The 57,671-nt window shown below is 32.6% G+C and carries 60 protein-coding genes (1 of these 60 only partly in view); 18 read left to right on the top strand and 42 right to left on the bottom strand.

Translation table 11 applies throughout. The features are described 5' to 3' along the window. Positions 1-468: 468 nt before the first annotated feature. The 11 genes from MHB47_RS04860 to MHB47_RS04810 form a co-directional block, all read right to left on the bottom strand. Positions 469-1,686: a CamS family sex pheromone protein gene (locus tag MHB47_RS04860; protein WP_340755456.1), complete on the bottom strand. Its 1,218-nt coding sequence runs from the start codon at positions 1,684-1,686 to the stop codon at positions 469-471. Positions 1,687-1,698: 12 nt separating this feature from the next. Beyond that, positions 1,699-3,702 carry an NAD-dependent DNA ligase LigA gene (ligA, locus tag MHB47_RS04855; protein WP_002507187.1) on the bottom strand — a complete coding sequence of 668 codons (2,004 nt, stop codon included), beginning with the start codon at positions 3,700-3,702 and terminating at the stop codon, positions 1,699-1,701. Positions 3,703-3,705: 3 nt separating this feature from the next. Next, positions 3,706-5,916 carry a DNA helicase PcrA gene (gene pcrA, locus MHB47_RS04850; RefSeq protein ID WP_340755454.1) on the bottom strand — a complete coding sequence of 737 codons (2,211 nt, stop codon included), beginning with the start codon at positions 5,914-5,916 and terminating at the stop codon, positions 3,706-3,708. After that, positions 5,913-6,605: a heptaprenylglyceryl phosphate synthase gene (locus tag MHB47_RS04845; protein WP_340755452.1), complete on the bottom strand. Its 693-nt coding sequence runs from the start codon at positions 6,603-6,605 to the stop codon at positions 5,913-5,915. Before MHB47_RS04845 ends, pcrA begins: the two co-directional genes overlap by 4 nt. Positions 6,606-6,740: 135 nt before the next feature. Continuing rightward, on the bottom strand, positions 6,741-7,412 hold the full coding sequence (locus MHB47_RS04840; RefSeq protein WP_340755450.1) for a M15 family metallopeptidase: 672 nt from the start codon (positions 7,410-7,412) through the stop codon (positions 6,741-6,743). A gap of 193 nt (positions 7,413-7,605) precedes the next feature. Next, positions 7,606-7,908: a YerC/YecD family TrpR-related protein gene (locus tag MHB47_RS04835; protein WP_002507183.1), complete on the bottom strand. Its 303-nt coding sequence runs from the start codon at positions 7,906-7,908 to the stop codon at positions 7,606-7,608. Between the two features lie 96 nt (positions 7,909-8,004). Then, positions 8,005-9,300, bottom strand: coding sequence for an adenylosuccinate lyase (purB, locus tag MHB47_RS04830; protein WP_318420628.1), 1,296 nt, complete (start codon positions 9,298-9,300; stop codon positions 8,005-8,007). Between the two features lie 222 nt (positions 9,301-9,522). Continuing rightward, positions 9,523-9,708, bottom strand: coding sequence for an NETI motif-containing protein (locus MHB47_RS04825; RefSeq protein ID WP_002507181.1), 186 nt, complete (start codon positions 9,706-9,708; stop codon positions 9,523-9,525). Further along, on the bottom strand, positions 9,705-10,283 hold the full coding sequence (locus tag MHB47_RS04820) for a DUF2179 domain-containing protein (RefSeq protein WP_340755447.1): 579 nt from the start codon (positions 10,281-10,283) through the stop codon (positions 9,705-9,707). The genes MHB47_RS04825 and MHB47_RS04820 overlap by 4 nt, the downstream gene beginning before the upstream one ends. Positions 10,284-10,369: 86 nt before the next feature. Beyond that, positions 10,370-11,191, bottom strand: a complete 822-nt coding sequence (gene nadE, locus MHB47_RS04815) for an ammonia-dependent NAD(+) synthetase (protein ID WP_340755445.1) — start codon at positions 11,189-11,191, stop codon at positions 10,370-10,372. Next, the gene (locus MHB47_RS04810; RefSeq protein WP_340755443.1) at positions 11,184-12,650 is read right to left on the bottom strand and encodes a nicotinate phosphoribosyltransferase; all 1,467 of its coding nucleotides are present in this window, start codon (positions 12,648-12,650) and stop codon (positions 11,184-11,186) included. Before MHB47_RS04810 ends, nadE begins: the two co-directional genes overlap by 8 nt. Before the next feature lie 229 nt (positions 12,651-12,879). On the opposite strand from MHB47_RS04810, the gene MHB47_RS04805 reads away from it, so the two are divergent. Both MHB47_RS04805 and MHB47_RS04800 read left to right on the top strand, forming a co-directional pair. After that, the gene (locus MHB47_RS04805) at positions 12,880-13,944 is read left to right on the top strand and encodes a nitric oxide synthase oxygenase (RefSeq protein WP_340755441.1); all 1,065 of its coding nucleotides are present in this window, start codon (positions 12,880-12,882) and stop codon (positions 13,942-13,944) included. A gap of 40 nt (positions 13,945-13,984) precedes the next feature. Further along, entirely contained in the window at positions 13,985-14,797 is an 813-nt protein-coding gene (locus tag MHB47_RS04800; protein WP_107514987.1) for a prephenate dehydratase, read from the top strand. An 85-nt stretch (positions 14,798-14,882) separates the two neighbouring features. On the opposite strand, the gene MHB47_RS04795 is transcribed toward MHB47_RS04800, so the two are convergent. Then, positions 14,883-16,442 (bottom strand): SLC13 family permease, encoded by a 1,560-nt coding sequence (locus MHB47_RS04795; RefSeq protein WP_021339829.1) that lies wholly within the window; start codon positions 16,440-16,442, stop codon positions 14,883-14,885. Positions 16,443-16,604: 162 nt separating this feature from the next. Beyond that, the gene (locus MHB47_RS04790) at positions 16,605-17,663 is read right to left on the bottom strand and encodes a glycosyl hydrolase family 28-related protein (RefSeq protein WP_340755438.1); all 1,059 of its coding nucleotides are present in this window, start codon (positions 17,661-17,663) and stop codon (positions 16,605-16,607) included. A 137-nt stretch (positions 17,664-17,800) separates the two neighbouring features. On the opposite strand from MHB47_RS04790, the gene MHB47_RS04785 reads away from it, so the two are divergent. The 3 genes from MHB47_RS04785 (at position 17,801) to MHB47_RS04775 (ending at position 20,859) form a co-directional block, all read left to right on the top strand. After that, the gene (locus tag MHB47_RS04785; RefSeq protein WP_056935772.1) at positions 17,801-18,352 is read left to right on the top strand and encodes a cysteine hydrolase family protein; all 552 of its coding nucleotides are present in this window, start codon (positions 17,801-17,803) and stop codon (positions 18,350-18,352) included. 55 nt (positions 18,353-18,407) lie between these two features. After that, positions 18,408-19,343: a manganese-dependent inorganic pyrophosphatase gene (locus tag MHB47_RS04780; RefSeq protein WP_107514812.1), complete on the top strand. Its 936-nt coding sequence runs from the start codon at positions 18,408-18,410 to the stop codon at positions 19,341-19,343. 136 nt (positions 19,344-19,479) lie between these two features. Next, positions 19,480-20,859: an aldehyde dehydrogenase gene (locus MHB47_RS04775; protein ID WP_340755431.1), complete on the top strand. Its 1,380-nt coding sequence runs from the start codon at positions 19,480-19,482 to the stop codon at positions 20,857-20,859. Positions 20,860-20,925: 66 nt separating this feature from the next. Here MHB47_RS04775 and pglS read toward each other — a convergent pair whose 3' ends face one another. After that, a complete protein-coding gene (gene pglS, locus MHB47_RS04770) occupies positions 20,926-21,963 on the bottom strand; it encodes a 6-phosphogluconolactonase (RefSeq protein WP_340755430.1) in 1,038 nt (345 codons plus the stop codon). A 176-nt stretch (positions 21,964-22,139) separates the two neighbouring features. Between pglS and MHB47_RS04765 the strand changes: the two genes are divergently transcribed. Then, positions 22,140-22,550 (top strand): YolD-like family protein, encoded by a 411-nt coding sequence (locus MHB47_RS04765; protein ID WP_002507169.1) that lies wholly within the window; start codon positions 22,140-22,142, stop codon positions 22,548-22,550. A 164-nt stretch (positions 22,551-22,714) separates the two neighbouring features. Here MHB47_RS04765 and MHB47_RS04760 read toward each other — a convergent pair whose 3' ends face one another. Further along, entirely contained in the window at positions 22,715-22,885 is a 171-nt protein-coding gene (locus MHB47_RS04760; RefSeq protein ID WP_002507168.1) for a hypothetical protein, read from the bottom strand. A gap of 494 nt (positions 22,886-23,379) precedes the next feature. Between MHB47_RS04760 and MHB47_RS04755 the strand changes: the two genes are divergently transcribed. Together MHB47_RS04755 and MHB47_RS04750 are read left to right on the top strand one after the other, a co-directional pair. Next, positions 23,380-24,420, top strand: coding sequence for a C45 family autoproteolytic acyltransferase/hydolase (locus MHB47_RS04755; protein ID WP_340755427.1), 1,041 nt, complete (start codon positions 23,380-23,382; stop codon positions 24,418-24,420). Between the two features lie 307 nt (positions 24,421-24,727). Then, positions 24,728-24,898, top strand: a complete 171-nt coding sequence (locus MHB47_RS04750; protein ID WP_002507166.1) for a tyrosine-type recombinase/integrase — start codon at positions 24,728-24,730, stop codon at positions 24,896-24,898. Between the two features lie 287 nt (positions 24,899-25,185). On the opposite strand, the gene MHB47_RS04745 is transcribed toward MHB47_RS04750, so the two are convergent. The 4 genes from MHB47_RS04745 to MHB47_RS04730 all read right to left on the bottom strand — a co-directional run bounded on the left by MHB47_RS04745 (position 25,186) and on the right by MHB47_RS04730 (position 27,600). After that, entirely contained in the window at positions 25,186-25,293 is a 108-nt protein-coding gene (locus tag MHB47_RS04745; RefSeq protein WP_002511402.1) for a putative holin-like toxin, read from the bottom strand. A gap of 364 nt (positions 25,294-25,657) precedes the next feature. Beyond that, positions 25,658-26,509 (bottom strand): DUF4097 family beta strand repeat-containing protein, encoded by an 852-nt coding sequence (locus MHB47_RS04740; protein WP_277583473.1) that lies wholly within the window; start codon positions 26,507-26,509, stop codon positions 25,658-25,660. Continuing rightward, positions 26,506-27,081, bottom strand: coding sequence for an HAAS signaling domain-containing protein (locus MHB47_RS04735; protein WP_002507160.1), 576 nt, complete (start codon positions 27,079-27,081; stop codon positions 26,506-26,508). Before MHB47_RS04735 ends, MHB47_RS04740 begins: the two co-directional genes overlap by 4 nt. A gap of 78 nt (positions 27,082-27,159) precedes the next feature. Next, positions 27,160-27,600, bottom strand: a complete 441-nt coding sequence (locus MHB47_RS04730) for a hypothetical protein (RefSeq protein WP_340755422.1) — start codon at positions 27,598-27,600, stop codon at positions 27,160-27,162. Positions 27,601-27,815: 215 nt separating this feature from the next. Here MHB47_RS04730 and MHB47_RS04725 point away from each other — a divergent pair, with 215 nt between their 5' ends. After that, the gene (locus MHB47_RS04725) at positions 27,816-28,376 is read left to right on the top strand and encodes a thioredoxin family protein (RefSeq protein WP_277595644.1); all 561 of its coding nucleotides are present in this window, start codon (positions 27,816-27,818) and stop codon (positions 28,374-28,376) included. An 82-nt stretch (positions 28,377-28,458) separates the two neighbouring features. Here the strand turns inward: MHB47_RS04725 and pmtD are convergent, their stop codons facing one another. The 7 genes from pmtD to MHB47_RS04690 all read right to left on the bottom strand — a co-directional run bounded on the left by pmtD (position 28,459) and on the right by MHB47_RS04690 (position 32,711). After that, complete coding sequence (pmtD, locus tag MHB47_RS04720) at positions 28,459-29,187, bottom strand: phenol-soluble modulin export ABC transporter permease subunit PmtD (protein ID WP_002507157.1); 729 nt, start codon at positions 29,185-29,187, stop codon at positions 28,459-28,461. After that, entirely contained in the window at positions 29,187-30,059 is an 873-nt protein-coding gene (pmtC, locus tag MHB47_RS04715; RefSeq protein WP_340755416.1) for a phenol-soluble modulin export ABC transporter ATP-binding protein PmtC, read from the bottom strand. The genes pmtD and pmtC overlap by 1 nt, the downstream gene beginning before the upstream one ends. Before the next feature lie 20 nt (positions 30,060-30,079). Next, positions 30,080-30,742, bottom strand: coding sequence for a phenol-soluble modulin export ABC transporter permease subunit PmtB (gene pmtB, locus MHB47_RS04710; RefSeq protein ID WP_340755415.1), 663 nt, complete (start codon positions 30,740-30,742; stop codon positions 30,080-30,082). 18 nt (positions 30,743-30,760) lie between these two features. After that, positions 30,761-31,645 carry a phenol-soluble modulin export ABC transporter ATP-binding protein PmtA gene (pmtA, locus tag MHB47_RS04705; protein ID WP_340755413.1) on the bottom strand — a complete coding sequence of 295 codons (885 nt, stop codon included), beginning with the start codon at positions 31,643-31,645 and terminating at the stop codon, positions 30,761-30,763. Then, positions 31,642-32,022: a PSM export ABC transporter transcriptional regulator PmtR gene (pmtR, locus tag MHB47_RS04700; RefSeq protein WP_002507153.1), complete on the bottom strand. Its 381-nt coding sequence runs from the start codon at positions 32,020-32,022 to the stop codon at positions 31,642-31,644. Before pmtR ends, pmtA begins: the two co-directional genes overlap by 4 nt. Positions 32,023-32,200: 178 nt before the next feature. Then, entirely contained in the window at positions 32,201-32,386 is a 186-nt protein-coding gene (locus tag MHB47_RS04695) for an SE1626 family protein (protein WP_002507152.1), read from the bottom strand. Between the two features lie 229 nt (positions 32,387-32,615). Then, a complete protein-coding gene (locus MHB47_RS04690; protein ID WP_230456587.1) occupies positions 32,616-32,711 on the bottom strand; it encodes a Trp-rich small protein in 96 nt (31 codons plus the stop codon). A gap of 202 nt (positions 32,712-32,913) precedes the next feature. Between MHB47_RS04690 and MHB47_RS04685 the strand changes: the two genes are divergently transcribed. Beyond that, complete coding sequence (locus tag MHB47_RS04685; RefSeq protein ID WP_340755411.1) at positions 32,914-34,203, top strand: aminotransferase class I/II-fold pyridoxal phosphate-dependent enzyme; 1,290 nt, start codon at positions 32,914-32,916, stop codon at positions 34,201-34,203. A 60-nt stretch (positions 34,204-34,263) separates the two neighbouring features. On the opposite strand, the gene MHB47_RS04680 is transcribed toward MHB47_RS04685, so the two are convergent. The 4 genes from MHB47_RS04680 to groES form a co-directional block, all read right to left on the bottom strand. Next, the gene (locus MHB47_RS04680; protein WP_340755409.1) at positions 34,264-34,731 is read right to left on the bottom strand and encodes a DinB family protein; all 468 of its coding nucleotides are present in this window, start codon (positions 34,729-34,731) and stop codon (positions 34,264-34,266) included. 229 nt (positions 34,732-34,960) lie between these two features. Further along, positions 34,961-35,599 (bottom strand): phosphohydrolase, encoded by a 639-nt coding sequence (locus MHB47_RS04675; RefSeq protein WP_340755407.1) that lies wholly within the window; start codon positions 35,597-35,599, stop codon positions 34,961-34,963. A 190-nt stretch (positions 35,600-35,789) separates the two neighbouring features. Next, positions 35,790-37,412, bottom strand: a complete 1,623-nt coding sequence (gene groL, locus MHB47_RS04670; protein WP_002507148.1) for a chaperonin GroEL — start codon at positions 37,410-37,412, stop codon at positions 35,790-35,792. A gap of 57 nt (positions 37,413-37,469) precedes the next feature. After that, the gene (gene groES, locus MHB47_RS04665; RefSeq protein ID WP_002507147.1) at positions 37,470-37,757 is read right to left on the bottom strand and encodes a co-chaperone GroES; all 288 of its coding nucleotides are present in this window, start codon (positions 37,755-37,757) and stop codon (positions 37,470-37,472) included. Between the two features lie 177 nt (positions 37,758-37,934). On the opposite strand from groES, the gene mroQ reads away from it, so the two are divergent. Continuing rightward, positions 37,935-38,678 (top strand): intramembrane glutamic endopeptidase MroQ, encoded by a 744-nt coding sequence (gene mroQ, locus MHB47_RS04660; protein ID WP_277582402.1) that lies wholly within the window; start codon positions 37,935-37,937, stop codon positions 38,676-38,678. A gap of 101 nt (positions 38,679-38,779) precedes the next feature. Here the strand turns inward: mroQ and MHB47_RS04655 are convergent, their stop codons facing one another. Further along, positions 38,780-40,783, bottom strand: a complete 2,004-nt coding sequence (locus MHB47_RS04655; RefSeq protein ID WP_340755405.1) for an SdrH family protein — start codon at positions 40,781-40,783, stop codon at positions 38,780-38,782. Positions 40,784-40,975: 192 nt separating this feature from the next. Here MHB47_RS04655 and MHB47_RS04650 point away from each other — a divergent pair, with 192 nt between their 5' ends. The 6 genes from MHB47_RS04650 (at position 40,976) to agrA (ending at position 46,141) form a co-directional block, all read left to right on the top strand. Continuing rightward, entirely contained in the window at positions 40,976-41,605 is a 630-nt protein-coding gene (locus MHB47_RS04650) for a nitroreductase family protein (RefSeq protein ID WP_340755403.1), read from the top strand. Positions 41,606-41,838: 233 nt separating this feature from the next. Beyond that, complete coding sequence (locus MHB47_RS04645; protein ID WP_340755401.1) at positions 41,839-42,624, top strand: carbon-nitrogen family hydrolase; 786 nt, start codon at positions 41,839-41,841, stop codon at positions 42,622-42,624. Between the two features lie 759 nt (positions 42,625-43,383). After that, a complete protein-coding gene (locus tag MHB47_RS04640) occupies positions 43,384-43,953 on the top strand; it encodes an accessory gene regulator AgrB (RefSeq protein ID WP_340755399.1) in 570 nt (189 codons plus the stop codon). Positions 43,954-43,955: 2 nt separating this feature from the next. Next, on the top strand, positions 43,956-44,093 hold the full coding sequence (gene agrD / locus MHB47_RS04635; protein ID WP_021339970.1) for a cyclic lactone autoinducer peptide AgrD: 138 nt from the start codon (positions 43,956-43,958) through the stop codon (positions 44,091-44,093). A gap of 23 nt (positions 44,094-44,116) precedes the next feature. Continuing rightward, complete coding sequence (gene agrC / locus MHB47_RS04630; RefSeq protein WP_340755397.1) at positions 44,117-45,412, top strand: quorum-sensing sensor histidine kinase AgrC; 1,296 nt, start codon at positions 44,117-44,119, stop codon at positions 45,410-45,412. A gap of 12 nt (positions 45,413-45,424) precedes the next feature. Further along, on the top strand, positions 45,425-46,141 hold the full coding sequence (gene agrA, locus MHB47_RS04625) for a quorum-sensing response regulator AgrA (protein ID WP_002507139.1): 717 nt from the start codon (positions 45,425-45,427) through the stop codon (positions 46,139-46,141). Positions 46,142-46,178: 37 nt separating this feature from the next. Here the strand turns inward: agrA and MHB47_RS04620 are convergent, their stop codons facing one another. The 6 genes from MHB47_RS04620 to MHB47_RS04595 form a co-directional block, all read right to left on the bottom strand. Continuing rightward, positions 46,179-47,147 (bottom strand): carbohydrate kinase family protein, encoded by a 969-nt coding sequence (locus MHB47_RS04620; RefSeq protein WP_002507138.1) that lies wholly within the window; start codon positions 47,145-47,147, stop codon positions 46,179-46,181. Then, a complete protein-coding gene (locus tag MHB47_RS04615) occupies positions 47,144-48,628 on the bottom strand; it encodes a sucrose-6-phosphate hydrolase (protein ID WP_340755395.1) in 1,485 nt (494 codons plus the stop codon). The genes MHB47_RS04620 and MHB47_RS04615 overlap by 4 nt, the downstream gene beginning before the upstream one ends. Positions 48,629-48,720: 92 nt before the next feature. Further along, complete coding sequence (locus MHB47_RS04610; protein WP_340755393.1) at positions 48,721-49,683, bottom strand: LacI family DNA-binding transcriptional regulator; 963 nt, start codon at positions 49,681-49,683, stop codon at positions 48,721-48,723. Between the two features lie 143 nt (positions 49,684-49,826). Further along, a complete protein-coding gene (locus MHB47_RS04605; protein ID WP_002507135.1) occupies positions 49,827-50,054 on the bottom strand; it encodes a sulfurtransferase TusA family protein in 228 nt (75 codons plus the stop codon). 23 nt (positions 50,055-50,077) lie between these two features. Continuing rightward, positions 50,078-51,169, bottom strand: a complete 1,092-nt coding sequence (locus MHB47_RS04600) for a YeeE/YedE family protein (RefSeq protein ID WP_002507134.1) — start codon at positions 51,167-51,169, stop codon at positions 50,078-50,080. A gap of 218 nt (positions 51,170-51,387) precedes the next feature. Next, positions 51,388-52,035, bottom strand: a complete 648-nt coding sequence (locus MHB47_RS04595) for a redox-sensing transcriptional repressor Rex (RefSeq protein WP_031266148.1) — start codon at positions 52,033-52,035, stop codon at positions 51,388-51,390. Between the two features lie 144 nt (positions 52,036-52,179). Between MHB47_RS04595 and MHB47_RS04590 the strand changes: the two genes are divergently transcribed. Then, positions 52,180-54,108, top strand: coding sequence for an ABC-F family ATP-binding cassette domain-containing protein (locus tag MHB47_RS04590; RefSeq protein WP_021339964.1), 1,929 nt, complete (start codon positions 52,180-52,182; stop codon positions 54,106-54,108). A gap of 432 nt (positions 54,109-54,540) precedes the next feature. Here MHB47_RS04590 and MHB47_RS04585 read toward each other — a convergent pair whose 3' ends face one another. From MHB47_RS04585 to tsaE, 5 genes are all read right to left on the bottom strand, one after another. Continuing rightward, positions 54,541-54,963 (bottom strand): VOC family protein, encoded by a 423-nt coding sequence (locus MHB47_RS04585; RefSeq protein ID WP_002507130.1) that lies wholly within the window; start codon positions 54,961-54,963, stop codon positions 54,541-54,543. A 272-nt stretch (positions 54,964-55,235) separates the two neighbouring features. After that, on the bottom strand, positions 55,236-56,264 hold the full coding sequence (gene tsaD, locus MHB47_RS04580) for a tRNA (adenosine(37)-N6)-threonylcarbamoyltransferase complex transferase subunit TsaD (protein ID WP_340755390.1): 1,029 nt from the start codon (positions 56,262-56,264) through the stop codon (positions 55,236-55,238). Further along, a complete protein-coding gene (gene rimI, locus MHB47_RS04575) occupies positions 56,257-56,721 on the bottom strand; it encodes a ribosomal protein S18-alanine N-acetyltransferase (RefSeq protein ID WP_340755388.1) in 465 nt (154 codons plus the stop codon). Before rimI ends, tsaD begins: the two co-directional genes overlap by 8 nt. Beyond that, positions 56,694-57,356 (bottom strand): tRNA (adenosine(37)-N6)-threonylcarbamoyltransferase complex dimerization subunit type 1 TsaB, encoded by a 663-nt coding sequence (tsaB, locus tag MHB47_RS04570; RefSeq protein WP_340755385.1) that lies wholly within the window; start codon positions 57,354-57,356, stop codon positions 56,694-56,696. The genes rimI and tsaB overlap by 28 nt, the downstream gene beginning before the upstream one ends. After that, a protein-coding gene (gene tsaE, locus MHB47_RS04565) for a tRNA (adenosine(37)-N6)-threonylcarbamoyltransferase complex ATPase subunit type 1 TsaE (protein WP_002507126.1) crosses the window boundary here: on the bottom strand, positions 57,337-57,671 show its 3' portion. The gene runs 127 nt beyond the window's last position; 335 of the gene's 462 nt are visible here — the last part of the coding sequence; its start codon lies off the right edge, out of view — the gene reads right to left on this strand; its stop codon occupies positions 57,337-57,339. Before tsaE ends, tsaB begins: the two co-directional genes overlap by 20 nt.

Below are 57,671 nucleotides of genomic sequence, written 5' to 3'. Positions count from 1 at the left end.
GTATATAAAAATTGTAAGCGTTTAACACTTAGCAAATATCGAGTAAAATCATAAAATTACTTAATATTTATCTTTACGCTATTATGAATCCTCTTGTATAACCATTCATGTTTCAAAAAAGAGCGGGATAAAAATCAAAATACAACCCTTCATTGTTAGTGATTAGTACCTCAGTTCCAATGATAGTATCTATTGAGTCAGATTATAATTCTAAAACATAAGCTATCACGTTTTAAAGATATGTTAAGGTAACTTCTCTATACTAAAATTTTTTGTATAAATTTATGTAATAAACCGATTTTGTAAAGGGGTTACGCCTAGGGAAATAGTATGATCCAGAGACTACAGGCTCGATCCATATCCTAAGCAAGCATGCACTTTCAAAATCGGAAAGCTTTAAAATAAAAAGAGCAGGACAGAAATCAAAATTTTAAAATTGATTTCGTAGTCCCACCCTCACAAAGATGACTAATTGTTGTTTTTATAAATATGAACTTGTGGTTCTTTATCTTCTTTTGTTTTACTGATTAGTGCTTTAGGGTTATTACCATCTTTAATGTGAATTTCATACTCATCTATATCATCGAAATATTTTCTTGCTTGTTCAGTGACATATTGCGTAATACCTATAGTTTCGGCTTTACCATAATAATCAATTGGTACATCTACAGATAATTGCTTAGCTTCTTTATTATCGAATTTAACAGTACCTACTGCTTGAGTGAAATTATTAAAATATGTTTGGAGATTATCATTAAACTGTTTGAAATCAGAGTTTAAATTTTCATCTAAATCTGCAGCCTCTCCAGATGGTAATAAAGCAGTTTTCTGTTGAATATCTTTCCATTCATTAATACGTGTTTTATCACCTTCAACTGTCGTACCAGCGATAAACTCGCCAGGTATAATTGAGTTTTCTCCAGATTGTTTATAAACAGCAAAATGAATTGGAATATCTTTCAGTTCTTTATTTTCGCGTAATCTAGTAAGTATTTCTTCAGACATTTTCTTACCTTGTTTTTTAATTTCTTTGTCATCCAATTTCTTACTATAGGTCTCTCCATCTTTTTCTTTTTGGTAATAATATGTACTGTTCATCGCTAAACCAATCGTCATACCTTTAATTTTTTTACCTTTTGTATCGCCACTATTATAAAAATCTTGTTCTAAAATATTAGAAAGATATGCTGGTGAATTTTCTGCAATTTTTTCAGGATCTGTTTCACCATTATGAGATGGATTTAATCCTAAATTCTCATTTGCTTTTTTCTCTTTACGTTCGTCTTCATCCATATCATCGATTTCAGCTTTAGTATATTTAGGTCCTAAATATGCGTTAATCGTATCTTTATCTAGATATTGGCCATCTTGATATAAATAATCTTCAGTTGGAAAGACTTCTTTACTTAAATCTAATAGACCATTCTCGAAATCTTCACCATTATAACTATTTGCCATATTTTCTTGTAATACACCACGTGCTTTGCTTTCTTTAAATGGTAATATTGTTCTGTAATTGTCACCTGCTACATTTTTATCCGTTGCAATATCTTTTACAGAACCAGAATCTTGCTGCTGTTGTTGTTCATTTTCATTAGATTGTTCTTTGCTTTTGTCATCATCATCATTGCCACATGCTGATAATAAAAAAACTGCTGAGATGAATAGTATAACCTTCCGTTTCATGCATTATCTCCTCTATCCCTCGATTTCATTTTGCTTCTGAACAAAGTCTTCTTCTGACCATATTGCTGTATCAAATTTTTCAGCTTTTGTTAATTTGGAGCCTGCATCCTCACCAGCGATAACTAAGTCTGTACTTTTAGTTACACTGCTCGTAACTTTTGCACCTTGAAGTTCTAACCATTTTGAAGCTTCGTTTCTAGTCATTTGATATAACTTACCAGTAAGTACAATTGTCTTATCTTTAAAGTCTGGGTGGCCTTCTAAATCACTTGTCTTTATACCTTTATATGTCATATTAACATTTTTTTCTTTTAATTTATTAATAAGTGCACGAATATCTTCATTTTCTAAATACGTGACTACAGATTGGGCTACTTTGTGCCCGATGTCATGTATACCAACAAAGTCTTCTTCTGTTATTTCGAATAATTTATCCATTGTGCCGTATTTTTCAGCTATGACTTGGCTTGCTTTTACGCCAAGATGTCTGATACCTAAACCAAACAATAGCTTTTCTAAAGAATTGTTTTTAGACACTTCAATAGCATTAATCAAGTTATCTACTTTTTTCTCTCCCATGCGGTCAAGCGGTAATAAATCTTCTTTTGTTAAGTAGAAAATATCTGCAATGTCTTTTATTTTTTCATTATCATACAGTTGTTGAATGATTTTTGTACCTAAACCGTCGATATTCATTGCTTGTCGAGAAACAAAATGAATCATGCCTTCCACAAGTTGTGCTTGGCACTTAGGATTGATACAGCGCAAAGCTACTTCGCCTTCTATGCGTACTAATTCATGTTCACAACTTGGACAATGTGTTGGCATATGATAAACTTCCGCATTATCTGGACGTCTATCTAATACACTTTTAATAACTTCAGGTATAATATCCCCTGCTTTTTTAATTACTACACTGTCGCCAATTCTAATATCTTTGTCATGAATCAAATCTTCATTATGTAGAGAAGCGCGAGAAACAGTAGTTCCAGCAACTTTTACTGGTTCAAGAATAGCTGTAGGTGTGACGACACCTGTCCTACCTATACTTAATTCAATATCCACTAAATCTGTAATTACTTCTTCTGCTGGGAATTTATATGCAATCGCCCAACGCGGTGATTTTTGAGTGAAGCCAAGTTCCTCTTGGTGCGCTACCATATTCACTTTAATTACAATACCATCAATATCATATGGTAATGCTTCTCTTTTTTCAGTCCAATGTTCAATATATGCAATCACATCATCAATCGTTTGTACACGTTGACGTTCTTGGTTCGTTTTAAAGCCTAACTCATCTAATTCATCTAACGCTTCACTTTGCGTATTCGCATTAAATTGAGTAAAATCATTGACACTATATAGAAAAACACTTAGTTTACGTTTAGCTGCGAGTTTTGAATCTAATTGTCTAAGTGAACCGGCAGCAGCATTTCGCGGATTCGCAAACGCTTGTTCATCATTCTTAGCTTTTGCTTCATTTAAATTAAAAAATGATTGTCTAGGCATATATGCTTCCCCGCGAACTTCAAATGTTCTAGTTTCTTTGATTTTCAAAGGGATAGCATGAATCGTTTTTAAATTTTCTGTAATATCCTCACCTGTAGTACCATCTCCACGTGTTAACCCTTGTACAAATCGGCCATTTTCATATTTCAAAGATACTGCTAAGCCATCTATTTTCAATTCACACATGTATTCTACGTCACCTATACGTTCGCGTATACGTTGATCGAATTTTCTTAAGTCTTCTTCGTTAAATGCGTTGCCTAAGCTGAGCATCGGGGTATTATGTCTTACCTTTTCGAAAGTTGATTGAGCAGAACCACCGACTCTTACCGTTGGAGAGTCAGGCGTTCGATATTCTGGGTGAGTATCTTCAATGTCTATTAACTCATGCAACAATTTATCATATTCACTGTCCGGCACTGATGGATTATCTTGAACATAGTACTCAAAACTATAGCGATTTAACAATTGATGCAATTCATCGACGCGTGATTGTAAATCAGCCACATTTTATTCCCCCTTTTTCTCAATTGGCGCAAATTGTGCAAGTAAACGTTTCGGTCCTTCTGATTTAAAGATGATATCTAATTCGACAGAACCATTTTTTTCTTTTACATTACTAACCATGCCTTCGCCCCATGATTTATGAACAACTTTATCTCCAACTTTCCAATCTGAAGACACTTGTGTTTTTTTAGTAGCTGTAGCACGTTGGCTATAACCTCTTTTAGCTGGTTCTTTTGTTGCTGAACGGAAGCTGTTGCCTTGTGTTTTAGCTTTTGCTTTAGATTTAGTTTCATTTTCCAATAGATCTTCAGGTATTTCTCTTAAAAATCTAGAAGCCATATTGGATTGTGGTCGTCCAAATAACATTCTTGATGTTGCATGTGTTAAATATAATGTTTCTTCAGCACGTGTGATAGCTACATAACAAATACGTCTCTCTTCTTGCATTTCATGTTCCTCATCGCTCTTAATTGCTCTAATGTGTGGGAATAAAGACTCTTCCATGCCCATGATAAATACAATCGGAAATTCTAGACCTTTAGCAGAGTGCATTGTCATCAACGTGATACCATCTTCAATTTGCGCTTCATCTATATCTGCAACTAACGATAAATCTGTTAAAAAGTTAATTAATGACTGTTCTTCTAATGGTGTATTCTCTTCATAATCTTTGGGAACAGACATAAACTCATCAATATTTTCAAGTCTACTTCTAGATTCTAACGTTTGTTCACGTTCTAACATATCACGGTAACCTGATTTAACTAGCACTTCTTCAACAATTTCAGTAATTTCAAGAAATTCTTGTTGTTTGATAAGATTTTGCATTACATCATAAAAATTAATACATTCTTGCGTTACTTTCTTAGATAATCCAATAAAGTCTACTTCAGCTAATGCATCAAACATGCTTAAATCATTTTGCATTGCATAAGTTTGAATTTTATCTACTGAAGTTGGTCCAATACCACGTTTTGGAATGTTTATTACACGACGCAAGCTAATATCATCATTACTATTGGCAATGATTCGTACATAACTTAATAAATCTTTAATTTCTTTTCTATCATAGAATTTTTGACCACCAACCATTGTATAAGGAAGATTTGATTTCATAAACGTTTCTTCAAGTACACGTGACTGTGCGTTCGTACGATATAAAATAGCCATATCTTTATATTTCTTTCCATTACGCTGATGTTTCATAATTTCGCGTACAACATATTCCGCTTCATCTCGTTCAGTTGTTGCTTCATAATAATGTATTTTATCGCCGTCAGTATTGCCCGTCCATAATCCTTTAGGTTTACGCTCTGAATTATTTTTAATTACTTCATTAGCCGCATTTAAAATATTTTTTGTAGAACGATAGTTTTGCTCTAGGAAAACCGTTTTCGCTTCTGGATAATCTTCTTCAAAAGAAAGGATATTTTGTATATCTGCGCCACGCCATCCGTATATAGATTGATCTGAGTCACCTACAACGCAAAGGTTTTTAAATTTATTTGCAAGGAGTTTAACTAATGTATATTGTGCTTTATTCGTATCTTGATACTCATCCACATGAATATACTGGAATTTGTTTTGATAATAATCTAATACTTCTGGAACTCGTTCAAATAGACGTATTGTAATCATAATCAAATCATCAAAATCTAGTGCTTCATTTCTTGAAAGTTGACGTTGATAACCTTTATAAACAGTAGCAACCATTTGTGCATGATAATCATTTGCTTCTTTTTGTGCATCTTCCGGCGTTTTTAATTCGTTTTTCAAATTACTAATAGCGCCTATAAACATTCTAGGCTCAAACTTTTTGCTATCGATATTTTCATTTTTTAATACATCTTTAATTACTGATTTTTGGTCAGTTGGATCAATAATTGTAAAATTGCGTTCTATTCCAATTCTATCTGCATCTCTTCGAAGTATTCTCACACACATAGAGTGAAATGTAGACATCCATAGCACTTGAGCTTGTTCTCCAACTAATGTCTCAACACGTGCTTTCATTTCTTTGGCAGCTTTATTTGTAAATGTGATGGCTAATACGTTATATGGAGACACGTCTTTCTCATCAAGCAAGTAAGCTATACGATGTGTTAAGACACGTGTTTTGCCTGAACCTGCACCTGCCATTATAAGTAATGGCCCCTCTGTTGTACGTACTGCTTGGCTTTGTTCCTCATTCATCTTATTAACTAATGCGTTCATTTATGTGACTCCTTTATCTCAACTGTTTTTAATGCTTTTTCTATATCTTTATATATAATGTCTCCAACTATAATAGTGTCTGCGATTGAAGCCATTTGTTTTGCATCGTTATAATCACTAATACCACCACCATAAAATAGTTGTGTATCTGTTAATTGATTTGCTGCTGCTCTTACTATTTCTACTTCTCCATATGTACCACTATATTCTATATACATAACCGGTAATTTGTACATATCATTAATCATTAATGCATAAGCTTCAATATCTTCATCCGTTAAGTTTGTATTTGCTTGCGTCACTTTCGCGACTTTACTATCAGGATTAAGTACGACATAGCCTTCAAATATGACTTCATCAAAATCAATTATTTGTCCGAATGACTTGAGTGCATCTAACAATATGCCATTATGATAGTTAACATCTGAACTGTTTAACACGGTAGGCACGAAATAAAAGTCGAAGCCAAGCATTACGCTATCTACATTTGAAATTTCCAATGCTATCGGTAATGAATATTGCATTAAACGTTGCTTTAAATGAAACACATTATCTTCAGTAACTTCATCTGTTCCACCTATGATAATTGCGTCCGTATTAGATAAACAAATTGCTTCTAATTCTTCGTCAGATATTAACTTTGCAGGGTCTAATTTAAAAATATGTTTCCACTTTTTAATGTCATACATGATATGTTACTCCTTTTTTAAACATACATATGATTATATCATTTTTAGTCTGTGAGTTCTAAAATGATGTCGAAAAAAACCACCCCAATTTCTGAGATGATTTTTATAATTTAGTTTCCTTTTTACGGTAATTATTTAATTTAACTGGTAATAACTTTCTAAATTTGTATCTTGGTTGTCTATAATTCCAGCTAATTCAGGTCCTACATATCGCAAATGCCATGCTTCATATGCATAGCCTGTGTGCTTTGATTGCCCTTTAGGATACCTAATAATAAATCCATATTTAGAAGCGTTTTGAGCTAACCAGTGTGCTTCTTTTGTATGTTCAAAATCTTCGTGGAAATTTTCGAGTGACCTTTGCGTGCCTACATCGAATGCTAATCCTGTTTGATGTTCTGAATGTCCTGGTTTAGCAGTATATTGTTTCGCGACTTTTTTTCCATCATTTTCAAGATATGATTTCACTACTTTTTGTTGATCTTTATAACTTCTATAGCCACTAATATATTTTAAATCTAATTCTTTTTGTTCAGCTTTATCTAACATTTCATTTAATTTATGTCTGGCTTTTTTATTTTCACCAGGTTTATAGTATTGCGGTAATTGATATGTTTTGTTAACAATGACATGCCCATTCACTTTCGTCACGCCTTGCCTTTCAACAATAATTGGTAATGCATTTTTAGGTTCGACGATATTTGAATGCATAGGTTGTTGATGATTAGAAGCTATAATAAGCAACATTCGTATGACAATACCGATAAATAATAAAGTCGCAATTACAATTATCCACTTCTTAAACACAGTAATTTCCCCTCCAACATGTGTACATATAACAATATTTTCAAAGAATTCATTTAACAAAGATGTAGTTGATACGTCTCAATTACCATTCTATCACTTTACAAAACATAAAGAAGCTGCCGACAAAGTATTATACTCTATCGACAGCTAGGGTTAACTTAAATAGTTAACCTTACTTCTCATATAAAATTATCTAATCAGCCGTTTCAATATTCATGCGGTCTAGAATCACGGTATAAGCGTCATTGCCCCATTGCAACGATCTTTTCACACGAGAAATTGTTGCAGTTGATGCACCAGATTCTTGTTCAATTGTCGCATAAGTGAAGCCTTGTTTAATCATTTTTGCGACTTGTAATCGTTGTGACAATGACTGTATTTCATTAACAGTACATAAATCATCAAAGAATTCATAACATTCTTCTCTATTTTCAAGCGTCAAAATCGCATCGAACAATTCATCTAAGGCTTTTCCTCTTAATTTTTCTATTTGCATTCAAAACAACCCCTGTATCTTTCAATTTAATCTCAGTTTAACGTACTAATACATTAAAGTGTAACGATTTCCCTTGAAAAATTCAATTATTCCTGATTATTCTAAACCAGCTCTTTCAAAAATAGTGTCAACTTGGTTTAAATGGTGTTTTGGATTGAAACATTCATCTAAGTCTGCTTCAGATAATAATGTTGTAATTGAATTGTCTTGTTCAATTAATGTTCTAAATGGTGTTTTAGTTTCCCAAGACTCCATCGCCTTAGGTTGTACTTTATCATATGCTTCTTCACGTGCCAAACCTTTATTAATTAAAGCTAATAATACACGTTGTGAGTAGATTAAACCAAACGTTTTATCAATATTTTCAAGCATATTATCTTCAAATACTGTAAGTCTATCAACAATATTTGTAAAACGGTTCAACCCGTAGTCTAATGCAATCGTAACATCTGGAAGCATAATTCGTTCAGCTGAAGAATGAGAAATATCTCGTTCATGCCATAACGGAACGTTTTCATAAGCTGTTGTCACATAACCTCTTATCACACGTGCAATACCTGTAATGTTTTCAGAACCAATTGGATTACGTTTGTGTGGCATTGCTGATGAACCTTTTTGTCCTTTAGCAAATGCTTCTTCTACTTCACGTGTCTCAGTTTTTTGTAAATTACGTATTTCCACGGCAAATTTTTCCATTGAAGTACTGATAAGTGCAAGTGTCGCAATATAATAAGCATGACGATCACGTTGTAGCGTTTGTGTTGATACTGGAGCTGCACCCAGACCTAAATTTTCACACACATGTGCTTCTATTTCAGGTGGTATGTTAGCAAAAGTCCCTACTGCACCACTCATTTTCCCAACTTCAATTTCTTCTCTTACGCGTTTAAAACGTTCTAAATTACGTTGCATTTCTGTATACCAAAGCGCCATTTTGACACCAAACGTTGTTGGTTCAGCATGCACACCGTGTGTACGACCCATCATTAATGTATATTTGTAATCTTTTGCTTTTTTCGCTAATACTTCAATAAATCTTTCTAAATCTTTTTCAATAATGTCGTTTGCCTGCTTAATCACATAACTTAACGCAGTATCTACTACATCAGTTGAAGTTAAACCATAATGAACCCACTTACGTTCTTCACCAAGTGTTTCAGAAACTTGTCTAGTAAATGCGACTACATCATGACGTGTTTCTTGTTCAATTTCCTGTGCACGTTCAACATCAACCTTGGCGTTTTCACGTATTTTTTTGACGTCTGCCTCAGGTATATCCCCTAGTTTACTCCAAGCTTCACAAGCAAGTATCTCTACTTCCAACCAAGCTTCATAGCGATTTTGATCAGTCCAAATATTAGACATTTCTTCTCTAGAATAGCGTTCAATCATTGAAATTAGCTCCTATCTTACATAAGTTTTAGTTCACAAACCTCAAAACATGCACATTTAAGTTCATTTTCACTTTAAAGTTCGTGTTTATTCTTTTCAATACTAGTTTACCAGAATTACTTTGAAATGTATAAGCCTTTTAAGCCTACTATAGAAATTATTTAGAATCAAAATATTAAAAAAAAGAGCCCGAAACATACATGTATCAGGCTCCCATATTTATCATTCTTGTAATTTGCCTACGAACTCAATTTCTTGTTTAAGTACCTCTACGCTGCCGTCTTTGTTTTCTTTGTAAACAGGCTTTTCAAAACGTTTAACTGGTGTATAGCCAGCTTCACGCATGCGACCCAAACAATCTTGAATTGACTCGTGTTCTTCGACTTTGAATTTTTGTTGTTTTTTCATATGCTTTCAACTTCATCCGTATCATATTGTTTAAGTTTTTTACTTTTAACACCTTTCGCCCAGAACCCTCCATGAATTGTACGCGGTTCATATGCGACCATAAATGCTTTTGCATCAATTTGTTTAATCGTCTCAATTAATTTAGCTTCAAAACGTCTCGGTGTAAGTATTTGTAAAATCAAGCGTTTGCCATCTCGGCCGTATGCAGTATTATGTGTCACACCATACCCTAAATCTCTTAATTGTCTTGGTAAATCTAACTCATACTCAGATGAAGTTACATTGACTACTGTATAACCAAGTGCTAGTTTTTCTTCAATCTTCATACCAACAATAATACCTATTGAAAAACCAAAGGCGTATGCAAGTACATTTTGGATTTGATCCAAACTAGACATTACCATACCTAAACCAATAACATATACAAGGACTTCCAAGAAGCTCACGATTGCAGCAACATAGCGATAACCTTTAAGGGTTAATATCGTTCTCATCGTTAAGCATGTTACATAAGCAACGTTGATTATAAAAATGGCTAAAACCATTAACCATGGCATAGATGTTATCACTGACATGTCCATTTTCCTTTCTGTTACATTAAATTCAAGTAATTCTATCAGTAAGTTTATATTTTGTCACTAAAAACTTACGGTTATAGCAGTTAATTTTTAGGCCATGTGTGTCTTGTATAAGCTAATTCTCTTTTATGTGCACTCTTAATATAATGACGCTCAATAACTTCTTGTGCATCGTCTGGTACCGATTTGCCTTCCAAATAATCATCTATGTGATCATAACTCACACCTAGTGCCTCTTCATCTGGTAATTGTGGCTTGTCTTCTTCTAAATCTGCAGTAGGCACCTTTTCATACAAGTGCTTCGGCGCTTCTAAATACTTTAATAATTGTCTACCTTGGCGTTTGTTCAAACCAAATAGCGGTGCAATATCAGCAGCACCATCACCATATTTCGTATAAAAACCCGTTACACTTTCAGCCGAATGATCCGTACCGATTACTATACCTTGTTTATTTGCAGCAATTGAGAATTGTACTTTCATACGTTCACGTGCTTTTTCATTTCCTTTTTGAAAATCAGTAAGTGAAATACCAGCATCTTTTAGTGATTGCACACTCTGATCTACAGCTGATTTAATATTAATCGTTACTACTTCGTCCGGTTGGATGAACTTCAATGCATCTTCAACTTCGGCTGCATCTTTTTGTTCACCATATGGTAATTTAACAGCAATGAATTGGCAATGAATTTTTTCTTCTTTTAACTCATTAACTGCAGTTTGACACAGTTTACCAGCTAAAGTGGAATCTTGGCCACCTGAAATACCTAACACTAAAGATTGGATAAAAGAGTGAGATTGTACATAGCTTTTAATAAATTGAATTATACTACGCGCTTCTTGTTCACTGTCAATCATTGGTTGGACATTCATTTCTTTAACAATGATTTCTTGTAAATTACTCATTTTCTTCCATCTCCTTTACATGTTCTGCGACTTCAAATATACGTTTATGTTTATTTTCCCAACATGCTGTACTTAAATCTACAGGGTATTCTTGTGGGTTAAGATGACGCTTATTTTCATCCCATAGATAGGTAAGATTTTCTTTCAAATAAGTTTGCGCTTCTTGTTCACTTGGTAAATCATATACTAATTTACCGTCTTTATAAATATCATGATGCAAATCTTTCGCTAGAAATGATTTTATAAATTTCATCTTGTAGGTATGGACAGGATGAAAAAGTTTAAGCGGCGTCGTTTCATATGGATCTTCATGATCCAATGTAATGTAGTCTCCTTCAGCTTTGTTCGTCTTTTTATTAATGATACGGTATACCTTTTTCTTGCCTGGCGTCGTTACTTTTTCTGCATTATTTGAGAGTTTAATACGATCAACATATGCGCCAGAACTATCTTCAACAGCAACGAGCTTATAAACTGCACCAAGTGCTGGTTGGTCATAGCCTGTAATTAATTTAGTACCTACACCCCATGAATCAACTCTTGCACCTTGTGATTTCAAACTCGTGATTGTCTGTTCGTCTAAATCGTTTGAAGCAATAATTTTAGCATCTGTAAATCCAGCTTCATCTAACATACGTCGCGCTTCTTTAGAAAGGTAAGCAATATCTCCTGAATCTAATCGAATACCTACGAAATTAATTTTGTCCCCTAATTCTTTTGCAACTTTAATTGCTGTCGGAACACCAGATTTTAGCGTATGGAATGTATCTACTAAAAACACACAGTCCTTATGTCGCTCGGCGTATTTTTTAAAAGCAATATATTCATCACCATATGTTTGCACCATTGCATGGGCGTGTGTACCAGATACTGGAATGCCAAATAACTTTCCTGCTCTTACATTACTTGTAGAATTGAAGCCACCAATGTATGATGCTCTGGCTCCCCATAATGCTGCGCCCGCTTCTTGCGCACGGCGTGTACCAAATTCCATTAACATATCATCCAGCGCAACTTGTCGAATACGACTTGCCTTTGTTGTAATCAAAGTATGGAAATTCACTATATTTAATAGCATCGTTTCTATTAATTGAGCTTGTATTAGTGGCGCTTCTACTCGCATTAATGGTTCATTACCAAAACAAAGCTCACCTTCGTGCATTGAGCGAATATTACCAGTAAATTTCAAGTCTTTTAAATAACTCAAGAAATCCTCTTGATAGCCAATAGATTTTAAATATTCTATATCTGATTCTGAAAAATGAAATTGATTTATATATTCAATTACACGCTTTAATCCATTAAAAACCGCATAGCCACTGTCGAATGGCATATTTCTAAAATACAAATCAAAGACTGCTAATCGTTCGTGAATACCATCATTCCAATAACTTTCAGCCATATTTATTTGATATAAATCATTATGCAATACTAATGTATCGTCTTCGTATTGGTACACAAAAATCTCTCCAATCAGCTTTTCTATTAGTTTAGCATAAAAGAAACGTTGTTAGCACCTGAAATACCATCCTATTTAATAGCATTCGTGCAACATTTTCAGTTTGCTATTGTTCATTATTTTAAATTTTGATAAAAGTGTGACATTACTAACGACAAAGTAGTGACATTTATAGTTTTATAATTATAAATTAACTGTAATCACTTATAATACTAAGTGAGGTGTTTATATGTTAAATGAAGCTAAATCATTTATTAAAACAATGCATAAAGAATTAAGTTACGATGAACATGTTACATTAGATAGAATTAAAGAAATTGAAATTGCTATTCAAACAAATGGCACGTATGAGCATACAATTGAAGAACTTACTTATGGTGCTAAATTGGCTTGGAGGAATTCTAATCGTTGTATTGGTCGATTTTTTTGGAATTCATTAACTGTAGCAGACGCAAGAGATATTCAAACTGAAGATGAATTTATAGCTACAATTGAAAACCACATAACAACTGCAACAAATAATGGAAAAATCAAACCTTATATCACTATCTTTTCACAGCACCAACCACCACAAATTTATAATAATCAATTAATCAGATATGCAGGTTATTCAGATCTAGGCGATCCTGCTGAACGAAGTATAACGCAACTCGCTGAACATCTTGGATGGACAGGAGAACATACTCACTTTGATGTCTTACCTTTAATTTATAAGATGCCTGAAGGTAATTTAAAATATCATACTTATAACCCAGAATTAATTAAGGAAGTTCCTATAGCACATGACCGCTATCCAAAGTTAAAACAACTTGGTTTAAAATGGTATGCCGTTCCTATTATATCAAGTATGGATTTAAAAATTGGCGGCATTACATATCCAACAGCACCATTTAACGGTTGGTATATGGTAAATGAGATTGCTGTTCGTAATTTTACAGATAGTTATCGTTATAATTTGCTAGAAAGTGTTGCAGAAGCATTTGAATTTGATACACTTAAGAATAATTCTTTCAATAAAGATCGTGCACTTGTCGAACTAAATGATGCAGTGTATCATTCCTTTAAAAATGAAGGCGTCTCTATTGTTGATCATTTGACTGCTTCAAAGCAGTTTGAACGATTTGAAAAGAATGAAACAAAAGAAGGAAGAGATGTTACTGGTAAATGGTCATGGTTATCACCTTCGTTATCTCCAACATTGGTGGCAAATTATCATCATGGTTATAAAAATGAAATTCGAGAACCTAATTTCTTTTATAAGAAATCAACATCTACGGGTTGTCCATTCCATTAAACACTCTATCCTTACTCATATAAACAAGGGGTAACGTCACATGAAACTTTATTATTTAGGCCCAAAAGGGACCTTTTCATACTTAGCAGCAAAACAATATAAATCAGAATCTGAAATGGATTTTGAAGCCAAATCTAACCTGTACGAAGTAGTACAAGCTGTTTCTAACGATGATAACAGTATCGCCGTAGTACCAATTGAGAATTCAATTGAAGGGACGATTAATATTGTCGCAGATGCATTAACACAACAAAATATTTTTGCGCAAGGTGAACTTCATTTAGATATTCAATTCGCGTTGTATGGTTCTCAAGGTGCTACAGTAAATGATATCTCAAAAGTTTATTCTATTGCGCCTGCGATTAGTCAAACGAGTCAGTACATACAAAAGCAAGGGTTCACGTATGACTATGTAGACAGTACAATCAAAAGTTTGGAAAAAATAACTGATCACGTTGGTGCCATTGCACCTTTAGGTAGTGGTGAAGCATACGGCTATTCACCTATTGAGGAAAACATACAAGACTTTCCACATAATGTAACGCGCTTTTTAGTCGTTAGTAACCAACCGAGTAGTATCGAGGATGTAGAGGATGCGAGCGATACATTATTGCTCATCACGCCTCAATTTGATAAACCTGGTTTATTAGCAAGCATATTAAATACTTTTGTTTTATTTAATATTAACTTGTCTTGGATTGAATCTAGACCTTTAAAAACACAACTCGGAATGTACCACTTTTTTGTACAAGCAGACACACCAATCAATGAAGATTTGGCTAAGGTTATTAAAATTTTAAACACGCTAGACTTCCAAGTCTCAATTATTGGTTCATTTAATAAATTAAGTTAAGTTTATTTTTATATAACTCAATTAAACAAATCAAAAACTCTCCATTTCATTATTTAGAAATGGAGAGTTTTATTTATCTATATTATTATTTAAGTGGCAATGGCTTGGTTACATCTATACCTAATACTGGTGGTACTAGGAAGTAAACAACGAGTACTATAACGATAATGCTTAGCATGTTTATCCAAAAGCCGACAGACGCCATTCTTTTAATACTAATACGTCCTGTACCAAATACAATTGCATTCGGTGGCGTACCTACTGGCAACATAAATGCACAGTTCGCCGCCATTGCAGCAGGTGCCATCAGCAATAACGGATGAACGTTTACAGCAACTGATAATGTTGCAAGAATTGGTAATATCATCGTTGCAGTTGCAGTATTAGATGTAATTTCAGTTAAGAACAGTACAAATACGGTAATGACTATTACAATGATTAAAGGACTCACACCTTCTATCAGTTTCAACTGATCACCAAGCCATGCTGCTAAACCACTTGATGATATCCCTTCCGCTAGCGCTAGACCCCCACCAAAGAGAATTAATACACCCCATGGTAAATCTTTAGCCACATCCCAATCTATAATACGTTTATGTTGTTCTTTATTTTTCGCAGGAATTAAAAAGAGTAAGACTGCAATAAACATAGCTATAGTTCCATCATCTATTTCTGAAGTATATGTCCAATTTTTCAGTAAAAACTCTCTGCTTATCCATAAGAAACTAGCAAGCATGAACACAGCTTGAACTACTTTCTCTTCATATTTCATCTTGCCTAATTCATCTAATTTTCTTTTAATTAACGCTTTACCACCTGGTAATGCTTTCATATCATGTCTAAAAGCTATATATCGTATGTATGCCCAAACTAAGAATAGTAAAACAATAACCGTTGGTACACCAATAATCATCCATTTAGCAAAACTAATTTCTTCACCAAATGCAGATTGATATTGTCCCTTTAAAATAATCAGAGGCGGTGTCCCAATTAACGTGCCAAGACCACCGATTGTACCGGCATAACCAATTGCTAAAACTATGGATTGCTCAAACTTAGTAATACTTGAATCTTTGATGCCTTTATTTTTTAATTCACTGGCTTCTTTAATAATTGCTAAACCAATCGGAATCATAATCATAACAGCGGCAGTGTTCGACACAAACATGGATAAAAAGGCTGTCGCAATCATAAATCCTAGTAAAATCTTTCCTGTACTTGTCCCTAATGTATTGATAATCGTTAGAGCAACTCGGGTATGTAAATTCCATCTTTCCATGGCAATCGCTAAAATGAAACCGCCTAAGAATAAAAAGATAATATCATTACCATATTGTGATGAAACTTCTTCTGGACTTAATACATGTCCAATTGGCATCAATATTAATGGTAACAAACTCGTTGCTGCAATCGGAATAGCTTCAGTAATCCACCACGTTGCAATCCAAAGTGTTATTGCTAAAACAAATATACCTTTACTTGATAAACCTTCAGGCTGTAAAAATAGTAATGTTAAAACAAATAATAGTGGCCCCAATATTAAGCCTATTAATTGTCCACTGTTATAAGACTTCTTTTCTTTCTTGTTAGAAAAAAACATTAAATATTGTGACCTTCTCATATCCCCTTTGTTCAAATTGTTCATATTCGTCCCCCTCTAAAGTTACTTTTCTGAATATTCATAACATTTCTTAGTTTATAACATAATATAATCTTAATGAAATATCAATGCTAAACCGCTTACAAATACAGCCTTTATAATGTCAATGTAGCATTCTAATCATGTTTAATTAGACTTAACATTATTTTAAATTTTATCATCATAAGATAAAAATAAATTTTTAATGTCTTTCAAATACATTTTAGGCGGCGATTCATCAAACTCATTTTGAGCAATAAAAATATTTTTATGTTTTATATTATTATAACTTTGAATCCGAATTGCATATTTCTCTATCGTTCCAACAAATTTATTTTGATAAATATTTAAATTACACCCTGCTTGAGTTGATCTTTGTTTCCCTTTTAAATCTTTTGCATTTTTACCATCTTTAACTGCTAAAAAACGAATGCCGCCAGCACAGTTTTTAAAAATATTATGATGAATATACGTATCTTTATATTTTAAAGGTGTTAGTGCATATTGCTTTATCCCTTCAAATGTATTAAAACGAATATGGATATTTTGATAAAATTGATTATAACGACTTGCATGAGAACCAATCGCCCTGTTCCAGGACTGCATCGTAGGCGTATCTGAATTGCCAAAATAACAATTTTCTATTATTACATTTTTTGTAATCGTTCCGTCTGTCGTCCCAAATTTAGGAAACGCACCTGGTACTTGAATATCTAACTGAATTGCTTCTGAAAAAGTTCTTGTCCCATCACTATCATTGAATCCTAAAAATTTACAATTATTTATATATAATCCATTTACCCCACATGCATCTAGTCCATGACCACCTATAATATCTTTAAAGGTCACATCGACAATTTGAATATCTTGGGCATGTCCTATACACATTGCTGTATTATTATAAGGGAAATCATAGCCATTCATATCAAATGTTCCTCCTGCAATATAAATATGGCTGTTGCCGTTATAACCATAATAAGGTTTAAACCTTCTACCATTTTTTAGTAATGCATCTTTCCCACATCTTTTAAGAACTGCGCCTTTATCTAGCAATAATGTTGTAGACTCATAAATAACCAATGACTTGCGTATATGAAACTCACCTTTAGGTACATATATTGTTGTCGAAGGATATTTTTTTACATAATTCAATGCACGTTGCATTGCTCGTGTATCTGCGCTTTTACTTTTACCTTTTAATCCAAATTCCTTTGCATTAATCATCATAGGACAATCCCTCTCTTTCTCAATACTTTATAATAAACTTAATTAAAGATTTTCAAACGCGTTTGTTGTAGCTTTATTGATTTATCTACTTAGTATATAATACTTATTATCTTTAATATTAGGAGTGTTCACAAATTATGAAAAAAAGTGCACTTATTGTAGTGGATTATTCAAATGATTTTGTTGCAGATAATGGAAAAATGACTTGTGGCATTCCAGGCCAACAAATTGAACATTATATTGTGGAAAGAATTGAAGTATATAATAAAAAACAACAGAACATTTTCTTTATGATGGATTTACATTTTGAAGAAAATAGTTATCATCCTGAGAACAAGCTCTTCCCTCCTCACAATATTCTAGGAACATCCGGGAGAGAACTTTACGGCAAAGTAAATGATATCTATCAAAATATATTATTTAATGATCACATACATTTTTTAGATAAAACACGTTATGATGCTTTTTGCGGTACTTCGTTAGATATTTTGCTACGGGAAAGAAATGTAACACATTTAGAAATTGTTGGTGTATGTACCGACATTTGTGTCTTACATACAGCGATTACTGCCTATAATTTAGGTTATTCTATCAGTATTTCACATAAAGGCGTTGCTTCATTTAATCCAACAGGTCATGATTGGGCTTTAGATCATTTTAAAAATTCCTTAGGTGCTGAAGTAGAATAACTATGCAAACTCATGATAAAATAATATTAACTATATAAATAAGGAGAATTTAGATATGGCAAAAACTTATATTTTCGGACATAAAAATCCAGATACAGATGCTATTGCATCTGCCATCATCATGGCAGATTTTGAACAACAAACAGGTAATTCGGAGGCTGCGTCCTACCGTTTAGGCGAAATAGGTCCTGAAACGCAATTTGCTTTAGATCATTTCAAAGTAGAAGCACCAGAATTACTTAACGATAATCTAGCTGATCAAAATGTTATTTTAGTTGACCATAATGAATTCCAACAAAGCGCAGATTCAATTGCTGACGCTACAATTCAACATGTCGTAGATCACCATAGAATTTCTAATTTTGAAACTGCAGCACCTTTATATTACCGTGCTGAACCAGTTGGCTGTACAGCAACAATTTTATACAAAATGTATAAAGAACGCGGCTTTGAAATTAAACCTGAAATTGCTGGCTTAATGATTTCTGCAATTATCTCAGATAGTTTATTATTCAAATCACCTACATGTACTGAAGAAGATGTGCAAGCTGCAGAAGGATTGAAAGCGATCGCCAATGTTGACTTAGAATCTTACGGTTTAGATATGTTAAAAGCAGGTGCGTCTACAACAGACAAATCAATTTCAGATATCTTATCTATGGATGCAAAATCTTTCAACATGGGAGATTATTCAACTCATATTGGACAAGTTAATACTGTGGATATTGATGAAGTCTTTGCACGTCAAGAAGAATTAACAAAAGCTATGTTAGAAACAAGTGCAAATGAAAAATATGATTTATTTGTGTTAGTCGTGACTGACATCATTAATAGTGATTCTAAAATTTTAGTAGTAGGACCTGAAACAGACAAAGTAGGTAAAGCTTTCAATGTTGAACTTGAAAACAATACTGCATTTTTACCTGGAGTAGTTTCTCGTAAAAAACAAGTTGTACCTCAAATTACAGAAGCTTTAAACGAAGTCGTTTAATAGTATATGATAAACACTGAGTGGACAAAGAAACTAAACACTTAACCGCTCAGTATTCTGGAACATAGTAAATATGTTCCAGTTTTTTATACATTTGCATAAGCATAGCGACATCTCATACTAGGAGGAATACCATTTGAATTCAATAGAGCAAACTTTCCATAATAGTAAACAATATTTTAATACTCACGAAACCAAAGATCTTAAGTTTAGAAAAAAACAACTCAAACTCTTGGGTAAAAGTATTAAAAATCATGAAAATGAATTACTCGACGCACTTCAAAAAGATTTAGGAAAAAACAAAGTGGAAGCTTATGCAACCGAGATTGGATTCACTTTAAAAAGCATTAAGTCAGCACGCAAAGAACTTAAAAATTGGGCGAAAAGAAAACAAGTTAACACGCCCCTTTATTTATTCCCTACTAAAAGTTATATCATGAAAGAGCCTTATGGTACGGTCTTAATTATCGGGCCTTTTAATTATCCTTTCCAATTACTCATTGAACCATTAATTGGTGCAATAGCAGCGGGAAATACAGCTATACTTAAACCATCAGAATTCACACCACACGTTGCAGATATAGTACAGCAAATTATTGAAGATGTATTCAATCCTGAATATATTAGTGTATGTCAAGGCGACGCAGAAACTACACAATCGCTCATACACCTACCTTTTGATTATGTCTTTTTCACTGGCAGCGAAAAAGTAGGACGTATTGTCTATCGTGCAGCTAGCGAAAACTTAACGCCTGTCACTTTAGAATTAGGGGGTAAATCTCCTGCGATTGTAGATGAATCAGCAAATATAAAAGTAGCAAGCGAACGCATTTGTTTCGGAAAATTTACGAACGCTGGTCAAACTTGTGTGTCACCAGACTATATTTTAGTTAATCGAAAAGTCAAAAGCCAACTCATCGCGGCACTCAAAAATACCATCACTGAATTTTACGGTAAATCTATACAAGATAGTCCAGATTTCGGTCGTATCATTAATCAAAAACATTTCGACCGTTTAGACCATTTATTAAATGTTCATAAAACAGAAATTGCATTTGGCGGTCAATCTGATGCAGATGATAAATACATCGCTCCAACCATTTTAGATGGTATTACTTTCGATGCTAAAATAATGGAAGATGAGATTTTCGGCCCTATTTTACCAATCATTCCTTATGATGATTTTGATGAAGCAATTGATTTAATACGCACTAAACCTAAGCCACTCAGCTTATATTTATTTAGCGAAGATGAAAATGTAACAGAACGTGTACTTCATGAAGTTTCATTTGGTGGCGGCGCGATCAATGATACGTTGATGCACCTCGCAAACCCAAACTTACCTTTTGGTGGTGTCGGTGCGTCGGGTATAGGACAATATCATGGCAAATATAGTTTTGATACGTTTAGTCATGATAAATCTTATGTATTTAAATCTACAAGACTTGAATCAAGCCTTATATTCCCACCATATAAAGGGAAATTTAAATACATCAAAACATTTTTCAACAAATAGAAAATAACCTAGTATGGTAGTGTATTATCCATACTAGGTTATTTTTTTAATTTTTTTCAATTATCTTTATTTTAAAAATTGTACACAAACGCCCTCTGGTGCTGATTCGTGATGATCGACTTTTTCTAATTCCCCCGTAATTTTATCACGTTTGAAAACCGTCAATGTATAGTCACCTTCTTGATGTGCACAAACTAAGAAATCGTCTGAGTCAGTAATGTTGAAATCACGTGGAAATTCGCCACCACTTGATACAATATCAACGAATGAAATCGTTGAACCATCATCACTTACTTTAAAAATAGCAATACTATCGTGGCCTCTATTCGTAATGTATAAGAATTTTTGATCGTGTGACTGTCTTACTGCCGCTAATTTTGTATCACCTTCAAAATTTTCTGGAATTGTTGAATGTCGTTGGACTTCTGTGAATTTTCCGTCCTCATATTTTACTGTACTTACGACATTTGATAACTCATGGACAACATAAGCAAACTTCCCATTTTCATGAAAAGTAATATGTCTTGGTCCATCCCCTGGTTCAAAATCACTCACTGCATGTTCACTAAAACCATGATCATTAAATTCGTATGTTACTATTTTATCTGTACCTAAATCAATTGCAACAACATATTTTTCATCTGGTGTTGTACTAATAAAATGCACATGTGGCTGATCTTGTCTTTCGTGTGGCCCAGTTGGATAATTGTGCTCTAACTCTTGAATCAAACGTATGATTTCACCTGTTTCAGGATTCGCTTTATATAAGCGCGCTAATCCAGCACCGTAAACAGACTCAAAAACAAACTTTCCGTCTGGTGACACATCTACATAACAGCCGCTACCTTTTGTAGAAGCAAGACATTTATTAATTAATTTGAGTTTACCATCTTCTTCTATTTTGAGACTAGCAACACCGCAATTATCTCCTTCACGTGTTACAGCATATAAAAATGAATTATGTTGATTTACATAAGTGGATGCTTCTAATTCATATCCTGTTTCAACTTCTGTTACGCTTCCAGTTTGTTCATCTAATTCAAAACGATAAACGCCTTTGCCCTCTTTTTTTGTATACGTACCAATATAACCTGTTGTCGTCATGTAAACCCCTCCATATTATTGTAGTTTCATTTTAATAAATATCTATACTAAATGACAATATAATGATTATTATCAATTTCTATCAAATTAAGATTCATGCTTTATTAACTTAAAAAAAGGAAAAACTTCTTGCAATAACACGAACATATGTTCTATTATTGTGTTGAGGTGATTTTATGATTCCGAAAAAATATCAAAATGAAAATGACTATAGAAATATACCAAGAGAATTTCTTAATGCCAATATCCCGCAAGGTCGTGGCATGGTTAAATGGGCGCCATTTGCAACTTTGCCAGAACAATTTGAAACAATTCAACAATATTTAGTAGATCAAAATAAAATTGACCGTCCTATATTATCGGACGATCAATTAAATGACTTAAATTTACATCTTCATCAAGCGTTACATACAGATTCCTATATTCACATCGAATACTATAAAGCAGGATGGTTGGAAACGACTCATATAAAAATTAAAAATATAGATATGACTCATATGTTTTTAGAAGGTTACCTAATCCATACACAGGAAACAATTAAACTTTCATTATTTGATATAACTAGAATAACTCAAGACAATAGTTAACTGCTTTTCTATACTTGAAGAACGGGATTTATGTTCGCAGTCTTTCCGACTGCATAAGCCACCGTAACAACTTCGTTGAACGGTGGCTAAAAAAAATACTGCCAACAAAAGCCCTAAGACTTTGTCGACAGTATGAGAACACTCTAAAGTGCTCTATCAATAACTTAATTATTCGTTTCAATATCTGAAACTATTTCTTTTGTTTTACTTTCAATATCTTCGAAATCTTTTTTAAAGATATAAGCGAAAACTACTGCACCAACACCTGCTGCTATTGACACAGTAAGAATTGTACCTAATACAAATTTAAATAAACCTTTAATAAAATTACACATCCTGATTCACCTCAATAAATTATTAACATATCTATCAATAATGATAGCATACTTGAAAGCATCAATAAATATATACCCACTTTCCATTACTTTAATCTAAATAATAAAAAGTGAATTTATGATATTATTGGAGTAATGCAAAATCAATAATTTTTAGTCAATATGTCTTATTTATTTTAACATTTTCTTCTCATCAGAAGAAAGATAGATATTATATTTATTACCAATATATGTAAAAAAGGGCTAATATCGTTAAATATTAGCCAATTCAATGTTAGTTATTCTCATCTTATTGACCCCACCAAGTGGAGACTGCATCTTTGAAAGCATCATAATAATTTGACATAATAATCACCTCATTGAATTTGTCTATCTGAATCGTCCCTTGATGTTAATTTAAGCATAACTACTGGTCATACGTAATGCAATTAACAGAGCGTTACAATGAAGTTACATTTTTGTAAGATTACACACATAAATAGGAGTTTTAAACTATGCAATCAGTAAAATCAGACATCTTAACACATCGAGGTTCACACTTTGATTTAGGTGTACAAACAGCACAGTGGATGCAGCAAACACCCTTACTCAAAAATAGAGAGAAAGAATGGAAAAAACGTATGCCCCGCTTTGATATCCATATCAAAGAAACATATGACATTTTCCAAACGTACGCACCGCAAATTTGGGAAGAAATTAGAGGTATGCAAGAAGTACTTAATCTGCCTACTCGCCAAATGATTCTTAACTTTGCGCACTATCGATTCACACCGTTGAAAAACAGTGGCTGTACGGTCTTTTTAGGTCAAGATTATATGGTTCGAAATTATGACTATCACCCTGCAACTTATGATGGTCGTTACTTATTGTTCCAACCTACTGATGGCGGATTAGCACAAATAGGTCCTACATCACGTGTAACCGGGAGAATGGACGGTATGAATGAATCTGGTCTATCCATGGGCTACAATTTCATGCACAGAAAGCACCCAGGTGATGGCTTCGTCTGCTATATGGTCGGCAGGCTTATATTACAATATTGTAAAGATGTAACTGAAGCCATACAATTACTAAAAGAACTTCCACATAGAAGCTCTTTTAGTTACATTGTCATGGATAAACATTTGAATCATGCGATTATCGAAGTTTCTCCTCGCTCCGTTGACGTTCGTTACGATCGTACTTGTACAAATCATTTCAAATTATTAACACATGAGAATAGAAATTTTACAAAAGAATCTAAAGAGCGTTTAAATCGCCTTCTAAAACAAGCACCTACATCACTAGATAAAATGAGCGCATTTAATTTATTTAATAATCCGGAATATGAAATTTATAGTAAATTATTCAAAAGTTGGTCCGGTACAATTCATACAAGTATGTATGAACCACAATCATTAACAGCACATATCACTTTAGGGGAAAATAAAGCACCTACCATAATAGACTTTGGCAAATGGCTCGATGGCGAATCATTAGATATTACTTCAATTAACGGCCATCTTGACACTGATTTAACCTTTGCCACATATTAATATTTATCATTTTAAATCATCACACTATAAAAAGAGCCAGAAAGCACTTAATTAAAGTGCTTGCATTTATATTTTGTCAAATCCTTTCATGTCAGCATTCTTAGTATGTGTGGATAACTTAAAACCTCATAATATTACGTACAAATTCAATATTAAGGTGGTATATACGTAGTATTCTGATATATAATTTATGCACTGTATCGAATTTATTAACTAAGTTAAATGATAAGCATGGTCAAATGAATCATTTGCTTTTGAGAACACGCAATATAAAATAACGCCTCTATAAGAATGGGTTAGATTTAAAATGGTACAAGGTATAGTGGGAGCGCCAATAAAATTAGTACAACAAGTACTTGGACACATAAATATAACAACCACATTAAACATCTATACTCATATAACTGAAAAAATGGAATTTGATGCGTTATCAAATTTAGATAGTTATATTGAATCATTTGATCCTTTATTGTTATGATTAATCAGTGGTTAGTTTGTGGTATATAGTAATGATTTTCATATTAACAAATGCTATATACTTTTAATATCAAGGGATACAGCTATTTTTACAACCACATTGTTTTCCTTCTAACATTAATAATACGACATAAAAATTTGATAATATTTTTATGTTGTGGTAATTTATATATAGAAAAAGGGCAACACACCATAAGTGTATCGCCCTAATGAGCCCGTTAAAAAGACGGTGGCTGGAATTTAATAATGATTAAATAATCATCTCATCCTCGCCAAAGTTAGAGATGGTTATTTTTTATGGCTTAATTTAACAATTGCAACCACTAAACCTAATAAGGTAACGATGAAAGTACCGAATCCTAACATTAAGTGTAGTGCTTCTACAATTGGAACCACACAAGGCGTCTCCTTTCTAAAGATTTTGTCGGTACTTTCATAAGCACCACCTCACTTTATACTAAGATTAGCCACCATCTATCCAATTTACTCATTTTTTTATTCTAACATATTTTTATATTATTTTTTTAGTCATTTACTTTCACCATTTTGCTGTTGGATAACTTGATTTAGGTCGTACATCAAATCTCACATTTTCTCATTAATTTTATGATTATTAAGTGGTTAGTTTGTGGTAATTTGTAATTATTTCCAAATTAAAAATAGCTGTATCCTTTTAATTTAAAGGGGTATAGCTATTTTTTACTTTAAGCATTTCAATTAAATGTACTTTCTGGCTCTTTCTATTCATGACAGCATAAATTTAATTTATATAAATATCCCCATGATCTGTATAGAACTCTAAAATATGCTTTCCTGAGCCTACTTTATTATCTTCAAAATTGTTATTGATAACTTCAGAAGTTCCATCAGATGGATTCAATCTTAGCAACGTATCTTGAGGGTCTTCATTATATGACATGAAAATATCACCATACTGCGTAGAAGCTCTAAAATGTGATGCAATATCCATTCGACTCAAATCAATTTTACCATGATCAGCTAACAACACTGACTTTTCAATCAATGATTTTTTACTCGTTATACTCGCCTGTTTCGTTTTAATATTCGCATTAGTAATTTGACTTCGCTTTATATCAATGGGTGAATTCAAACCTCTATAATACAGTTTGTCTAATGCTACATTACTTAAAAACACACGTGCTGCACCAGTAGCTTTCATTGAAATATATGCATCTTTTACATTAATACTATCAATATTTATAATATTCGTCTTACTAGATACATTTAAATGATTTAATTTTTTATCTGGCACAGTTACTACCATCTCATCATCAAACTGTCGGAACGGATTAAAATTCAATCCATAATGATCATCTGTATTATCAGTCTCATGAACATGTAATGTCTTGTTTTTATGCGTAATATCAATATTCTTTTTCCCTTTATATGTCACTGAAAATTCGTCACCTTGCTTAACTTGAACCTCACTATTTTGACTATCTATATTTAAATTTTCTATATTTTTATCATTAACTTCTTTATCAACAGAATTGAGTTGGTTGTTTTGTTTTTCAAATCCAAACCAAGCGACACAAGCTAAAAGAAAGCACACGATAAATAATGTTAAGCCGCTAAAAAATAACTTCTTCATTCGACTGCACTTCCTTTAATTGTTTTAATATTCCAACGTAAGTATTTTAAAATTACTCTATAAACGAATTGAGCAAATTTTGCAATAATGACAAATAATAAAAGACCTAACCCTGTATAGGAAATCGCAAATAAATAGTTACTTATAGCAAAACTAAAATTATCATTAATTATGCCGTTGATAATCAATAATAGCGGACTAAGCGAGAAAAATAATGCAACTAGTAATAGTATAAACATGAAAATGCCAACAAATATCATAGGGATTAAAATAATGATTAATGATAATATCCCCATACCCAGAGATGCCATAATTGCTCTCACAATTGTATTTATATTAGGGCGAAATTCCGCAGATACAATCGCGTTTCTAGCCATTAGCTCTTTGCCTATCTTTTTAGGTGATTCAAGGGCGCCAATGATTTGATATTCATTTTTACCTTCACTTTCTTGATCAAAAAAATATTCCTCATATTCATACATCACTTTATCGCGTTCACTTCTTGGTAATTTATCTAATTCTTGCTCTAATTCATTTAAAAAAGTGATTTTATCCAAAATATCTACCGCCATTCAAACTTAAGATTCGAAGCAAAATGTATATGTAAAATCAAAAATGACATACCCTATAGGAATGTCATTTTTAATTTTTTATTTCTTATATATTTCAACTTTCTTTATTTTATCATGTTTATAAATAATAAATAACTTTATTTGATTTTTCTTATCTTTATATATTATAGCATTAAAGCCTTTGGGCAACTTTTTTTGTTTATAACGTGTTCCTAGTATCTGTGTAACTTTTCCAACATTATTATTGATTGTTCCATTAAAATTAGTTTGAACTGTAGTATCGTTAGTTAAAGTTATACCTTTAAGTCGTGGGTCCTTTTTATTCACTTTGAAAATTAAATTAGGATGTTCTCTTTTTAAATAAAGACGATACTTTTTTAAAATGACTTCGTCTTGTTCAACGTATTCGTCAATATTAATTTCAGACCCTATTTTGACACGATTAATAGATAGTTTTGATAAATCAGTCGACTGTTCTTGCTTGATATAGTTAACCAGTAACAATGTTCCAAAAGCCATTGTTATAAACACACAAAATATAAGACGCTTATGTAGTCTATGCATTTTCAATGTTGTCACCACACTCTACTTTACTAATTAAATATAGCATAGGTATTTGTCACTTTCATCCCTGAAGAAATCTTAAAACATATTACTTTTATATGTATTAATAATTTTCTTTCATATTAAAATATTGATATAATAATATCTAATCAATTAAAGGGGGAACTATTATGACAAGTTTAGAAACGTATTTCAAAAACAGTCAACCGCTTGATCAATATATTGAAGCAATGACTGAAAACAAAGAGAATTTACTATCAATATATAATTCATTCTCAACACCAGAGGATGATGGTCGTCTTGAAAAAATTAAAGCATCAAACTATAGCAAAGTTCTAGTTATCACTGAAGACTGGTGTGGAGATGCTATGATGAACATTCCTATTCTTAAACATATTAGTGAAGCATTAAATTTAGAAGCTCGTGTTTTTCATCGTGATGAAAACACTGACTTAATCGATCAATACTTAACAAATGGTACTGCGAGATCGATACCTATATTTGTATTTTTAAATGATGATTTTGAACAGCAAACAGTTTGGGGACCTCGCGCAAGACAAGTACAACATTTTGTAGAGGAAACACGTTCTAAACTGCCTGCAAAAGATGATCCTACATTTGAAGATAAATCGACTGAATCATATACAATTATTTCTAATCGCTTTAAAACAGACTCACAAATGTGGAAATATGTTTATGATTCAATTCTAGATAAACTAATTATAAATTAATAAAAGACGTATGAATTAAGGTATTATAACCGTTAATTCATACGTCTCTTTTTTTATGACTCAAACTTCGGTTATCTTTATTTTAAATATCTTTTTTAGATACATAGAATATATTAACGATAAATAGTACTACAATTGATGCTGAAGTAATAAACCATTGCCAATTAGAGAATGTATAATCACCAGTTGTCGTTTTAGAAGTTAAGTAACTAAATGGAATATATTTCAATGCATCTTGAATATTGTCACCAAATTTAGGAATCATAGGTATAAATGGTTCAGCAAAAGGAACAAGTAATATTAAGAATATACCTAAAGTAAAGATTAATGCTGTTTTTGGTACAACTAATGAAAATAAATATAATAATAATCCAAAGAATAAATGGAATAGAATGAAGAACCAAAGTAACTCAAAGATTTTATCAACTTTTATATTTTCACCGTCAACAATTTGTTGCACGATTAATACAAATCCAACAAGTATTGCTGTAATAATTATGGCAATCAGTATAATTGAAATCACTTTTGCGATAACGTAGCCCACACGACTTGATGTTTTATTCATATATAATTGAATCGTACCTTGTGAAATATCACGGGTGATTGTCTTGATTACAAATAGTAAGCCCATGATAGAAAAGAACCAACTACCTATAGAAAGTAACATATTGCCGTCTATTTTATCAGATTGCTGAACAAATAAAACTGTAAAACCAATTAATGGAAGTATTGTTAAGAGTAATGCTAAATATGTTAATGGACTTCTAATAATGCTATAAATGTCGTATTTTACGAGTTGTAAACTATTCATTATTGGCCACCTTTCTGATTAATATTGAAGTAAGTATCACGTAAAGAACTCTTACGTGTTTCAATAAACTCAGGGAAAATATCAATATCTGATAAACCTTTAAGCACTTTTTGATAACTTGATTGTGCTTTAATAATGATTTCTCCATTTTCTCTTTTAGATTGAATCACATCGAAATTTTCATTTAAATATTCTAAAGCACTATTGAAATTACTTTGTTCTAAGATTAATACTGTAGAATCCGTTGGTGCCCCTTCTTTCATATCAACATCTTGAACAAAATTACCATCTCGTAAAAACACTGCTCTATCGCAAATTAATTCAATATCCTCAAGCTTATGACTAGAAATCAAAATTTTCATATCCAGTTCTTGCACAAGTGATTGAATTGTTTTCAATACATCAATTGATCCGTCAGGGTCCATACCATTTGTTGGCTCATCTAAAATGAGGTACTTGGGTTTGTTCATTAATGAAACAGCTATGGCTAACTTTTGTTTCATTCCCATTGAATACTTTTTAACTTTTTTCTTCACATAAGGTCTCATACCAAAAGCATCAATAATTTGATTTGCATATTTTTTATCAAAACCCTTACCTAATACATTGGCAAATAATTTTAAATTATATAAACCTGATTTATTATCATACAATTTAGGATGTTCAATAAGGTAACCGATATTGTCTTTATTACCTACCTTTACCTCCCCTTTATATTTGATAATATTTCCATTCATGACTTTCATTAATGTTGTTTTGCCGACACCATTTTTACCAATTAGACCTACAATTTGGCTTTGTCCAAAATCAAAATTGATATGGTCTAAAACATTGTTATTGCCATACGTTTTTGTTATATTTTTTAATTCCATAAATGCGCCTCCTTTTATTATTAAATTAATTTTTTATATTGAATGATGTAGCTAGCTACAAAGCAAAAAATACTTAAAGTTAAAAATCCATAATTAAAAATAGTTTCAAAATAATTTAATATACCCAGACTATAATTAAATAATGTACATATTCCAACTACAAATAGCACGATTATGACAGGTATTAAAATAACCATTGTAAGTAAATAAATTATATAAGAAATGTAATCAGATTTTTGTTCTGTATATTTTTTGAAAGCTATAGGTACTGCAAAGAAATTTACCGCAATGTATGAAAATGGCATTGAAATGTTAAAATCAATATTACTCGTTGATACATGAGAATTCGGCATAGTATATAAAGATAATATTGCTGCCCCAACTAATGTAAAAATAATAACTGTTAAATAATTAGCATTCAATAACGACTTTTTAGAAACTGGTAAACTGCCAAAAAAGTCATAAGCCATTCTGTGCCCAAGCTTACTATTAAAACGAAAAACATGACCAGAATCTAGTATAGAAACAAAAAGTAATATCATCGCAACTGCAGAATATAACGCATTAGTAAAAATACTATTGGGTATTATGATTAATTGTAGTGGGGAAAACAATAATAACATTGCATATATTACGATTGTCCATTTACGTAATTTTAAATTTCTAATAAGTAAATTTTTCATCTAATGTCCCCCCAGTTGTTAAGTCTCATAATTTTTTTGTTCAGTCTTCTGGGTTCCTTTTTCAAGGTAAACCATTAAATCTTCAATCGTTGGCTTAGTTATTGCAATCTTGTTTCCAAAAATTTCATTAAATATATTAGCATGTTCTGTAAGGGCGATATATCCTGTTTTGTTTTCTTCTATATAGTGTGTTAATTGAATTAATTCTTCATCCAATTGCTGCATGTCACCTTTAACTACTTTGAATCTATTCAAAATGTCATCCAAAAATTGATTTAGTACAATTTTACCATCTTTTAAATACACTAAGTAATCAGCGATTTTTTCTAAATCCGAAATGATATGAGTGGAAATAAATACTGTTTTATTTTCATCAATGAGTTCTTTTTGGATTACATCCAAAACTTCGTTTCGAACGATTGGATCTAACCCTGATGTTGGCTCATCTAAGATAAATAATTCAGCATGGTGGCTAAAAGCAATAGCAATAGACAACTTCATCTTCATACCAGTTGAGAATGTTTTGATTTTGCGCTTATAAGGTAAATCAAATTTTTCAAGATAATATGTAAATAACTGATGGTCCCATGTACTATAAAATGGTGAAACATATTGTTCGATTTTTTGGATATTCCATTTATCATTGAGGTACAATTCGGAATAAACGAAACCAATTTTATTTTTAATAGCTTCAGGGTGCGCTTTCATTTTTTGATTAAAGATTAAAACATCTCCGCCATCAGGCTCAATTAAATCCATAATCATTCTAATAATGGTCGTTTTACCAACACCATTTGCGCCAATAAATCCAGTTATAAATCCTTGAGGAACACGAAAACTAATATCATTTAACTTGAATTCTTTATACTGATAATTTACAGCATTTAATTCGATTGCGTTCATTCATCGTCCTCCTCAAAAATCATTTCTAAGATTTCTTGTAATTCTGAAAGTGGCATGCCTATGGTTTTTGCTTCTTTGCTTATTGATTTAGCCATTGTTTCAATCACCATGAACTGTTTTTCTTTTAAAATTGAACTATCTTGCTCTTTCACATATGTACCCTTACCTCTAATAGTAAAGACAAAACCATCTTTTTCTAAATCTTCATATGCGCGCTTTGTAGTTATAACACTAACGCTCAAATCATGTGCTAATTCCCTCATCGAAGGTAAGTGTTCACCAGGAGCAACGTATCCTTTTAAAATATTTTCTTTGATTTGTTGCTTAATCTGTTCATAGATTGGCTGTTCACCACTATTTTTCAAAAGTATTTTCATGGATGTCCTCCCTTACAACTGTATATACACACTATATACAATGTATACACACTTGTAAAGTATAAATGTATTTAAACATCCATATAATTACTCATTGAAAAGGACGAGTTAACATAAAAAAGCTATAAGTAAGATTTTGCATATCGCTTCATCTCACTTATAGCATGTTTAAACAATATTACTTATTTTGTTTATCTTTTTTCTTACGCTTATTATTACGATCAATAAAAGCGCAAATCATAAACATGATTGCAGCAATTAATAATTTAATACCAGAATCTTCATGACCAATAGCCTGTAAATAATAGCCTACAACGAGTAATATCATTGCCATTATGACAAATATTTTAGTTAAATGTTTCACTCTCTTCACCTCAAACAATATCATTGTATCAAACTTTGTCATTAATTTCTAAAAGCAATTCATTTCAGAAAAATTATTGATACTTATGTAACTACTTTTATGATTGACATTTAAATATATTGTTTGCAGTCTATTACCTATGATGATAAAATTGTAAATGTATCCACGGATTATACTACACAACCCCAAGTCTGCGTCATCAGACTTGGGGTTTTTTGTGTAAGGCCACCTATTTGTCCTTCCATTTACTCTCTAACCAAACACGGAATACAACAAGTAAGCTACCTGTTAGTAAAGTTGTAATTATTTCTTGCCACCACGCTATCATACTACACCTCCCACAGAAAAAAGTGCCATGTAGGATTTTTGATGGCCTATCCGTATTCTAACACAAAACAGAACATGTGTTCGCATAAATGGCTAAATTTTGAAATTTTCTGTTTAAAACAGTCACAAGACTTTAATTTTAAGCTATTTCAAGATAATATAAGATTATCATTGAAAAAGTAAAGAGAGGTTGACCAACTATGAATCCTTTAGCTTTAGATTTAAACGAGCAATTATCTAAATCAAATCCAGAAGTTGCAGACATGCTTTCCGACCTAGGAAAATTAATGTATTATCCGAAAGGTATATTATCTCAATCGGCGGAAGCAAAATCCACACAATATAATGCCACGATAGGAATGGCAACATATAAAGATAGTAAGATGTACGCAAATACTTTAAATGACATCTTCGATCATTTAGAACCAGATGAAATCTTCCCTTATGCTCCGCCACAAGGTTTAGAATCTCTTCGTGATTTATGGCAACAAAAAACATTAAAAGAAAACCCAGATTTAGATGCGAAAGACATGACAAGACCAATCCTTACTAATGCTTTAACACATGGCTTATCATTAGTTGGTGACATGTTCGTCGATAGTGGTGATACACTCTTACTCCCAACGCATAATTGGGGCAACTATAAACTCGTTTATAGTACAAGACATAGTGCTGAAATCGAAACGTATGATATTTTTGACGAATCTGGACATTTTACAACAGAAAATTTAGTTAATACACTAGAAAATTATAATAAAGAAAAAGTCATTTTAATATTAAATTATCCAAATAATCCAACTGGTTATACACCAACAAAAGATGAAGTTCATACTATCGTCGCTGCAGTAAAATCATTAGCAGAACGTGGTACAAACGTTATCGCTTTAGTTGACGATGCATACTACGGACTCTTTTACGAAGATGTTTATACACAGTCATTATTCACAGCATTAACGAATTTACATTTAGATAACTTATTACCAATTCGTTTAGATGGTGCAACAAAAGAATTCTTTGCATGGGGCTTACGTGTAGGTTTCATCAGTTTTGGTGTCGGAAACGATACAACAAAACAAGTATTAGAAGCTAAAATCAAAGGATTAATTCGAAGTAACATTTCAAGCGGCCCATTACCTTCGCAAAGTGCAGTTAAATACGTGCTCGAAAATCACGAAACTTTTGATAAAGAAATTCAACACAATATCGACACGTTACAAGCTAGATATGAAGTAACGAAATCTGTTGTATATGATGAGAAATACACATCATACTGGCAAGCCTATGATTTTAACTCAGGCTATTTTATGGCGTTACAAGTTAAAGACGTTGACCCTGAACAGTTACGCCAACACTTAATTAATAAATACTCTATTGGTATTATTGCCCTTAATTCAACCGACATTCGCATTGCTTTTAGTTGTGTAGAAAAAGATGACATTCCACATGTATTTGATTCTATCGCTAAAGCTATTGAAGACCTAAAAAATTAAAACAAATAATAAAAAGGATGAAATCGCATATAAACGGTGATTTCATCCTTTTTATTTATATTAACGTTGCTGTTTCAGTACACGTGCCATTTCTTCAATTTTACCAGCATGTAGTGGTACATGAATTGCATTTAAAATTAACAACTCATCTAACGTACTACAACCAGCAATCGTTTCAGTTAATTCAACTTCTAATTGTTGGTCAGTTAATTTTTTGGCACGTTCAGGTAACGTTTTTAAATTTTCGACAATTTCATCCACACTTGGGATATCTTCGTCGCCCCAATCAGCTGGATTAGAACCATAGCCAAATAAGCGTGTATATTTTTGGATGTCGACTTCATTTTGTTCACTTAAAGATAGCGCAGATTCAAAAATAGTTAACACGTGTCCATATTGCCAATGTAGCGTATTAGGGAAGAGTTCACTTTCATTATCTAATATACTTTCAATGTTCCATTTGTCATAATCTGATATTAAATAATTAATACCTGTATCAATCACATCGTACACTGATTTTTTTGTCATAGTTAATCTCCCTTTCTTAAAAAAGCTTCACATAAATAATAATTATAAGTAGTGAATAATATTTATGCTTACTTTCTCTACCCTCAATAAGTTGTTTTTACTCACTTTATACGTTTTATACTAAAAATATTTAAATACTACTGTTAAATAGTGCTCTATATCGCTTTCAAATTCAATTGTTTTTACTTTAAGATCTAGTGATTAAATATTACTAAAGTACAGCGTATTTTTAATCATCCCATTTTGAGCGTAGGACACAAGAACAAAAATTATTTTGAGGGTATTCTGGCTCAAAATATTTCACCACATCAGATTTAATATTACCAAAAGTTGTTTCAGGTTTATGCTTAAAGCCTTCATAAAAAGCTGTTAATACATCTTTTTTAAAATTACCTCGAGGAAATTTATTTACGATAGCTTTTCTAATTTCATCTGCATATTGCTCCCAATTGTCACTCATAACATCCATACCAACACCGTGATATAATAATGCAACATTATTTTCTTTATGCTCAGCCACACCTATCGTCGTATGTAATGCAATTGAATCCCAAGCAAGTTGTAAATCTTGGTCGTTATAATTGTGTGTATCTAAAAATTGGCGGACTGCATTTGCGCCGTCTACTTCAAACCTCAGATCATCACTACTATATTGGTTTGTTAACCCTAAATCATGGAAGAGCGAACACATATATAAAAGCTCTTTATCATATTTCAAATTATCTTGCATGCCTTTAACTTCACCAAATAAATATACTCTATTCGAATGGTTCCATATTAACTCATTACCGTATTCATGGACTACTTCTTGTGCTTCTTGGATTATTTTACTATCTGGGACAACAATTTCATTGATATCTTTTAACATAATAAATTCCTCCTTTGTTACAATATAGTCTCTATAGATATGTATATCAAACTATAGATCATTCATCATAAAAAAGAAGCCTTCCACTAAGTTAAGTAACTTAATGGAAGACGTCAGTAAAGAATTATTTTAAATTTTCTATGACCATTGGTAAAGTGAAATAACGTTATATCAATGGTTATAAGTTATTTTACATCATACCTGGCATGCCGCCCATACCTGCTTGTGCATCATTACTGCTTTCTTCAGGAATATGCGCAACGACCGCTTCAGTTGTTAAGAACATTGCTGCTACACTTGCTGCATGTTGTAACGCTGAACGTGTAACTTTAGTTGGATCTACAATACCTGCATCCAACATATTCACCCATTCATTTGTAGCTGCATTGAAACCAACACCTACATCAGCGTTTTTAAGTCTTTCAACAATAATCGAACCTTCTAAACCAGCGTTTTCTGCAATTTGACGAACTGGAGATTCTAATGCTTTTAATACAATATTAATGCCTGTTGCAATATCGCCTTCAGCTTCAATTTTAGAAACTTTGTCATAAATATTCATGAATGCTGTACCACCACCGGCTACAATACCTTCTTCAACAGCAGCTCTAGTAGAGTTTAAAGCATCTTCAATGCGTAATTTACGCTCTTTTAATTCTGTTTCACTTGCTGCACCAACTTTAATTACAGCTACGCCTCCAGCTAATTTAGCTAAGCGCTCTTGTAATTTCTCTTTATCAAATTCAGAATCCGTTTCTTCAATTTGAGATTTAATTTGGCTTACACGTGCATCGATATTATTTTGGTCTCCATTACCATCAACCACTGTTGTATTATCTTTAGTGATTTCTGCTTTACTTGAAGTACCTAACATATCAATTGTTGCATCTTTTAAATCTAAGCCTAAGTCATCAGTAATCACTTGTGCGCCTGTTAAGATAGCTAAATCTTCCAACATTGCTTTACGACGATCTCCGAATCCAGGTGCTTTAACTGCCACTGCAGTAAATGTGCCACGCATACGGTTTAATACGATATTTGTTAGTGCGTCACCTTCTACATCATCTGCTACGATTAGGATAGGTCTGTTAGATTGAACAACTTGTTCTAATAATGGCAGAATATCTTGGAAAGATGAAATCTTTTTATCTGTAATTAAAATATATGGTTTTTCAAGTTCTGCAACCATTTTATCTGAATCAGTTACCATATAAGGAGATTGGTAACCACGATCAAATTGCATACCTTCAACGACTTCAAGTTCAGTATTAAAACCACTTGATTCTTCTATTGTAATTACACCATCGTTACCTACTTTTTCCATAGCTTCTGAAATATATTTACCAATTTCTTCATCTGCTGCTGAAATTGATCCAACTTGCGCAATTTCATTTTTATTATCAACATTTTGAGAGATTTCTTGTAATGCGTCAATAGCTACGTCTACAGCTTTATCGATACCTTGACGTAAACCTACAGGATTTGCACCACTTGTTACGTTTTTCAAGCCTTCTTGTATCATTGCTTGAGCTAATACTGTAGCTGTAGTTGTTCCGTCACCTGCGATTTCATTCGTTTTGTTGGCAACTTCTTGTACTAATTTCGCTCCCATATTTTCATATGGATCTTCTAATTCAATTTCTTTTGCAATTGTAACACCGTCATTTGTGATTAGTGGTGATGTATATTCTTTATCTAATACAACATTACGCCCTTTTGGTCCAATTGTAACTTTCACGGCGTTAGCTAATTTATCTACACCTCTTAACATAGATTGACGTGCGTCTTCGGAAAATTTTAAATCTTTCGCCATATTACTTTACCTCCATGATGTTCGTATTATTTGTATATTTTTTAGTTTTAATTTTGATTATTCTTCTATTACTGCTAATATATCGTCTTCGCTAACGATTAAGTATGTGTCGTCTCCACGCTTAACTTCAGTTCCAGCAAATTGTTGGAAAACAACATTGTCGCCTTCATTCACTTCAGGAGCAACTCGAGAACCATCTTTTAAAATACGTCCTGCACCTACTGCAATTATCGTACCTTCATTTGATTTCTCTTTAGCGCTATCAGTTAAAACGATACCACTTTTAGTTGTTTGCTCTTGTTCTGTTTTTTGAATAATTACTCGGTTACCTAATGGCTTTAACATTGATTGTTCCTCCTTAAAATACTAAAATTTTTAGCACTTAATCATTGTGAGTGCTAATACACTTTCTATAATAATCAAAATTGGTCAATATTTCAAGTTAAAACCATTACACTAAATTTTGTGTGAACAGCAATTTTACGATAAAATAAAGTATATTCTAATTTTTGGAGGTTTATTATGTCTCGTTTATGGGTGTCCATTTTGACATTAGTTATTTATGTCCTTGCACAGTTTGGTCCGATTTTTTTACAAATGGCAGGCTTATTTAACAATTTAAGTGGCAAAGAAATACTCTTTGCTAATATTTATACACAAGTGGTCTTGTTTATTATAGCTACTTTACTCATCATACTAATAAACTTTTTCATTGCCAATCCTACGCAACTAGAGCGACAAACTAAGGAAAAGAAAAGATATGTTATCCTTTGGGCAATCGTAGGTTATATGATTGTTATGATTTATCAAGTTGTTGCAGGAATGATAAATATGTATGTATTCGGCGCACCTCAATCTAGCTCTAATACAGAAAGATTGATGAAAATAGCACAAGAAATACCGACATTCATCATATTAATTTCAGTTGTAGGACCTATTCTAGAAGAATTTTTATTTAGAAAAGTGATATTTGGTGAATTATACAATCTATTAAAAGGTAATAAAACTTTTAAATTTCTCATTGCTGGAATAGTAAGCTCCATTATCTTTAGTGCTGCACATGGAGATCCATCATTCTTTATCATCTATTTCGGTATGGGCTTTATTTTCTCAGCATTGTATGTATATACAAAACGTATATGGGTTCCTATCCTTGTACACATTATGCAAAATGGCTTTGTCACCATTGTACAAATTTATTTAGGACCTGAAAAAACAAAAGAACTACAAGAAACTGCATCATTTATATTTAACTTCATGCTTTAATTAAATTTTAAGTTATATAAATAAATGGAAGAACTCAATGTTTATTACATGAGTTCTTCCATTTTTTATTTGTCTATGACACGTTGGGTGTCAAAAAGTTATTAATTTTCTTTTTTATTTCTGCGATAAACAAAATATCCTACCACTACACCTATAAATATTATCGTTATTGCAGTGATTAAAGCAAATAATGTCCGTTCGAATTTAATATCAATTGTGTCTTTCGATTCCTTATCGTTTGTACGCGTCGATTCTTCATCACTACTTGAATGATATTCATATTTACCAGATGCGGCACTTTTGTTTTCTGGCGTTTTTAAGTCAGGCATAGAACCTATTTCTCCAGTAATCAATGCCAAAACTTGCTTATCTAAATTTTTATAGTAATCTCTTGATTTTAATGGGTTAAAATATTGAAATTTAAAATAATTTGTTCCCTTTTGTAACTCATTTAAAAACGCATTATCTGAAAAACTTTGACGTCTTATGATAGAAGTAATGTCTTTGTCAGATACACTATCAACATTATTATTAAGCTGTTTAACTTGGTTCAAAATAAAAGGGTTGTATTTAAAAGAACCTGGAGACATTTGATTAAATCTATTAACTAATCTGCTGTCACCTTGATTTGAATTTTGACTTGTTTTCTCTGTACTCAAATCTCCATAAGTCACAGCATTATTGTTACTGCCTGCTATCTTTTCATTTGATTGCGCATATTGCTTATTTGCATTTTGATTCTCACCATTATATTCGTTTGAAGATGTGTGTTCATTTTGAGAATTTCCCGAGTTTGAATGATTCACTGAACTGTCTGATATATTATTTTTACTGCCCTGGTTATGATGGTTTGATCCAGATGGTATGTTTGGGCTCAGTGGTTTATTAGGTTTCGGGGGTTCTGTTGTATTGTTATCTCCTCCGCCTTCACTTGGTTGTTCTGGTTTAGGTTCTTCTGTTGAACTTCCCCCATCATTTTGTGGTTTATCAGGATTTGTCGGTTCTGTTGTATTATCGTCTCCGCCTTCACTTGGCTGTTCTGGTTTAGGTTTCTCTTCTGAGTCATCTCCATCGCCCTGTGGATTATCAGGGTTTGACGGTTCTGTTGTATTATCGTCTCCGCCTTCACTTGGCTGTTCTGGTTTAGGTTTCTCTTCTGAGTCATTTCCGCCGCCTTGTGGATTATTTGGGTTTGATGGTTCTGTTGTATTATCATCCCCGTCTTCACTTGGTTGTTCTGGTTTAGGCTTCTCTTCTGAGTCATCTCCATCGCCTTGTGGATTATCAGGGTTTGACGGTTCTGTTGTATTATCGTCTTCATCTTCACTTGGTTGTTCTGGTTTAGGTTTCTCTTCTGAGTCATCTCCATCGTCCTGTGGATTATCAGGGTTTGACGGTTCTGTTGTATTATCATCCCCGTCTTCACTTGGTTGTTCTGGTTTAGGTTTCTCTTCTGAGTCATCTCCATCGCCTTGTGGATTATCAGGGTTTGACGGTTCTGTTGTATTATCGTCTTCACTTGGTTGTTCTGGTTTAGGTTTCTCTTCGGAATCGTCGCCATTATCTTCTGGTTTGTCAGAACCTGATGATTGATTATCTTCTTCTGGCTTTTCAGGCTCAGTAGTAGTGTCTGAATCACTATTGTCCAAATCACTGCCATTTGGTTGTTCAGATGATGGTTTCTCATCAGTTCCGTTGTCACTGTCTCCTGTATTGTTTGAATCCGATGATTGATTGTCTTCATCTGACTTATCTGGCTCAGTAGTAGTGTCTGGCTCACTATCGTTAGAGTTACTATCATTTGATTGTTCAGATGGTGAAATCGTTATAGCATCACTACTGGTTTTATTATCAGTTTGGTCAGAATTTGAAGGCACTTCATTCTCACTTGAATTATTTACTAGCTGAGTGTTATTTTGCACATTTTTATCTATATCTGATATATTGATACGCTTATGGTCTAAATCAGCATTATTCATAATCGTATTCTTATTGTATTCATTTAAATCTTTCTCTGCCCCTTGTGTTGGCTTAGAAATTAATGTAGCACTTAGTGCAATTGCAAAGCTAGATACAATAAACTTATGTGAATTATAATTTTTCATAATCTCACCTCCAAATAATTTTTCTTATATTCCCTATTAGTATATTAGAAATCGTCCTATTTTTCATTAAAATTAGGCTTTTGAAAGAAGAAATTAATCTATTTGAAATTTATAGTAAAAAGCTATTTACAAATCCAAGTATAATTATTATACTAGATATATAAAATAAATTGATGTGAAGGAGTTTTCCGAATGGGACTTTTTAGTAAAAAAGAAGATACACTAGATGTATTTCAAAGTGCAGTAGAATCAAGACGTACAATATATAGTTTAGAGCAAGAAATTTCAATATCTGATAAAGAGGTAGAAGGTATCATCGAACATGCAATTAAACATGTTCCATCTTCATTTAATGCTCAATCAACCCGTATTGTATTGTTATTAAACGATAACCATAATAAATTTTGGGATATAACAAAAGAAGAATTAAAAAAATCAATGGGTCCTGATCGTGAATTCCAAGCAACTTCAGACAAAATTGATAACTTCAAACATTCATATGGTACAATCCTATACTTTGAAGATCAAGACGTTGTCGAAGGTTTACAAAATCAAATGCCTAACTATGCTGAGAACTTTGCAATTTGGTCAAACCAAACAAATGCAATGCACCAATTTGCAATTTGGACTGCATTAGGTACTAAAGGTATTGGCGCATCATTACAACATTATAATCCACTTGTAGACGTAGCAGTAACTGAAGCGTTCGATATTCCTACTACTTGGAATCTTGTAGCTCAAATGCCTTTTGGTAACGTGCGTGATGAAGCTAGAGAAAAAGAATTTCATGATGTAAGCAAACGCTTCTTAGTAAGAAAATAGTTTATTTAATTTTTTTAACATTAACAATAATACAAGCGCTTAGGGGATAAACCCTTTCCAATTTATAAAACCAATTCATTTAAAATGAACTGGTTTTTTTATTTTAATATTTCGATTTTGAGTGTCCACGCTTCTCACGTGGTATTTTGTAATTTCATTGAACCCTTCCAATTTTGAATTTTCTGAATATATCTAGTATATTTATGCTAACAACAATTTAAGGGGCGATCGAGATGAATATAGAAATCTTTCAATTTAAAGTGGAACCAGCGAATGTTGCATTAAATGAAGAAACAATTACGAATTGGTTTGCCGAGTATGTCACAGCAAAGACAGACATCGTAGTTTTACCGGAAATGTGGAATAACGGTTATGCCCTACCGCAACTAAAAGAACTTGCTGATAATCAATTATCAAGAAGTTTTGAGTTTATATCAAAATTAGCAATCCAATATAAAGTTGATGTAATTGCAGGTTCTGTTTCAAATAGTATGAAAGATAACATCTACAATACTGCTTTTGCCGTTTCAAAAAATGGTTATTTAATAAACAGTTATGACAAGGTACATCTTGTGCCGATGTTAGATGAACCTTCATTTTTAACACCCGGTAATGCAGTTCCAGAACCCTTCACTCTATCAGATGGCGCTAAAGTTGCACATATTACTTGTTACGATTTACGCTTTCCTGAATTACTTCGCTATCCAGCGCGTAAAGATGCACAAATCGCTTTTTATGTTGCACAATGGCCCGCGGTAAGATTGAATCATTGGACTGCCCTCTTAAAAGCACGTGCCATCGAAAATGATATATTTGTAGTTGGTTGTAATGCTTGTGGAGATGATGGTAATACTGAATATGCAGGTCATTCTATCGTAATTAACCCTAATGGTGAAGTTATAGCAGAATTAGAAGAAAAACCAGATCATTTAACTTGTGACATTGATTTAGATGAAGTAACGAATCAACGCAATACTATTCCAGTATTCAAAAATTTAAGACCACATCTATATAAATAATTTCATAATAAAAACCGTGAGCTTGGGAGGGGCTCACGGTTTTTTGTAACTTATTATTAAGGGAATGTTTTTACAGTTATTTCTCTATCTATTTTTGGGGATGTTATTAATTATGAAAAAAATTAGTGAATTTACCGATTTTAATGATAAATTGAATGATGTTTACGATAGCTTACATGTTAATATTTTAAATTGTCTCTGTTATAGACAATGTTAAAATGATATTAGATTCGAGACTGGGAAGGTTCTGCAAATCTAAATTGGGAATGCTTAAATTAATAAGCGCGTTGTGTACTCAGTAAGTACTATTTTACGAAATCACTAATTGCTGCTGAGATATCTTTTGTCACTACATCAGCCTCCTCTTGTTTGTATTAAAATTGAAAAACGATAACTAATTTTTGTAACTATAACAACTATACGAAGAAAGTACAGTTACAATATCAGCGTGTCAATTAAGCTCCTGCTCAAAAGCTTAATTAACTTCATCATTCAAATCAAAATTCAAACAAAAATTGATTAAATGATTTGTAAAATGCTATCACTTCTTTGTGATACAAGTACATTTAACCATGATTTTGAGGTTATTCGTTAAAAAATCCCTAACTCGTCATATTTCATTCCTAAATGTTTACTTTTTTATGTTAAAATTAAAGAGATAAAGATTAGCAACAGTTAGGAACACAAAATATACAGTTACGCAATAAGACGCATAAAACTTAATTAAAATTGTATAATACGACTGAGGAGAGAAGCCCAATGTTAAAGTCTATAGATAGCAAAATTGACCGTTTTGCTAAATACCTACAACAACGTAACAACTTAGAACATATTGATTATTTAAAGATGCGTTTAGGTATGCAAGTATTTGTAGGCAATGTAACCAAAACAATAATAACTTATGGCGTTTCGATCCTTTGCCACCTCTTTTTTTACACACTAACTGTCCATTTATCGTACTTTTTAATTAGGCAATATGCACACGGTGCACATGCAAAATCTTCTTTTGCATGTCATGTGCAGAATTTATCTTTATTTGTTTTATTACCTTGGCTAATCGGGTATATGGGAGTGTCTTCACTAATTATGTATCCATTAGCAATACTTAGTTTCATTATATTAATGATATACGCACCTGCTGCTACGAAAAAGCAGCCTATACCACAACGATTAGTAAAAGGTAAGAAATTAAAGACAGTCATTGTAACTTTATTATTAGTAGTAATATCAATGTTTTTCAGTGAGCCTTATCAACAATTAGTACTTTTAGGCATTATTTTGATTGCTATCGCTCAACTACCTATATTTTTCCCTAAGGAGGATGTTTAATTATGCATATCTTTGAATCTATTTTTAGTATAATCGCGAAGTTTTTCACAGTACTAGGCGCAGTAGCCGGGGCAAGACCTTGTTATGGATATTTTGATGAGACAGAAGTACCTAAAGAAATTACAGAATTATACGAATAATTGTCTTAGAAAGTGTGTAGAGTATGGCTATTTTAAACACAATAATGTTATCAATATTTCAAGCAGTTTTGCTTTTCATAATCATTAAAATTTTAACAAATGTAACTTATACTTTGAGGGATTATATTACCATTATTGGGATTATAATCCCTTCAACCGTTTTATTCTTTTATTTTGATACAAAATCGATGTTATTTTTATTGTTAGCAAGTGTTGTCTTTATGTATTTTAAAAATCGCTTCATGGGTGTCGTATCTGTACTTGTTAGCTTTTTCATCCTGTATATGGCCAACTTCCTTTCAATTTGGTTAGCAACATCATTGCAAGATTTAATTTCAGAGAATTATATATTTAACTTAATATACTATATAATTTTCGTTGCTATAATTATGTTTTTTTCAATACTTGGAAGATTTCTCTTTAAACTATTAACCACTTCCGGTTTATCATTAAATAAAATATATTTAATTATTGTTTGTGTTTTTCTGTTAACAGTATTGTTATTAATTTATTTTTATTTACCTGATCGTGTTCTTTCTTTTGGAGATATAAAGTTTTTAGTGGTTATGTATGCAGTATTAATCATAACGACTGCTGTACTTATTGTTACGATTTCTTTCAGTATCATTCGTCAGATTCAGTACAAGCGTAATATGCGTGAAATCGAGAATTACTATAAGTACACTTTACAAATAGAAAAAATTAATCATGAAATGCGTAAATTTAGACATGACTACGTCAACATATTATCAACGATGTCGGATTTTATTAGAGAAAATGATATGGAAGGTTTAGATCAATATTTCCATGAAGAAATTTTGCCTATGCAAGACAGTATGCAAATGAATGCCATTAAAATTAGTGGTATTGAAAATCTAAAAGTTCGTGAAATCAAAGGATTATTAACAACAAAAATATTACAAGCTCAAGAAAAGAATATTAGAATTAGCATAGAAGTTCCTGAAACGATCGAAAAAATCGAAATGCCTATTATTAATTTGAGTAGGGTTATTGGCATTTTACTTGATAATGCGATCGAAGCTTCTGAAAAAATAGTGGATGACCCGCTTATTCGAATTGCTTTTATCAAAAATGAAGATGATTCAGTGATGTTTATAGTTATGAATAAATGTGATACTGATATGCCTCGATTACATACCCTATTCCAAGAGAATTTCTCTACAAAAGGTAAAAATCGTGGGCTTGGGCTTTCAACATTAAAAGAGTTGACTGATACGACCTCTAATGTTTTATTAGATACAACAATTGATAATAACTATTTTATACAAAAAGTAGAAATATTAAATACTGATTCATAAGGGTGTGAAAATATGAAGATATTCATATGTGAAGATGATGAAAGACAACGTGAGAATATGATTTCGATTATCAACAACTACATCATGATTGAAGAGAAACCGATGGAAATTGAAGTTGCAACTGCCGATCCTTATGAAGTTTTAGAACGTTCTAAAGATTTAAGTGATATAGGGTGTTACTTTTTAGATATACAATTGGAAGCCGACATTAACGGCATCAAGCTTGCTAGTGAAATTCGCAAGCACGACCCTGTAGGTAATATCATTTTTGTTACAAGTCATAGCGAGCTTACATATCTTACTTTTGTTTATAAAGTAGCAGCGATGGACTTTATTTTTAAAGATGATCCGGATGAATTAAAATCTAGAATCATTGATTGTTTAGAAACTTCAGAATCTAGGTTAAAATTACTTTCTAAAGAAAGCACTGTTGAAACAATTGAATTAAAACGTGGAAGTAATTCAGTATATGTTCAATATGATGATGTTATGTTTTTTGAGTCCTCTACTAAATCTCATCGATTGATTGCGCATTTAGACAATAGACAAATTGAATTCTATGGTAACCTTAAAGAACTTAACCAACTTGATGATAGATTCTTTAGGTGTCATAACAGTTTCGTTGTTAACAGACATAATATTGAATCTATTGATTCAAAATCTCGCATTGTTTATTTCAAAAACCAAGAACATTGCTTTGCTTCAGTAAGAAATGTAAAAAAAATATAATATAAAAAAGACTTAGCAAATTATGCTAAGTCTTTTTTTACTGTTTATTTAATGCTTTATTTACTTCACTTAAATTCGGAATACTCTCTATAGCGCCGTATTTTGTAGTAACCATTGCTGCTACATAATTACTAAATTCTAAAATACTTTGACCTTCATTTTTTAACAATTGATTTATATCATTTGTATTTGAGGTTACGATTCTACTAATCAACGCTCCAATAAAAGCATCTCCGGCACCTGTCGTATCAATCGGCTGTACTTTAAACCCTTGGTGCCTAATGACTGTACCGTCCTTCAAATATATCATAGCTCCGGCAGCACCTTTAGTATAAATAACCGCTTCTACATCACCTTGAAATAACCATTGAATTGCTTGTACTTCGTCACTCTGACCTGTAACAAAAGTCAATTCTTCATCAGAAATTTTAACAATATTTGCTAGTGGTATAAATGATTGTATTGCCTCTTTACACGCGTCCTCACTATCCCATAATGGTAAGCGAACATTGGGATCAAATACAACTGTTCCCCCTGCTACTTTAACTTTATCAATCAATGCTTTGTGTGCATACTTCATAGGACTTTCTACTAAATCCACCGAACAAAAATGTAGCACATCGTTTTCCATCACATCAATTCCTGCTACCGCTTCAGTTTGGTAAAGCATATCAGCAGAAGGTTTACGATAAAAGGAAAAGTCTCTTTCACCGTCTTTAGTTAAGCTTACAAAAGCTAATGCAGTATTAGCCTCATCCGTACGTTTTAAATACTGTGTACCGACATCTAAGTTTTCTAACGTTTCAACTATTAAATCACCAAATGCATCATTTCCTAATTGAGTAATCATCTCAGCTTTGCCACCTAGTTTAGTGGTCGTACATGCTACATTACAAGGTGCGCCTCCCACTTGGCGCGAAAAGCCTTCAACATCTTTCAATTTAGAGTCCGTCGTATTAGGTATAAAATCGATTAACGCTTCACCTATAGCAAGTAGTCGTTTCATACTTCCTCATCCTTTAAATCATATTTTGTGAATTTTAAATATACTTGTCCAGATTCTGTTGATGTTTTAATGCCTGTAGCTTCATCGTCTGTAAAAATTCTAGAAGTCATGACACGTTCACCATCGTTGCAGAATATTTCGACACTCGATGTATCGATAAATAATTGTAACTGTGTTAAAGGTGTATCCAGATAGGTTGTTCTTGTTGTACTGTCGACTGGGTCTGGTAACAAACCACTTTCACTACGATCTAACGTTAACTTTTGTTCTTTCTTATTATAAGTAATCAGTGTTGTTTGTTTTTTAGACGTACGCACTTCAAAATATACTTCAGTTGAATCGTTTTCTAAAATATCGATAATCAATTCATATTGTCTTCCTTCATATGGATACAATTGTCTCGTGAATTTATTCGCATACCCTAGTGCTGTTTCTTTATTTATTCTTAATTGTTCAAGGGATTTTACCGGTCGTTGTTTTAAATTACCTGCTTCAATCGATAGTACACGTGGAATAGTTAGACAGTGTGCCCATCCATCAACATCAGATGGATAATTAATTTCCGGCAATCCCATCCAGCCAATTAATACTCGCTGTCCATATTCATCTATAAACGTTTGTGGCGCATAAAAATCAAAGCCGTGGTCAAGTTCAAAAAAGTCTCCATGATTCATTGTTAAATTATCAATGTCGTATTGTCCCATAATATACCCTGATTGATAGATATTCTTAAATCGCTCACCTTCTTCATCAATACCTTGTGGACAAAATAACAACATATCATATCCATCCAAGTTAAAGTAATCCGGACATTCCCACATATAACCAAATGAATCTAGATTCGTATGAACTTCACCTTGAAATTCCCAATTCACAATATCTGTTGAACGATATTGAATCACTCTACCTTGACCTTGTTCATTTTGAGCTCCAATGACAGCATAATAGACACCATCTTTTGAAAATACTTTAGGGTCTCTGAAGTGCTGTGTATATCCAAATGGCGGTTCAGCAATGACCGCTTTAGGAAACTTTTCAACTTCACCTTCTGCATTTATTTTTGCAATATGTTGCGTAGAAATTCTATTCCAATCTTCATCGCGATGATTTGCCGTATACATATAATACATATGGTTATTATATTCAAATGCACTACCACTATAAACACCATGACTATCATCTTTAGTATCTGGCTTTAATGATGTTCCCACATCTTCAAAATGTACTAAATCCTTACTTGTATATGTATACCAATATTTCAAGCCATGGACTGGTCCTAACGGAAACCATTGATGTGATATATAATACGTCCCGTCATAGTATATCAATCCGTTAGGATCGTTTAATAATCCTGTTTTAGGTTGTAAATGAAACGTTTGTCTATACCTAGACTCATTAACTTTAGCTGATAAATCATCTAATGTTTGCTGATCAACGTCTTCATATTTTTGATAACGTTCATCTCTTGTCCACTCAGCCATTACTATTTTCCTCCTACTATCCAATATTCAAACTTTATTCTACATTATGGTACCGGTTCCATTACGTTTTATTATATAATATCATGCTTCAGTTAATTTTTAAATGAAAGACCCACATCAATAGAGATACGTTGCTCTATAGGTTGATGTTGAATGAGTTGATTGAGTTTGCTCATTGCTACTTCACCAGCATATTCAAAATGATAATTAACTGTATGAATTGAAGGCGAGACAATTTCTGTAACTGGATCACCACCAAAACCAACGATAAATTTGTCACCATTTTGTGTAGTATCTTCTGAGGTGACTTTATGTACAGCTAATGCGATAGAATCTGTTGCTCCCACAACTGCGTCATAATTAGGTTGAGTTTGCAATTCTTTTGATACATCAAACATTGCCTCATTGTAATTAAATGAGGTTTGCGAAATATGTGGTTTGACATTATATTTCGCTAAGCCACTGATTAAGCCTTTTTTTCTATGTATACCTACAGCAACATCGGTTTCTGTAACTCCAAAGAATTGAATGTTTTTAAAACCTTTTGATCCGAGTCCTTCGCCTACCATATAACCTGCATGAAAATCATTATGGATAATACAATGCAAGTCCTTATGTTCTTGACCGACGATAATAACAGGGACATCAATTTTATTAATCACTTCAATATGTCTATCTGTAATTTCTGTAGCCATTAATATAATTCCATCGACTTTACTTCTATAAAATGTTTCTAATGCATCAATTTCCAGTTCTGTATCGATATTTGTATAATTAAGCAATAATCTATAGTTCAAATCATCACAAACTGTCTTCACGCCTTTGATTGTTTCATCTACTGCGTAAGAGTTCATTCTAGGTATAATCGCACCTATCATATTGGTTCTATGCGCTCGCAGACTTTGGGCAAACTGATTTGGTTGGTAATCATTTTCTCGAATGATTTTATCCAACTTTTGCTTAGTTTTTAAACTTACCGAGCCATTATTAAGATATCTTGAAACTGTACTCTTTGATACGCCAGCAATTTTTGCAATATCAGATATATTTTTCATATTCTCTCACTCTCATCAATAAGCTATTCTCAATATGATTAATTCTATCATATTGCAACCGCTTTAAATACTATTTAAAATAAAAACCAACCTGATACCTTAGGTGTTTAAACCTAATAATAGCAAGTTGGTTGGTCTTTCACTTATTCAGCTTTTTGAATTGTAATCGTCCAAGAAGCATCATCTAATTGTTCATAGTTTGTTATCGGATATCCTTTTTCAGCTGCCCAATTAGGTAGTGCCTCTGTTGCCTGAGTACAGTCAAAGTCTATTTTCAATTCTTCACCGTTATTCATTGTATCCATTTTCTTTTGTGCTTCTATTAATGGAAATGGGCAAACCATTCCTACCGTTCCTAATTCATGTACCATAATTAAATTCCTCCCTAATATAATTAAGTCGTTTGTGTTTGTGTTGAAATCGTATTTTCACTAGTTTGTTGGCGTTGCGCTTTTTTCATTGGTTTTATAAATATAAAGTAACTCATAAACCAAGCTCCTAAAATCATAGACGCAAGTGCAATCCAACCTTTCCATGACATCGTTGCAGTTTCTACTAAACCGTTACCTATTGAACAACCGCCAGCTACAGAAGCGCCAAATCCCATACATACGCCACCGATAACACTATTACGTATTGTCTTTTTATCAGGCATTCTCCATTTGAATTCTTTAGCACCTTTCGCAGCAATATAAGAACCAACGAATATACCTAGAACAAGGAATACACCCCAGTCTATCAATTTCAAGTCACCAGTTACAAAAAACTGAACTATATTTGCAGATGGTGTTGTAATACCAAGTCCATACATTCTTCCTGTTGATTCACTTACAGGCCATGCGATTAAAGCAATCAGCCCAACAGCAATTGCTGCAACAAATGGATGATATTTTTTCTCGAATAAATAATGTCTTATACCTGTATATTTTTGCTTTAATTTTGGTATAGCAAATTTAGGTTTTGGTTTACGTAACGTTTTTACAACAAGAAGAATCGTGATGATTGTAAGTAACGCGACCCAAACCCATGTTGGTATACCTGTCGTTTGTGCCATACTTGAATTTACATTTGTCGGTTTGTTCACACCATTCATTAATGGTAACAGCAAACCAAACTTTGTTGCCGCTGCAGTGAAACCATAGGCAATAAGTGCCATCCAGCTACCTATTAAACCTTCTCCAGCTCTATACCACGTACCTGTAGCACAACCTCCAGATAAAATAATACCAATACCAAATATAAATGAACCTATTACTGTTCCAATAATTGGATACGTAGATTCTGGAATTTCTACTAAGCCTGTTGATGTTAAAATTAATAACCCAATACTTTGTACGGAAATTGCAATTAACAATGCATAAAACATTTTATTGCTTTTTTGAACGTACATATCTCTAAATCCACCAGCTAAACAAAATCGCGTTCTTTGCATAACAAAGCCTAAAAGCGCACCAACGATTAGTCCACTGATTACTAACCACGTCATATTATTACCTCTTTCCCGATAAAATCAATATGATTTATCATATTAAACTTTTCATTAAATATCAAGCCCGTTTGCTTATATTTTATAAAGTGTTAATTGTGAAAATAACTGTAGTTGTTAGTAATCGTATAACTAAATACAAAAACTAGCTTTTTTAAACACTCACCACTTAACGTGTATCTCGTGCAAATAAAAAAGCTAGCCTATTTTCATACGCTTTATTTGTTACTATAATTTTTCATAAAGAATAGTAAAGATTGTAATTCAATACCCAAATCAATATGATGTACTTGAACATCCGATGGTGTCAGAACACGACTTGGTGTAAAGTTCAAAATACCTTTTACACCTGTTTTTACTAAAGTATCAGCAACGTGCTGCGCTACTTCTTCAGGTGTAGTTAAAATCACTACATCAATATGTTCTTGTGCTAATATATCCGTAATTTTATCAAACGGACTGACTGTTACTTTCCCTATTTGCGTCCCTATAATTTCATCTCGTATATCAAAAGCTTCCGTTATTGTCATCTCATCATGTATTGAGAAGTTGTATGTTAATAATGCTTTCCCTAAATTCCCAACACCTACAATTGCAATTTTTATCTCGTCATTTTCACTTATCTCATTTTTAAAAAAATGTAATAAGCTATCTATATTATAGCCATAGCCTTTCTTGCCTAATTCACCAAAATATGAAAAATCACGACGAATCGTTGCAGAATCAATGTTCAAACCCTCACTTATAGTTTTTGAATTAACTCTATCTATGCCTTTAGATTTCAAAGTATTGACGAATCTATAATACAACGGTAAACGTTTCAATGTGGCACGAGGAATCTTTTCGCTTTGATTAGCCAAGACCATGTCCCCCTATTTCATTATCTATTGCTGATTTATCTTATAATCACTACAACATTATACATTATTGAATAATAAAAATAAACAATGATAGTTTTAACCACGCGTTGAATACTGTAGAATGATAATGAATAGAGAGGTGCAAATCGGATGATATTATTACAACTCAATGACTTAACTAAATCATTCGACGGAGAAGATATTTTTAATAATGTAGATTTTGAAGTTAAAACTGGTGAACGTATTGGTATCGTTGGACGTAATGGTGCCGGAAAATCTACTTTAATGAAAATCATCGCTGGCGTCGAGACATATGATAGCGGTCAAGTTTCAAAAAGCAAAAATCTCAAGCTTGGTTATCTAACACAACAAATGACTTTAAATACGAATCAAACTGTTTTTGATGAAATGTCGAAACCATTTGAAAGTATGAAAAAATTAGAATTAGAAATGAAATTTGAGACGGACTGGTTAGCGCAACATGCTGATGAATATGATACTGAGTCATATAAGACACACATCGATCGCTATGAGTCTTTATCTAATCAATTTGAACAACAAGAAGGTTACCAATATGAAAGTAAGATTAAAACTGTTCTACACGGTTTGAATTTTAGTGAAGCGGATTTTAATCGTCCTATTAATGATTTTAGTGGCGGTCAAAAGACTAGGTTATCTTTAGCCCAGATGTTACTTAGCGAACCTGATTTACTATTACTTGATGAACCTACAAACCATTTAGATATGGAAACAACGCAATGGTTGGAAAGTTATCTGAATTATTTCAAAGGCGCTATCGTCATTATCAGTCACGATAGATATTTCTTAGATAAAATTGTCAATCAAATTTATGACGTTGCGCTCGGCGACGTACAACATTACGTAGGTAACTATGGACAATTCATAGAGCAAAGAGATAAATATTATGAAAAACGTATGCAAGAATATGAAAGTCAACAAGCTGAAATTAAAAAACTTGAAACATTTGTAGAGAAAAACATCGCTCGTGCTTCAACTACGGGCATGGCAAAAAGCCGAAGGAAAATGTTGGAAAAAATGGAAAGAGTTAACAAACCTATGATTGATGCTAAAAGCGCCAATATCCAATTCGATTTTGATAGAAATACTGGAAACGATGTATTTCATATTAAAAATCTAGAAATTGGATATGAGGAAGCCATAACAAAAGGTATTAATATCGAAGCCACTAAGGGAGACCATATTGCAATCATTGGTCCTAATGGTATTGGGAAGTCTACTTTAATCAAAACAGTCGCCGGTCTCCAACAAAAGATTAGTGGAGAAATTACTACAGGTGCAAATTTAAAAGTTGGTTATTACGATCAAAAACAAGCTGAATTTAAATCAAACAAAACAATCCTTGATTATTTATGGGACCAATATCCAACAATGAATGAAAAAGATATTCGAGCTGTCTTAGGCCGTTTCTTATTTGTACAAGATGATGTCAAAAAAATCATCAATGACTTGTCTGGTGGAGAAAAAGCACGTCTTCAACTTGCTCTACTGATGCTAGAGCGCAACAATGTACTTATTTTAGATGAACCAACTAACCATCTAGACATAGACTCTAAAGAGATGCTTGAACAAGCATTGTCAGATTTTAAAGGCACAATTTTATTTGTGTCACATGATCGCTATTTTATAAACGAACTTGCAAATAAAGTTTATGATTTGGACACTACTGGTGGAACAATGTATTTAGGTGATTATCAGTATTACATTGAAAAATTAGAAGAAAAAGCAGCGATTCAAGCGAAAAAAGAATTGGATAACCCTACAAAAACAGAAGTAAGTGCATCACAAAATCATAATTACGTTGACCAAAAACAACAAAAACGAGAGCAACGACAAGTTGAACGTAAAATAGAACAATGTGAAACAAATATTGAAATATATGAACAAGAAATAAATAATATAAACGAACAACTCACACAGCCTGATGTGTATTCTAATCCAGAAAAGGCAAATGATTTAGCAATTGAAAAAGAAATAGCCGAACAAAAATTAGAACAAGTCATGGATGAATGGGCAGAATTACAAGAATTGTTAATATAATCGCTATAAGTGCAATTGAGCTAAAGTAAAATTTTCTACTTTAGCTCTTTTTTTATGCTCATTCTATTCACAATACCATTACTGTTACAATAGCTATCCACAGAGTTATCCTAGTTGTCCACAAGTAATATGTAACTATTACCCGCTTTCAATTTTCAGATATTAACCTATATCCACACACATAACCACTACTTATCCACAAGTTATACACTATTTGTTGATAAGTACGCACGTTCCCTATTGACATTCTATATAAACTATAATATTCAACTGATTTCATTTTTACCTATGTAATCATGTCAAAGTTGTTACGCATTATGCAATTTCCAGAACAAATCTATAAACGTGCAAAATCTTTCATCTCAAAAACCAATTAATCAAAAAGCTAAGGCTGGGACATAATTACATGTCTCAGCCTTAGCTTTTTATAATTTATTCTGCATTGATCATCCAAGTCACACCGAATGGGTCATTAAACATACCATATAGTTCAGACCACTCTGTCTTATCTAATGGCATCGTAGCTTCACATCCACCTTCTATTGCTTTATTAAAAAAAGCTTCTGCTTGTTGTTTGTCCGCTTCATTTGAATAATCAAAAGTGAAAGCCACAATCGCACCACTATTATCAATTTTTTTATTTTTCATTGTATCACTACAATAGAATGTTTCACCTAAAATTTTAAATGACGCGTTCATAGTAAAATTCTTATCAATATCATATTCCTCTGGCATATCTGCAAACATTTCATGATCACCGCCAACACGCTGTATGTCAGTGGCCCCTAGGTGTTTCTCATAAAAATTCAACGCTGCTAAACTATTTTGAAAGTTAAAATATTGAACTGATTTCATTAAAATATCCTCCTTTAAAAATGATATTTGTAAATAACCTTAGATTCTATCGTCATTAGATAATGATTCACTAAATTACCTATACCCTTATTTCTCAAATATAAATTAAAAAACACCAACCGATTGTCAAAATGAACTGCGCCCATCCAAGTAGACACTTAAAAAGTAAAAACTTAGAAGAGAGCATATCATCATTCAATCGTTGGTGTTATTATTTTTAGAAAATATATTTAGCCTTATGTTGTTCATAGATTCATCTTTTTAAATATTAACTAATATTTAACTGAAAATTGTTCAATATCCATACTATTAAAGCCATTTAATGTCATATCAGCAGTTACGCCAGCCTGATATAAATAATGGCCAGCTGAACCAATCATGGCAGCATTATCTGTGCAAAGACTAGGACTCGGTATACAAAGTTTAATGTTATGGGCTTCACAAGCTTCTGCTAAATTTGCTCGCAAACCTTTATTACTTGCCACGCCACCTGCAACAATCAGTTGTTTAACATCATAATGCTCACAAGCTGAAATAGCTTTGCCGACTAAAACTTCTACAACGCTATTTTGAAAACTTGTTGCTACGTCTGCTTTGTTAATTTCTTCATCTTTTTGTTTTAAATTATGCAATTTATTAATTACTGCACTTTTCAAACCACTAAAGCTAAAGTCATAGCTATCTTTTTCAAGCCATACTCTAGGAAATTGATAATTATCTTTTCCTTCTGCTGCTAGACGATCTACTTGTGGGCCGCCCGGATAACTTAATCCAATTGTTCTCGCTACTTTATCATAAGCCTCACCGACAGCGTCATCTCTTGTCTCTCCTATAACTTCAAAACTCAAGTGGTCTTTCATATATACTAATTCTGTATGTCCACCTGAGACTATTAATGCCATTAAAGGAAACTGTAAGGGTGTTTCTAAATGGTTCGCATATATATGACCAGCAATATGATGAACAGGTATCAAAGGTTTATCGTAAGCAAATGCTAAGGCTTTTGCCGCATTAATTCCCACTAATAATGCACCAATCAATCCTGGTCCTTGAGTTACAGCAACTGCATCTATATCATGCATTGTTACATTTGCTTTAACTAACGATTCATCAATCGTTGTTGTTATTCCTTCAACATGATGTCTACTCGCTACTTCTGGTACTACGCCACCAAAACGTTTATGACTCTCAATTTGACTTAATACGATATTACTGAGTATTTCTGTACCATTTTTAATAATACTTACACTTGTTTCATCACAACTCGATTCAATTGCTAATATTAATGTCGCATCACTCATTAAAATTCACCCACATAACTAATGCATCCTCGCCTTCACCATAATAATTTTTTCGCTTACCACCATATCTAAAACCTAAATTTGTATAAACGTGTTGTGCTATATCATTATCTACACGCACTTCTAAACTCATCATTTCACATTTTTCTCGGACAAAATTCATTACATATTTTAATAAAAGTTGGCCTAAACCGTAACCCCTATATTCATTATCAATAGCGACGGTTGTAATTTGTGCTTGATCAATTACTATCCATAAGCCAATATAACCAATTATCTTCTCATTAAATTCAATAATAAAATAATTTGCAAATTCATTTTGCTCTACCTCGTGATAAAATGCATCAATCGACCAACTACTGTCATTAAAACTATTTCTTTCTATATCAAATACCTGTGGCACATCTTTTGTGTTCATTAAACGTATATTTAACTCTTGTTCTGTTGGTTTAACCAATTTCTCTCAGCCTCTGATATTTTAATATAGTTTGGTGTGAATTGATGTATATTTTCTGCTGTTTCAATAAGTGGTTTCATGTTTTTAGCTAGTGGCACATTCGCAACACAGGTACTATCTAATAATTCTTCTAAATGCTCAGTATCTGTCCCTACAAACACATAGGGTTGTCCAGTCTTGTGCAATAAATCCAATAATTCTTCAATAGGTAAATACTGGTCTTGTTCAACTTGAACTAATTGATTCTCTTCATATTGGTATACACCTGTATAAACCGCTTCTCTTCTTGCATCAAACACAGGGACAATTAATCTCGTGTCTTCTTTAATCGTTGCAGCAAGTGCCTTGAGTGATGACACACCATACAACTCAGCATTTAAAGCGTATGCTAAAGTTTTTGCAACTGTTACACCTATTCTTAAACCAGTATATGAACCTGGTCCCTGTGCAACTACAATGACATCGATATTTTCTTTCAATACTTTACTTTCAGCAATAACTTGTTCGATTGCTGGCATTAACTGTACTGAATGATTTACTTTTTCATTTGAATTCAATTCACTTAACACCTTATCGTCTTGCATTAAAGCAACTGACAATGGCTGATTTGACGTATCAATCAACAGATAGTTCACGTTCAACCTCCTCCTTTATTTTTGCATAATGTACACCTTGTGCTTCTAATTCTATATTTCTTTCCGATTCATTTAATGTCGTTATATTAATAGTTAAAGAAGACGGTGGTAAAAACTCAGAAATAAATTGACTCCATTCGATTAAAATAACTGCTTCATCTTCAAAATATTCATCAAAGCCTAAATCCTCTTCAGAGTCTTCTAATCTATAACAATCCATATGATGTAATCTCAAATTTGATCCTTGATATGATTTTATAATATTGAAGGTTGGTGAATTAATATTTCTTTTTACACCTAACGCTTTTCCAATAA

The sequence above is a fragment of the Staphylococcus sp. FSL K6-3157 genome, from assembly GCF_038005145.1.
In the GTDB taxonomy this organism is placed as follows: Bacteria; Bacillota; Bacilli; order Staphylococcales; family Staphylococcaceae; genus Staphylococcus; species Staphylococcus equorum.
Note: the sequence above shows the minus strand (reverse complement) of the source record. Positions and strands in the feature narration are given on the sequence as shown.

Excerpts from the sequence above, each read along its gene's own strand:
- MHB47_RS04655 (WP_340755405.1), bottom strand. The coding sequence starts at position 40,783 with ATGAAAAATTATAATTCACATAAGTTTATTGTATCTAGCTTTGCAATT.
- MHB47_RS04845 (WP_340755452.1), bottom strand. The coding sequence starts at position 6,605 with ATGTATGACATTAAAAAGTGGAAACATATTTTTAAATTAGACCCTGCA.
- MHB47_RS04680 (WP_340755409.1), bottom strand. The coding sequence starts at position 34,731 with ATGACAAAAAAATCAGTGTACGATGTGATTGATACAGGTATTAATTAT.
- MHB47_RS04780 (WP_107514812.1), top strand. The coding sequence starts at position 18,408 with ATGGCAAAAACTTATATTTTCGGACATAAAAATCCAGATACAGATGCT.
- MHB47_RS04675 (WP_340755407.1), bottom strand. The coding sequence starts at position 35,599 with ATGTTAAAAGATATCAATGAAATTGTTGTCCCAGATAGTAAAATAATC.
- MHB47_RS04620 (WP_002507138.1), bottom strand. The coding sequence starts at position 47,147 with ATGAAACGACTACTTGCTATAGGTGAAGCGTTAATCGATTTTATACCT.
- MHB47_RS04590 (WP_021339964.1), top strand. The coding sequence starts at position 52,180 with ATGATATTATTACAACTCAATGACTTAACTAAATCATTCGACGGAGAA.
- MHB47_RS04735 (WP_002507160.1), bottom strand. The coding sequence starts at position 27,081 with ATGGCGGTAGATATTTTGGATAAAATCACTTTTTTAAATGAATTAGAG.
- MHB47_RS04685 (WP_340755411.1), top strand. The coding sequence starts at position 32,914 with ATGAATCCTTTAGCTTTAGATTTAAACGAGCAATTATCTAAATCAAAT.
- MHB47_RS04615 (WP_340755395.1), bottom strand. The coding sequence starts at position 48,628 with ATGGCTGAGTGGACAAGAGATGAACGTTATCAAAAATATGAAGACGTT.
- MHB47_RS04605 (WP_002507135.1), bottom strand. The coding sequence starts at position 50,054 with ATGGTACATGAATTAGGAACGGTAGGAATGGTTTGCCCATTTCCATTA.
- MHB47_RS04785 (WP_056935772.1), top strand. The coding sequence starts at position 17,801 with ATGAAAAAAAGTGCACTTATTGTAGTGGATTATTCAAATGATTTTGTT.
- MHB47_RS04585 (WP_002507130.1), bottom strand. The coding sequence starts at position 54,963 with ATGAAATCAGTTCAATATTTTAACTTTCAAAATAGTTTAGCAGCGTTG.
- pglS (WP_340755430.1), bottom strand. The coding sequence starts at position 21,963 with ATGACGACAACAGGTTATATTGGTACGTATACAAAAAAAGAGGGCAAA.
- MHB47_RS04795 (WP_021339829.1), bottom strand. The coding sequence starts at position 16,442 with ATGAACAATTTGAACAAAGGGGATATGAGAAGGTCACAATATTTAATG.
- MHB47_RS04600 (WP_002507134.1), bottom strand. The coding sequence starts at position 51,169 with ATGACGTGGTTAGTAATCAGTGGACTAATCGTTGGTGCGCTTTTAGGC.
- agrD (WP_021339970.1), top strand. The coding sequence starts at position 43,956 with ATGCATATCTTTGAATCTATTTTTAGTATAATCGCGAAGTTTTTCACA.
- MHB47_RS04800 (WP_107514987.1), top strand. The coding sequence starts at position 13,985 with ATGAAACTTTATTATTTAGGCCCAAAAGGGACCTTTTCATACTTAGCA.
- groL (WP_002507148.1), bottom strand. The coding sequence starts at position 37,412 with ATGGCGAAAGATTTAAAATTTTCCGAAGACGCACGTCAATCTATGTTA.
- MHB47_RS04650 (WP_340755403.1), top strand. The coding sequence starts at position 40,976 with ATGGGACTTTTTAGTAAAAAAGAAGATACACTAGATGTATTTCAAAGT.
- agrC (WP_340755397.1), top strand. The coding sequence starts at position 44,117 with ATGGCTATTTTAAACACAATAATGTTATCAATATTTCAAGCAGTTTTG.
- mroQ (WP_277582402.1), top strand. The coding sequence starts at position 37,935 with ATGTCTCGTTTATGGGTGTCCATTTTGACATTAGTTATTTATGTCCTT.
- MHB47_RS04740 (WP_277583473.1), bottom strand. The coding sequence starts at position 26,509 with ATGAAGAAGTTATTTTTTAGCGGCTTAACATTATTTATCGTGTGCTTT.
- MHB47_RS04860 (WP_340755456.1), bottom strand. The coding sequence starts at position 1,686 with ATGAAACGGAAGGTTATACTATTCATCTCAGCAGTTTTTTTATTATCA.
- MHB47_RS04645 (WP_340755401.1), top strand. The coding sequence starts at position 41,839 with ATGAATATAGAAATCTTTCAATTTAAAGTGGAACCAGCGAATGTTGCA.
- MHB47_RS04595 (WP_031266148.1), bottom strand. The coding sequence starts at position 52,035 with ATGGTCTTGGCTAATCAAAGCGAAAAGATTCCTCGTGCCACATTGAAA.
- nadE (WP_340755445.1), bottom strand. The coding sequence starts at position 11,191 with ATGAGTAATTTACAAGAAATCATTGTTAAAGAAATGAATGTCCAACCA.
- MHB47_RS04610 (WP_340755393.1), bottom strand. The coding sequence starts at position 49,683 with ATGAAAAATATATCTGATATTGCAAAAATTGCTGGCGTATCAAAGAGT.
- MHB47_RS04730 (WP_340755422.1), bottom strand. The coding sequence starts at position 27,600 with ATGGCTTTTGGAACATTGTTACTGGTTAACTATATCAAGCAAGAACAG.
- purB (WP_318420628.1), bottom strand. The coding sequence starts at position 9,300 with ATGATTGAACGCTATTCTAGAGAAGAAATGTCTAATATTTGGACTGAT.
- pmtA (WP_340755413.1), bottom strand. The coding sequence starts at position 31,645 with ATGAACGCAATCGAATTAAATGCTGTAAATTATCAGTATAAAGAATTC.
- agrA (WP_002507139.1), top strand. The coding sequence starts at position 45,425 with ATGAAGATATTCATATGTGAAGATGATGAAAGACAACGTGAGAATATG.
- MHB47_RS04805 (WP_340755441.1), top strand. The coding sequence starts at position 12,880 with ATGTTAAATGAAGCTAAATCATTTATTAAAACAATGCATAAAGAATTA.
- MHB47_RS04755 (WP_340755427.1), top strand. The coding sequence starts at position 23,380 with ATGCAATCAGTAAAATCAGACATCTTAACACATCGAGGTTCACACTTT.
- MHB47_RS04760 (WP_002507168.1), bottom strand. The coding sequence starts at position 22,885 with ATGTGTAATTTTATTAAAGGTTTATTTAAATTTGTATTAGGTACAATT.
- MHB47_RS04825 (WP_002507181.1), bottom strand. The coding sequence starts at position 9,708 with ATGAAAAAACAACAAAAATTCAAAGTCGAAGAACACGAGTCAATTCAA.
- pmtD (WP_002507157.1), bottom strand. The coding sequence starts at position 29,187 with ATGAATAGTTTACAACTCGTAAAATACGACATTTATAGCATTATTAGA.
- pmtR (WP_002507153.1), bottom strand. The coding sequence starts at position 32,022 with ATGAAAATACTTTTGAAAAATAGTGGTGAACAGCCAATCTATGAACAG.
- pcrA (WP_340755454.1), bottom strand. The coding sequence starts at position 5,916 with ATGAACGCATTAGTTAATAAGATGAATGAGGAACAAAGCCAAGCAGTA.
- pmtC (WP_340755416.1), bottom strand. The coding sequence starts at position 30,059 with ATGGAATTAAAAAATATAACAAAAACGTATGGCAATAACAATGTTTTA.
- pmtB (WP_340755415.1), bottom strand. The coding sequence starts at position 30,742 with ATGAAAAATTTACTTATTAGAAATTTAAAATTACGTAAATGGACAATC.
- MHB47_RS04820 (WP_340755447.1), bottom strand. The coding sequence starts at position 10,283 with ATGTCAGTGATAACATCTATGCCATGGTTAATGGTTTTAGCCATTTTT.
- groES (WP_002507147.1), bottom strand. The coding sequence starts at position 37,757 with ATGTTAAAGCCATTAGGTAACCGAGTAATTATTCAAAAAACAGAACAA.
- MHB47_RS04725 (WP_277595644.1), top strand. The coding sequence starts at position 27,816 with ATGACAAGTTTAGAAACGTATTTCAAAAACAGTCAACCGCTTGATCAA.
- MHB47_RS04835 (WP_002507183.1), bottom strand. The coding sequence starts at position 7,908 with ATGCAAATAGAAAAATTAAGAGGAAAAGCCTTAGATGAATTGTTCGAT.
- MHB47_RS04765 (WP_002507169.1), top strand. The coding sequence starts at position 22,140 with ATGATTCCGAAAAAATATCAAAATGAAAATGACTATAGAAATATACCA.
- MHB47_RS04790 (WP_340755438.1), bottom strand. The coding sequence starts at position 17,663 with ATGATGATTAATGCAAAGGAATTTGGATTAAAAGGTAAAAGTAAAAGC.
- MHB47_RS04750 (WP_002507166.1), top strand. The coding sequence starts at position 24,728 with ATGGTACAAGGTATAGTGGGAGCGCCAATAAAATTAGTACAACAAGTA.
- tsaD (WP_340755390.1), bottom strand. The coding sequence starts at position 56,264 with ATGAGTGATGCGACATTAATATTAGCAATTGAATCGAGTTGTGATGAA.
- MHB47_RS04640 (WP_340755399.1), top strand. The coding sequence starts at position 43,384 with ATGTTAAAGTCTATAGATAGCAAAATTGACCGTTTTGCTAAATACCTA.